Source organism: Paenirhodobacter sp., from assembly GCF_041916475.1.
In the GTDB taxonomy this organism is placed as follows: Bacteria; Pseudomonadota; Alphaproteobacteria; order Rhodobacterales; family Rhodobacteraceae; genus Rhodobacter.
On the sequence record NZ_JAYRZN010000014.1, the window covers coordinates 1 to 55,220 of the forward strand.

Sequence of the window (55,220 nt, forward strand, 5' to 3'; positions counted from 1 at the left end):
CTTGGTGGATGGGCACCGGATGCGCGTCAGCGGGAGCTATGATCCCGAGGCATTGGCGCGGCTGATCCGGGGTCTGACGGTTTGATCCCGGTTCCGGTCAACACGCAGGTCTGGCTGGCGGCGGGTGTCACTGACATGCGCAAGGGCTTTGCGGCCCTGGCCGCTCATGCCGAGGCTGTGCTGAAGCAAGACCCGTTTGCCGGGCATCTGTTCGTGTTCCGTGGCCGTCGGGGCGATCTGGTCAAGGTGATCTGGTGGGATGGCCAAGGTGCCTGCATGTTCATGAAGCGGCTGGAGAAGGGGCGGTTTGTCTGGCCCTCGGCCAAGGACGGGAAGGTCGCGCTGTCGCCTGCCCAGTTGTCGATGCTGCTGGAAGGCATTGACTGGCGGGCGCCGCAGCGGACGTGGCGGCCTCTGGCAGCGGGATAATCTGCTTACTCTACAATCTATGATTCCCACAACGAATACAGTGGGATAAACTCTTTGTATGCTGGATCAGAACCTGACCTTGCCAGAAGACCCCGAGGAACTGCGCAGCTTTACCGCGCGGCTTCTGGCCGAGGTGAAGGCGCAGGCGATCCTGATCGAGAAGCTCCGGCACCAATTGGCCGGACACCGCGCGCACCGGTTCGGGGCGTCGTCCGAGACTGCGGAACAGCTTCAGCTGGCGCTTGAGACCAGCGAGATCGCCGCCGCCGCGATGACGGCGCGCATGAAGCTGCCGGACGTCGAGGAGAAGGACAAACCGAAGCGCCGTCCGATCCCTGACCACATCCCGCGGATGGAAGTGGAACTGACGCCCGGAGCCGAGGCCTGTGCCGATTGCGGCGGCCGCCTGCGCCGCATCGGCGAGGATGTGACGGAAGAACTGGAATACGTCCCCGGACGCTTCATCGTGAACCGCATTGTCCGGCCCCGGCTGACCTGCGCCTGCTGCGAACGCTTCGTCCAGGCCCCGCTGCCGTCGCGCCCGATCGAGCGCGGCCGCCCCGGTCCCGGTCTCTTGGCCCATGTTCTGGTCTGAAAGTATGCCGATCACCTTCCGCTCTATCGCCAAAGTCAGATCTTCGACCGCGAAGGCATTGATCTTGACCGTTCCACCCTTGCTGACTGGGTCGGCAAGACCACCGCCCTTCTGGAACCGCTGGCCGATGCCATCGGGCGTCATGTCCTGTCGGCCGAGGCGATCTTCGCGGACGACACGCCGATCAGCATGCTCGCCCCTGGCACCGGCAAGACACAGACCGCAAGGCTCTGGACCTATGCCCGCGACGAACGCCCTTGGGGCGGCATCGCCCCGCCCGCGGCCTGGTATCGGTTCTCGGGGGACCGCAAAGGTCAGCATCCCAAGGACCATCTCGCCCGCTACCGCGGCTGGATGCACGCCGATGGTTATGCAGGCTTCGAGGATCTCTATCGGTCCGGCACCATCCGCGAGGTCGCCTGCATGGCCCATGTCAGACGCAAGTTCGTCGACATTCACCGGTCGCAAGGCTCGCCCATCGCCGAAGAGGCCATCGGCCGGATCGCGCAACTCTATGCCGTCGAGAAGGAGGCACGGGGATCATCACCGGATCGCCGCGCCGAACTCCGCCACTCCCATGCCGCCCCGGTCTTCGACGATCTGGAGCGATGGCTGGCGATGCAACTCACCACGATCTCGGGCAAATCCCCGCTCGCATCCGCCATCCGATACGCGTTGACCCGAATGGAACGCCTGCGCCCATACCTCGATCACGGCATCCTCGAATTGGACAACAACGCCGCCGAACGCGGCATGCGCGCCATCGCCCTCGGCCGCAAGAACTACCTCTTCGTCGGCTCCGAAGCGGGCGGCAAGGCCGCAGCCATCGCCTACACCCTGATCGAAACAGCCAAGCTCAACGCCGTCGATCCTAACGCCTGGCTCGCCGACACCCTTGCCCGCATCCCGGACTACAAGATCACAAAGGTCGATGACCTGCTGCCAGGGCAATGGAACCGGTAGCGGTCAGACCGGACGGTTACATCTGGGCCGCACCGAAGATCCGCCCGCCTCATCTTCTCCGGGCATGTGCTGCAAGGATCCTTCAACACTCTGTGCAATGACGCCCCGGCCCGCTGAAGCCCGCGGCATCCCGCCTCCAGAGTCACGGCGCCCGGAGAGCCTGCGCCCCGGGCGCAAAGGTGCCGCCTCACTCCGCCGCCAGCGCCCCCGGCCGGAACGCGCCCACCGCATGGCGCGCAGGCAGCAGGTCCCCCGCGCCAAACAGCCGGCTGCGCAGCGTGCCCTCGTCATAGGCGGTCTTGTAGACCCCCCTGCCCTGCAGCTCCGGCACCACCAGATCGGCGAAATCGGCATAGCTTTCCGGCGTCACGATCCGGGTCAGGTTGAACCCGTCGATCTCGCCCACCGCAATCCAGCGCTGCAGCTCGTCGGCCACCTGCGCGGGCGTGCCGCTCACCACCGGATAGCGCCCGCCAATCGCCAGCTGGCCCAGCAGGTCGCGCTTGGTCCAGCCGCCGGCCTGCGCCACCGCCGTCGCGGATTGAATCGCATTCGTCGGCCCATAAGGGATCGGGTCATCGAGCCCGTAGCGCGCGAAATCAATGCCGGTGGAGGCCGCGAAATGCGCCAGCCCCGCCTCCGGGCTCGCATGGAGCCGGTATTCGGCCAGCTTGTCCGCCGCCTCGCCCGCAGATGCCCCCGGGATCACGCAGATGCCCACCAGGATCTTCACATCCTCGGGCCGCCGCCCCGCCGCCCCGCCGCCACGACCGCCGCGCGCAGCGCGCGCGAGGTGCGCTGCGCCGCCTCCGGCGTGGCCGCGCCGATGAAGATGCATTCCGCATGGCGCGCCGCGAACAGCTGCCCGCGCCCCGAAGTGCCCGCCTGATACAGCACCGGCGTGCGCTGCGGCGAGGGCTCCGACAGATGCGGCCCCTCCACATCGTAGAACCGGCCATGATGCACCACCGGGCGCACCTTCGCCGGATCCGCATAGATCCGCCGGGCGCGGTCGCGGATCACCGCATCCCCGTCCCACGAGCCCTCCCAGAGCTTGTAGAGCACCTCGAGATATTCATCCGCCTGATCGTAGCGCAGGTCATGCGCGGTCTGCGCATCGCGGCCCACGGCGCGCGCGGCGCTGTCGAGGTAGCCGGTGACGACGTTCCACCCCACGCGGCCCCCGGTCAGATGGTCGAGCGTGGAGATCCGCCGCGCAAACGTGTAGGGCGCCTCCTGGTTCACGTTTACCGTGACCCCGAAGCCAAGCCCCTGCGTCACCGCCGCCATGGCCGAGACCAGCAGGATCGGGTCGTTGACCGGCAGCTGCACGCTCTCGCGCAGCGTCACATCGAGCCCGCCGCCATAGATGTCATAGGTGCCGAGGATATCGGCGAGGAAAATCCCGTCGAACAGCCCCCGCTCCAGCAGCCGCGCCAGATCGGTCCAGTACGAGAGCTTCGTATAGTCTTGCGAGCGGTCGCGCGGATGCGTCCACTGGCCATGGTTGATATGGCCGACACAGTTCATGTTGAAGGCGTTGACGATGATGTTGCGGCCCATCGGGTCCCCCTCAGATCGCGCCATGGCGCGGCGGGTTGATGCCGTTCAGCACATGGTTGCCGATGGCATGATATTTCCAGCGCACCGGATCGTGCAGCGTATGCACCCGCACATTGCGCCAGTGCCGGTCGAGGTTGTCTTCGGCCTGCGTAGCCGAGGTGCCGGTATATTCAAAGAGCTTCGAGGCCGCGAGCAGCCCCGCCTGCGTGCTCGCCGCCCGCGCCGCCGCGACCGCGAGCGAGGCCTCGGCCACGCTTGCCTCCGTCGCCTCGGCGATGGCCGCATCCACGGCCCGCCCCGCGCGCGCGAGCAACGCCTCCGCCGCGCGCAGCTTCACCGCCACCCCGCCCAGCCCCTCCAGCGTCAGCGGATCCTCCGCTGCGCTCGCCACCCCGGCATCGAGCCAGGGCCGCGCCCGCTCCCGGATGAAGGGCAGCGTCTCGGCAAAAGCCCCCTGCCCGATCCCGAGGTCGATCGCTGCATGCATGATCTGCGCCAGCGGCCCGATCGGGGTCGGGCGCTCGAAGCTCGCCTGGAACGGGATCACCCAGTCGGGCTCCACCGCCACCCGCTCGAAGCGCACGCTGCCAGAGCCCGTCACCCGCTGCCCGAAGCCGTCCCAGTCGTCGGTCACGCTCACCCCGGGCGCGCCGCGCGGGATGAACACCATCTGCTGCACGCCCGCATCATCGACCACCAGCGTCGGGATCCAATGCGCATAGATCGCCCCGGTGCAGTAGAATTTCTGCCCATCCACGAACAGCCGCCCCGCCTCGCGGCTCAGCCGGGTGCGGCGCTTGAAATCCCGCGCGCCGATTTCGGCCAGCGCATTGCCGAAGCGCAGCCCCTTCAGCGCCAGCCCGCCGAACAAGGCCTGCTGCGCCGCTGTCCCGCCCGAGCGCAGCACCTCCAGCGCATAGAAATGGTTCTGCGGGATCTGCGCGAGCGAGCCATCCGCCGCCGCGATCCGCGCGATCACCCGCGCCAGCGTTCCGGCCGAGACCCCTGCGCCCCCCTGCTCCCGCGGCACGGTGATGCCCCAGAGCCCCGAGGCCGAGAACCGCTCCAGCTCCTCCCAGGGCAGGATCCGGTCGCGGTCCCGCGCCGCGGCGCCGCGGGCGAAATCGCGCGCCAGCCGGTCTGCGGCGTCGAGCGCCTCGGTCTCGGTGCGGATCACACGGGTGTCTTCGGGCGGGGGCGCGATGCGCGGTGCGTTCATGATCTCAGTTCCATTGATGGCGGGCGGGCCGCGCCCCGTTCAGGTGCCAGTTGCCAAGCAGGTGATATTTCCAGCGCACCGGATCGTGCAGCGTATGCACCCGCGCGTTGCGCCAGATCCGCCCGAGGTTCGGCGCCGCGCGGGTGGCGGCCGAGCCCGCCAGCTCGAACAGTTTCTCGGCCGCGGTCAGGGCGATTTCCGTGGTCACGATCTTGGCCTCCGCCACCGCAACAGAGGCCCGCGCGCTGCTCTCGGCCGTCACCGGCACCGCCGCAATCCGGTCCAGCTCCGCCGCAGCCTCCCGCAGCACCGCCTGCGCCGCCCAGACATCCACCTGCAGCCGGCCGACATCGGCGATGATATGCGGGTCGTCCTGCGCCCGCTCCAGGCCCGAATCCGTCCAGGGCCGCGCCTTCTCCTGCACGAAGCGCACCGCCTCGCCGAGCGCGCCAAGCGCGATGCCGCTGTCGATCGCGGCCTGGATCAGCTGCGAGACCGGCCCCGCCAGCCCCGGGATCTCCGCCCGCTGCCAGACCGGGATCACCTGCTCCTCCGGGATCGGCACGTCGTCGAAGATCACCGTGCCCGATGCCGTGGTCCGCTGCCCGAAGGAGGCCCAGTCATCCACCACCTGCAGCCCCGGCGCATCATGGGGCACCCAGACCTGCACCGCCCGCCCCTCCGGATCGCTCGCCCGCGTCGGGATCCAATGCGCGAAAATCGCGCCGGTGGAATAGAACCGCTGCCCGCTAAGCCGCAACCCGCCTGCCCCCCGCCGCAGCGCGGTGCTGTTATGCGTGAGCGCGCGGCGCCCCTTCTCCGGCCCCGCGTTCCCGATCCTCGCCCCGGCCAGCACCGCGCCGAAGAAGCGCGCCTGCTGCGCCGGGCTGCCCGCTTCCTCCAGAAGCCGCAGCACGCCGAAATGGTTCTGCGGCACCTGGCCTGCGGAGCTGTCGGCCGCGCACAGGATTTCGAACACCTCGGCCAGCGTCACGAAGGACAGCCCCGGCCCGCCATGCATGCGCGGGATGGTGATGGTGCCGAGGCCCGAGGCGGTGAAGGCCTCGATCTCGTCCCAGGGCAGGATCCGCTCCGCATCGCGCCGCGCGGCGCCCGGCGCCCAGGCGGCGGCGAGGCTTTCAGCCGCGGCAATGGCCTCCTCATGCGAGGCGATCCGCCGGGGCGGTACCGGGGGCTTGAGGCGGGGATCTGGGCTCATGGCGGCGCTCCGAAACCGGCCGCTCGCGCAGGGGTCTGGCTGCCGGAGGGGCCTAAAGATCTACAATTCGTGTCGTGATTATGGTTACGCCCCGGCCCCCGTCAGGGCCATTCCAAATCCGGCGGCCAAAAGGGAAGCAGATCACCGCGCAGGCGCCGGATTGCAGGATTCCCTCCTCCGCGGCGGCCCGATAATTCGCCCTAAAGCGATGATTTGAAATGAAAAAGGCAGGGCCAGCGCCCTGCCCTTCCGGTCACTCGATCTCGTCGAGCATCCGCGCCAGAGCCGCCTCCAGGCGGCGTCGATCCATGGTAGAGAAATCCCGCCCGAAGCGGATCTCCAGCCGGCCATTGGCGGCGGTGCATTTCGCAGCCCCCCCCCGGGCCGAGACCTGGAACGTGGTCTTGGCCCGGCCGATGCGCGGCTTCGCGGGCGCCGCGGCCTCGGTCAGCTCCTCGCCCCCCGCGGCCTTCTGCAGCACGCCGATCTCATCGGTGACGGAGCGGTTGTCCCACCCGGCCAGCGCCGCGCGGATCTGCGCTGCCGCCTCCGGCCGCTCCTCCAGCACCCCCGCCAGCCGCAGCCCGAGCGCGCGCGGAATATGCTGGGCGAAGCGCAGGTCGTCCCCCAGCCGCTCCATCACCCGGATGAAATGGCGGATGTAGCTGCGCTTCTGATAGCCCGCGGACTGGAACAGCTGCGCCACGGCGCGGTCCGGGTCGGTCTCGGCGGTCTGCGGGTCGTGGGCGTAGTTCAGCGCCAGCATCGCCATCTCGGCGAAGGAGATGTCCTTGCGCACCAGGTTCTCGTCCACCATCCGGCGGTAGAGCCCGTCCAGGTCTTCCCCGCGGGGAAGAATGCCCGCCGGGATCCGGCCCCAGCGGTCGGCGTCGCCCGTCTCCTCCAGCAGCGCCCGATAGGCCGAGAGCCGCCGGTAGCCCTGGATCAGCTCGTAGCGGCCATCCTCCCGCGCCTCCACCCGGATCGGGTTCGACAGGCCCAGATCGCGGATCGAGGCGATCAGCTCGGCGAGCTCGAAATCGTCGCCCTTCACCCGGTCGCGCACCAGCTTCCAGGTCTCCACCGCCTCGAGCGGGATCAGATCGACGATCAGCCCGAGCTTCTTCATCCGCACATGCTCGGCCGCGAGCGCATCGTTCTCGGCCCGGATCTGCGCCTCGACCGCGCGGCGCTCGCGCAGGGCCTCCGCGTTTTCGGTGATCGCCGCCGCCATCGGCGAGCGCCGCGCGGGCTCCGTGGGCTCAGATTCCTTCCCCGCGGGGAAGCTTCCCTCCTCCTCCGGCAGGTCGATATCGAAGATGCGCCGCTTGCTCATGCCTCATCCTCCAGCTTGTCCCAGGCCTGCAGGAAGCAGGCGCGGAATTCCTCATAGGCGCGGTCGAAGGAGGCGCGGGCGCGCCGCCAGGTCTCGCGCGTCATCGTGCGGTAGTCGATCTCATAGACCGAGGACAGGAAGCGCCCGGATTGCTCCACCGCGCGGGTCATCTCGATCGGCTCCTTCGCCACCGTATCGCCGAACACCTTGCAGAAGGCCTCGTACATCGCGCGGTGCAGGTCGTTGTTGGGCTCATAGCGCGTCATCAGGAAGCGCAACTCCAGGAAGGTCTTCGGCAGGCGCGTCTTCCCCGCGGGGAAGGCTCCGTCAAACCCGGTCGCGAGATCCGAGAGCGCCTCGGCCAGCTGGCCGATGAAGGAGGTGGTGCTGTCATATTCCCAATAGCCCGGCCCGGAGGGGATATAGAGCACATCCGCCGCAAAGACCGCGTTCATGGATTGGTAGCCGATCGCGGGCGGGCAATCGAAGATCACCACGTCATAGGCATCGGGCGGCAGCGCATCGAGATAGCGCGAGACCGCCGCGAAGAAGGACCAGTCCGGGTTCAGGTGCCGGTACTGCGCCGAAGCGAATTCCACGAAGGCCGCATTGGCGCAGGAGGGGATGATGTCGATCGTGGGCCAGGCGGTGGGCTTGATGAAATCCGCGACCCGCAGGTCGCCGAGGCCAAGGTCGCGCACCGAGGCGGGCAGGCGGCGCTGCGGCAGCGCCGTGCCGCTTTCGGCCGCGCGCGGGGCCGCGTTCATGCGGTCGGTCTCGTGCACGAGGTCGCGCGCGATGATGCCCCAGACGGTCAGCTCCTCGCTGACGTCATGCAGGCCCATCGAATGGGTCAGCGTCGCCTGCGGATCGAAATCGATCAGCAGCACCCGGTAGCCATCGAGCGCGGCCGCATGCGCCATGTGCAGCGCCACGGTGGATTTGCCCGCGCCGCCCTTGAAATTGGAGATCGCGACCCGGATCGCGCGCTTGCCCGCCGGGCGCGGCGGCATCAGCGAATGGCGGTTGATCTTCATCTTCCGGCGCAGCTCGTTGATCTCGGCGAGGCTGAACCAGCGCTGGCGCCCGTCCTCCTCGACTTCCCCGCCGGGAAGGTCCGGCTCCGCCGCGAGCCGCCCGCGGAAGGTGGACTGGTTGATCTTGAAGATCAGCTCGGCCACCTCCCACGACGAGAAGCGGCGCAGCGTCTTCTCGTGCTCGGGCGAGAAGGTCTGGCGCCGGATATGGCCCTGCATCTTCAGCGACTGTGCCTGCAGCGCGGCGAGATCCTCATGGGTAAACATGTTCTTTTCCGTTTCTGGACGTAGATTATCGTTGAGAACAGAAATACGATGGATTTGCATTCTGCGCAAAGCCTTCCTTATACTAAACGGGCAAAGCCGCCGATGGCCGCATTTCCCTGCCAGAACAGGGCGCTGCGATTCGCACCGCGAAGATCTGGCGGGCGGCGGCATTGGGGGGACAGTTTGCCTCCGCCAACGCGCCTTTGAGGGGACATTTCCGCGCGATAGGGTGTCACCTAGGGTGTCCCCCATTACCAGAGAACCTGGTCTTGAAAGGAATTTCGGGAGCAGGATCCGAGGGCCCCGCGGCATACTCTTGACAGAATCGGAAAGCGCAACGCTAATCGGGGAGCAGTGATGAAAAGCGTTGGCTTGGGGTGGTTACGGCGTAATCCCCCGGACACGGCGCAAAAGCGGCCGGAACAACCGGTTGATCGAGGCAGAGTGGCGGCGGGGCATCCTGGTCCTGTCGATATGAGGGCAGGCATGTTCGTCAAGAAGGCGGTGGGGCGCGGCAGCGGCACGCGCAAGTATGATTTGCTGACAGTGCTGGCGGTGCATGCGCTGGCGCAGGACAAGGCCGTGCAGCGGCAGGCGCTGCGGCTGATTTCGCTGATCACGGCGCGCTACAACTGGCAGAACGATCAGCTCACGGTGGGCCAGGCGGAGATTGCGCGGCTGTGGTCGGTGGATGTGCGGACGGTGAAGCGCGAGATGGCGGCGCTGCGGGCGCGCGGCTGGCTGGTGGAGCGCCATCCTGCGGCGCGGGGCCGGGTTGCGGTGCATGGGCTGGGGATCGCGCGGATCCTGGAAGATACCCGGGGCGCCTGGGCGCTGGTCGGCCCCGATCTGGCGCCGCGGCTGGAAGCGCCGGTCGCGGAGCCCGAAACCGGGACGGTCATTCCCTTCCGCCCGGTCGCCTTGCCCGCCGCCGAAACGCTGTGGGGCAGGGTGTCGCGGCAGCTGATGGCGGACGACCAGAGCGTGCATCGGGCCTGGATTGCGCCATTGGAGCCGGTGGAGGAGGGGGCGGAGCTGGTCTTGCGCGCGCCGACGGGGTTTCACGCGAGCTATGTGCAGGGCCATCTTTCGGGACGCATCGGGGCGATCCTCGCGGCAATCGCGCCCGGGACCGGGCTGCGGATCATCTGAGGGCAATGAAATACGCGTTTTGGGCTGGAATAGGGACGATTCTCTGGCGAGCCGTGAGGGACTTGCACCCGCGCAGCGGTTCACGGCATAGTTACGCCAAACACAGAAACAATCGCTCCGAGGCGTAACAACGGGACAGAGAGCAGAACGATGGACCAGATCCGTATTGACCGCCTCGTAGGGGAGCATGCCGCACGGCTGTCGGAGCGCCTGCTGGCGCACCGGGCGCAGCTGTTCCCGCCGCATGCGATGAAACGGCTGCGGCGGTTCACCTCGGGGGAGGTGGCGGAGCTGCTGGGGGTGAAGGACGCCTATCTGCGCAAGCTGTCGCTGGAGGGGCGCGGGCCGCAGCCCGAGACCGGGGCAGGGGGGCGGCGGCTCTACACGCCGGAGGATATCATGGCGCTGCGAATCCTTCTCGAATCCGGCGCAAAAACGCCCGGGAGCTATCTGCCCGGGCGGCGGGCAGGGGATCATTTGCAGGTCATTTCGGTGATCAATTTCAAGGGCGGCTCGGGCAAGACCACGACCGCGGCACATCTGGCGCAGAAATGCGCGTTGGATGGCTACCGGGTGCTGGCGGTGGATTTGGACCCGCAGGCCTCGCTCTCGGCGCTGCACGGGTTTCAGCCGGAATTCGACATGCTGGACGGTGGCACGCTCTATGATGCGATCCGCTATGAGGACCCGGTGCCGCTGCGGCAGGTGATCCGGAAGACCTACTTTACCAATCTGGATCTGATCCCCGGAAATCTCGATCTGATGGAGTTCGAGCATGATACGCCGCGGGCGCTGGCGCAGCGTCAGGGGCAGATGTTCTTCACCCGGATTTCGGAGAAACTGGCAGAGATAGAGACGGATTACGACCTGGTGGTGCTGGATTGCCCGCCGCAGCTCGGGTTCATCACCATGGCGGCGCTGTCGGCCGCGACGGCGGTGCTGGTGACGGTGCATCCGCAGATGCTGGATGTGATGTCGATGTGCCAGTTCCTGCTGATGACGTCGAACCTGCTCGGGGTGGTGGCGGATGCGGGGGGCAACATGAGCTACGACTGGCTGCGCTATGTGGTGACGCGCTATGAGCCGGGCGACGGGCCGCAGAAGCAGATGGTGAGCTTCATGCGCGGGCTGTTTGGCGCGCATGTGCTGAACAATACGGTGCTGAAATCCACGGCCATCTCGGATGCGGGGATGACGAAGCAGACGTTGTATGAGGTCGAGAAATCCGCGCTGACGCGCAGCACCTATGAGCGCGCGATGGAGAGCCTGAACGCGGTGAACGGTGAGATCGAGGGGTTGATCCAGCAGGCCTGGGGAAGGGAGGCGCGCTGATGGCACGCAAGAATTTGTTGCAGGGGCTTTTGGGCGATTCAGTCTCTGTTCCTGCGGAAAATGCGGTTTCGCCGCGGATGGCGCGGGGGGCGATCGGGGCGATTTCGCGGTCGGTGGCGGAGCTGCAGGCGCGGGCGCTGATGGAGATCGACGCGGAGCTGATCGATGCGGGCGGGGTGCATGACCGGCTGGAGGCAGACCCGGCCGAAGATGCAGCGCTGCAGGCGTCGATTGCGGAATATGGCCAGCAGGTGCCGGTGCTGGTGCGGCCGCATCCGGAGGCCGAGGGGCGGTATCAGATCGTTTATGGCCGGCGCCGTGTGGCGGCGCTCAGGGCGCTGAAACAGCCGGTGAAGGCTCTGATCCGGCAGCTCGATGACCGGGACCTGGTGATTGCGCAGGGGCAGGAAAACACGGCGCGGCGCGAGCTGAGCTTCATCGAGAAGGCCAGTTTCGCCCGGCAGATGACGCGGGCGGGCTATGACCGCAAGACGGTGGGCGACACGCTGGCGATGGACAAGACGCTGGTCTCGCGGGTGCTGAGCGTGGCGGACCGGGTGCCCGAGGGGCTGATCGCGGCGATCGGGGCGGCACCTTCGGTCGGGAGGGAGCGCTGGCTGGCGCTGGCCGAGGCGCTGGACCCGGACGGGGTCGGGCTGGAGGCGGTGTTGGCGGCCGCAGACGCCACCGAGGGGCCTTCGGACCTGCGATTCGAGGCGGCGCTGCGCGCGGCGAAGCCGAAGGCGCCGCGGGAGCCGGGCGCGGCGGAGCAGATTCTGAGCGCGACGGGGATGCCGCTGGCGGAGGTGACGCGGCCGGGCGGGCGGCTGACCCTGAAATTCGACAAGCGGGTGCCGCGCGGATTTGAGGATTGGCTGGTGCAGAACCTGGCGGATCTTCATCGCCGCTGGGGCAGCGGCGGCTGAGAGAAAACGTCACTGTTCCTGCGGAAACAGTGACGAAATGGCGCGGAGTTGACAGCTGTCAACCAGAGTAGGGACGATGTGGAGGCGGGGATGATGATCGACAGGCGGACATTTGGCATGGGGCTCGGGGCACTAGGGCTCGCGGCCTGTGGCGGGCCGCGGATGAGCGTGGCGCCATCGGGGCTGCCCGATGACCTGCGCCCGGTGCGGGATGCGGGCTATGACGCCTGGGTGGCGGGCTATCGCGGCCGGGCGGCCGGGCGCGGGATTTCGGCGGCGACGCTGAATTCCGGGTTCCGCAGCGCCGGGTTCCTGCCTGGGGCGATCACGCGCGACCGGAACCAGCCCGAAAGCTCGCGCACGCTGGAGGACTACCTTTCGATCGCGGTGTCGGATGAGCGGGTGGCGAAGGGGCGCGCGGCCTTCGCGCGGCGCCGTGGCACGCTGGCCGCGATCGAGGCGCGCTATGGTGTGGAGCCGCAGGTGGTGGCGGCGGTCTGGGGGCTGGAAAGCTTCTATGGCGAGCGGCGGGGCGAGGTTTCGGTGATTTCGGCGACATCGACGCTGGCCTATGAGGGCCGTCGGGCGGAGTTCTTCGAGCAGCAGCTGACGGCGGCGCTCCGGATCGTGCAGCGCGGCGATGTGACCCCGGAGCGGCTGACCGGCAGCTGGGCCGGGGCGATGGGGCATACCCAGTTCATCCCGACTTCCTATCTGGCCTATGCGGTGGATTTCAATGGCGACGGGCGGGCCGATATCTGGTCCGACGATCCGACGGATGCGCTGGCCTCGACCGCGGCGTACCTCGCGCGCAGCGGTTGGGTGCATGGGCTGCCCTGGGGCGGCGAGGTGGGTGCGGGGGCGCCGGCGGGCCGGATCATCCAGCCGCAGGCGGGCGGGCCGCAGTTTGCGGTGACGCGCAATTTCGATGCGATCAAGCGCTACAACAATTCGGACCTCTATGCGATCGGGGTCGGGCATCTGTCGGACCGGATTTTGGGGGCGGGGCCGCTGCGGGGAAGCTTCCCGCCCGATGCCAACGGGCTGACCAAGGACGACCGCATTGCGCTGCAGCGGCGGCTGACGGCGCAGGGGTTCGACACCGGGGGCGCGGATGGCGTGCTGGGCAACAAGAGCAAGGCCGCGATCAGCGCTTATCAGCAGAGCATCGGGCAGGTGCCGACCGGGGTGCCTTCGGTCGCGCTTCTGCGCAGCCTGGGCTGACGCAGCTGATCGGGCCGCTGGATCATCTGGAGCGCAGTTTGCGGCGCTATGTGCATCAGCAGCTGGGCATTCCGATCCTAGTCAAGGAATATACGCGGCGGTTCATCGACCTGCAGATCCGGGACATCCAGCATAAAGATGCCTATCCGATGCTGCGGGAGAAGGGAGGGTTCGCGCTCCGCGACTGGGCGCATGAGGAGATCACACAGACCTATCGGGTACGGGATGTGCGCGCCAAGGCGGAGCTGTCCTGGCGGATGATCGACGGGCTGCGGGCCGCGGGCTGGCCCAATGCGGGCGTGCGCGACGATACCCGGCAATCCTTGACCCGCGAGCTGCGCGAGGCCTGGACCAGCGCGCTTTACCTGAATGACCTGATCGCGGCGCCGCGACAGGGCGGGGCGGGGCAGGCCGAAACGGCGGAGGATCGGCCCGCCGAAGCCCCCCCGAAGGCGGAGGCGGCGGGGGCCGCGGCGAGCCCGCCCAAATCCAAGCCTGCGGAGGCGGGGGCCGAGGTGGAGAGCCCACCCGAAGTTCAACGGACCCGGCAGGAGCAGCAGCTGGTGAATGCCGTCGACAGCATGGAGCGGCATCTGTACGAAATGGGGGCGATCTACGCGATCTATGCGCAGCGGGACCGCGAATTCGAGGGGATCCCGGATCCGGAGCTGCGCGATGCGGTGAATCGGGTTTTCGGGCGCGATGCCTATGGGCCGTCGATGCGGCAGGTGCTGTGCTGTGCGCTGGTGGTGTTTTTCGCTTATCTGGTCGGGCTGTACTGGACCAATCAGGACCTGATGACCTGGTTGCCGCTGAACATCTGGACCGCAAGCCTCTCGGCGCTTTATGAGACGCTGCGGACGCTGAGCATCTATATGTGGCCTGCGCTGGTGGCGGTCTATGCCACGACGCCGAACCTCGGGCCGCGCGCGGCCGCGCCGCCGGTGGCCGGGCGGGTGCTGTCGGCGCTGATCTGGGGCGGGTTGGCGGGCGCAGTGCTGATGGCGATGATGGCGCTGCTGTACACCTGGATGGTTGCGCGCAACAGCGACGTGTTCATACGCCAGATGTTTGGCCAGTTCTCCGAAGTGAATACATCGAGCAACCTGATGTATTATCAGTCCTTCGTGCCGGTTGCGTCGCTGGTATCCGCGGGGGTGGTGCTGGCGCGGCTGCCGCGCAGCATGGCGGGGCATGTCGGGGCGATGTGTGTGGTGGCGGCGCTGGCCGTGGTTCTGGCAAAGCTGCGCGAGGTGTTGCTTTACCCGACGGGGGGATGCAACTGGCCTGAGGGGCGTTTCGGCCTGCCGGAATGCCTGGCCTATAATTTTGTGGATATGGTGACCCCGGCGGTGGTCGTGCTGTTCCTGTGCCAGAACGCCGGGCGCGATACGGCGCTGCCGCGGGTACCGGGGCCGCTGCCGCGCGCTGCGGGCGTGGTGCTGCTGGCGGCGGCGCTGCTGGTGCCGATGGCAGGGCAGGGGCGCGCGGAGGAGCCCGAGACCGTGCGGATCGGGCTGCGTGCGGATGCGGCGCCGTTTTCCTATAAAAACACCTCCGGAGGGGGTGTCCAGTACAAGGGCTATATTGCCGATCTGTGTTTCGAGATCTTTGCGGGCAGTGCCTACAGGATTGAGGTGCAGGAGGTGGCGACCGAGGACCGGTTTCGCAAGCTGAACAGCGGGCCGGAGATAGATGTGCTGTGCGACCCGGTCACGCTGCGCTACGAAGACCGGGAACGGTGGGAGAATGCGCTGTTCTCGCCGGTCGTTTTTGCCTCCGCCGTGACCTATCTGCGCCGCAAGAACGAGGGCGAAGGCCGCGGGTCGCGGACGATGCTTCTGGGCTATGTGCGGGGGACCACGGCCGAAGCGGTGGTGAAGGAGCACTGCATGGTCGACGGTGCGGAGCATTGCACCTGGCCAGAGGACAATGCACCGCCGCCGGAGGCCTGCAATCCGGCGGAAACATTCACCGTGAGCGGGCGCATGAAAGCTGCTGCGGTGCGGGCTGAGAATTTGAGGTATGCCCTGTCGCAGCAAGGCTCGCCGGGGGAGCGGTTTGCCAGGGCTTTGCGCAAGGACGATGCGGGAGCCTTCGCGGCGGGCCCGGGCGGGCTTGTGTGGATCGGGCTGGGCGTGCAAAAGCTCTTCGGGATGGGGGATGCACAGAGCGCGCAGGTGACGTATGTGGGCTGTCCGAAGGCATCGCATCAGGCGCTGACAGAATGGTTCTGTTCGGCACCAATGCCGCGCAAAACCCGGTTCTATTTCGGTGACAACGAGATTATCAACCGGAGCCACAGCGACTGGGTGACTCGCAACGGCGCCTGCCTGATCGAGCCGGTGGGGCCGGCGCTGACCTATGAGCCCTATGCATTGATGACGACGCTGGACCGCCCGGTACTGGCGCAGTTCGTGCAGCGGCGGATTTATGAGATCTTCTCCGACGAGAGCCTGAGCCGGGGCGTTTTCAGCGCCAGTTTCGAGGGGCAGCAGATGACCCGGCCGCTGGCCTATCTGTTCTTGCTGAATGGGGTCGCGGGGCCGCGGCGGGTGCAGCAGGTGGATTGCCGTCCGGGTGCTGTGGATCCGGCCTGCGCGCGCTAGAGGCCTGCGGCGCGGGTGAGGTTCACGCGGAAGCGGTCGCGGCGGCGCTGGTAGCGGCGGGTCATTTCGGCGGAGGCGTGGCCGAGGTGCTTCTGCACGAAGCGTTCGTCGATTTCCGCGGAGGAGGCGAGGCCTGCGCGCAGCGAATGGCCGGCAAAGAGCGCGCCGCGCCCCGATTCGGGCAGATCTCCGCGCAGGCCGGCGGCGAGGGCTGCGCGTTTCACCAGGCGGGCGACTTCGCGGTCGTTCAGGCGCATGGGGCCGGGTTCGCCCGCGGTGATGCGGCGAAAGAGCGGGCCCTGGCTGATCCGGGCGAAGCGCAGCCAGGTTTCGAGGGCGACCACGGGGCAGGTGGCGGGGCTGGAGCCGGGGCCGATTTCCACTTCGCGCCAGCCGGTCTTGCCGCGCAGGGTGATCAGCAGGCCCTCGGGCAGGATCCGGATCCAGCCGCGGGCATCGGCGGATTGCTCGCGGTCCATATCCAGGCCGGTGATTTCGGAGCGGCGCAGCCCGCCTGCGAAGCCGATGAGCAGCATCGCCCGGTCGCGCAGGCCGCGCAACGTGCCCGGATCGCAGGTGGCGAGCATGGCGCGCAGGTCTTTGGGCAGGATCGCTTCTTTTTGCTTCGGCGGCGCGGCATGGGTGTTGCGGATGCCGGCGAGGACGGTGGCGATGTGGCGGTCGCGCCGGTCGAGCGCGAGGCCGCGCTGCGCATAGGCCCAGCACAGCGCCGAGAGCCGCCGTTCGATGGTGGAGACCGCGTTGCGCCGCCCGCCCACGGCGCGGCTGCCGCTGGCGCAGGCGGTGATATAGAGCCCGATCACCTGCGGCGCGGGCGGCAGCGGATCCAGCCCTTCGCGGCGGCACCAGGCCGCGAAATGGCGCCAGTCCGCGGCATAGGCGCGCCGGGTATTGGCGGAGCTGGCGGCTTCGGCATAGCTGCGCGCGCTCGGCCAGATCGCGCAGCGCGGGGGAGGCGGGATCGGCGGGGACGGGGGCTGTGCTCACGGGCGGTCCTTCTGTGGCGCGGGCTCAGGCTAGAGGGTTTTGCGCGCGAAGGGTATTGCGAATGCTGTGGGCGGTGCGCAGGGCCGTGCTGGCAGCAGATTCCGGAAAGGGCGCCGGGTGTGGCCGTGCCGGGAAGCCTGCTTGCAGAGGGGCGCTCGGGATGTGGGGTGGCCAGGCATCCCCGCCGGAGGGTGGCTCGGCGCCGGCATGCGCGGCGGGGCGAGGGGGCGCGCGTGCGGGAAGAACCCCGGGCTACATCAGCCCCGCGCCACGGAAGGAGACTTCGGAATCCTTGCCGATGACGATATGGTCGTGGACCGAAACGTCGATCGCCGCGCAGGCGGCCATCACGCGCTCCGTCATCGCGACGTCCTCGTGGCTGGGGGTCGGGTCGCCCGAAGGGTGGTTGTGCACCAGGATCACCGCGCTCGCGTTCAGCTCCAGCGCGCGCTTGGCCACTTCGCGCGGATAGACCGGGACATGGCCGATGGTGCCGGTGGAGAGCGCCTCATCGGCGATCACGGTGTTCTTGCGGTCGAGGAACAGCACGCGGAACTGTTCGGTCTCGCGGTGCGCCATGCAGGTCCGGCAATAGGTGATGAGCGCGTCCCAGGAGGAGACGATCTCGCGCTGGAGCACCTTCGCCTGGGCCATGCGCTGCGCGAAGGCATCGACGAGGCGCAGCTGCAGCCAGACCCAGCGATCGGCGCCTTCCACCTGCAGCACCCGGTATTTGGAGGCGGCGATCACGCCGTTCAGATCGCCGAAGGTGGCGAGGAGCCGCTTCGCCAGCGGCTTCACGTCGCTCTTGGCGATGGCGTTGAACAGCAGGAGCTCCAGCATCTCGTATTCCGGCATCGGCTGGTGGCCGCCCTCCAGGAACCGGGTGCGCAGCCGCTCGCGGTGGCCCCAGTAATGCGGCCGGGCGGCGCCGCTTTCGTCGCGCAGCAGGCCGCCGCCCGCGGCGACATCGGGGCGCAGGCGGTCGGTCATGCGGAAGGCAGGGGCGGCGGTGGGCTCGATCAGGGCATCGGCGGGCGGGATCCGGGCGTCGAGATCGTCGAGCCCGCGCAGGGCCTCTTCGGAAAATCCGGCGCCGCGGGGGGGCGCGGCCGGCTGGCCATTGTCTCCGGTGATCTGTTTGTCCTGGTCCGTCATCATTCTGTCCGTATGGTCTGTCGCCCGGGGTGGGTGCTCAGGGTCGTTGATCAGGGTAAATTAAGCCTTAATGCAGACAGGGCCATTCGCCCGTGGCATAACGGGCTTGCCGAGATGGGGCTTCTATTTCTGCGCTGCAGCATCGATATGCTGGGGAAACAGAAATGGAGATGACGATGAGCATGCAGATGCATGAGACCCTCACGGGGATGCCGAAATTCCGCCCGCTGGCCCGGATTGCGGCGCGGTTCGCGGGATACCGCGTCTATCGCGACAAGATGGCGGAGCTGGAGCTGGTGTCGGACCGGGAGCTGGACGAGCTGAACATCACCCGCAACGACCTGCGCGAGATTGCCCTGCAGGCCGCGCGGCGCCGCGAAGCCGAGCTGCTGGCGGCCTGATCAGGCGCTGTCGCGCGGGATGAGCGTGCCGGTGAAGGCGCGGCTCAGCCCGGGGCCGGTGTCGCTTTCCAGCACATCGACCAGATATTCGGCCATTTCCGTCAGCGGCTGGCGGTAGGTGGTCAGCCTGTAGTTCGGGCCGCGGGCCTGCGGCACGTCGTCGAAGCCGGTGACGGCGATATCTTCGGGGATGCGCAGCTTCAGGCTGTGGCGGATGGTATCGACCGCGCCCATCGCGAGCGCGTCGTTCTCGCAGACCACGATATCGGGCAGATCCGCGCGCGGGCGGCCGCGCAGCGCGCGCTCCAGCACTTCGGCGGCCAGGTTCGCGTCATAGGCATTGACCGCGATGCTCTCGGGCGGCGCGCCGAAGGCCTGCCGCCAATAGGCCTCGAAGGTCTCCTTCCGCTCCAGATGCGCCGAATGGGTGCGCGGCCCGGCCAGAAACAGCGGCCGCCGGTAGCCGCGCCGATACACATAATCGGCGATCTCGGTCATCGCGCGGACATCGTCCACCGCGATCGAGACGGTGTTCGGGTGCTGCGACATCCGCGCGAAGATGATCAGCTTGCGGAACCTGCGCGCATGGAGGGCTGCGGCCAGCACCTCGTCGTCGAACTGGATCCCGATCAGGATCGCGGCATCCACGCGGCGCTGGCTCGCGCCCAGAAGCGCATGGCCCGCGTCTTCGCGGTCGATGGTGTTGACAAGAAGCGTATCCCAGCCGCGCCGGCGCAGGGCGTGGGTCAGCCGCTCCATCATCACCAGCTTGTGCGGATTGGAGAAATCATCGACCAGCAGCGCGACCAGATTGGAGCGCGCCGAGGCGAGCGAGGCGGCCATCAGATCGGGCACATAACCGAGCGCCGCCGCGGCCGACATCACCTTCTCCCGCGTGGCGGGCGAAATCGAGGCGTGTTTCTTGAAGGCGCGGTTCACCGTCCAGCGCGAGACCCCCGCGGCCGCGGCCACGTCATCTGCGGTGATATTGCCGAATGCGTCGTCCGGCGAGCTGTCTGAGCGTGGTGCCATATCTGCCTCATACACCGGGGCGGGGGGCCGCGATAGATTGGGTGCGCTAACGCTAGCGTGTTTTGCACGCGTGTGCAAAACAGCTTGCACGCGCGTGCAAAATCGGTAACTTTTCCGATATGCGGCAGGAGGGCCGCAGATTCGGGAGGACAGATGTTGAAGATTGGTTTGCTCGGCGCGGGCCGGATCGGCCAGGTGCATGCGGTGAACATCGCGGCCAATCCGCGCAGCGCCCTGGTGGCGGTGTCGGATGTGAACGCGGACGCGGCTGCGGCGCTGGCGGCGCGGTTTGGCGCCGAGGCGCGCGCGACCGAGGCGATCCTCTCCGACCCGGCGATCGATGCGGTGCTGATCGCGACCTCCACCGATACCCATTCGAGCCTGATCGAGGCCGCGACGGCCGCGGGCAAGGCGGTGCTGTGCGAAAAGCCGGTGGATCTCTCGCTGGCGCGGGCGGAGGCCTGCCTGAAGGCGGCAGAGGCTACCGGCAAGCCGGTGATGATCGGCTTCAACCGTCGGTTCGACCCGAATTTCGCGGCGATGAAGGCCGCGGCCAATGCCGGCGAAATCGGCAAAGCGGAGCTGCTCTCGATCACCTCCTTCGATCCGGCGCCGCCGCCGGTGTCGTATATCAAGGTCTCGGGCGGGCTGTTCCGCGACATGATGATCCATGATTTCGACATGGCGAATTTCATCATGGGCGCCACGCCGGTGGCCGTGCATGCGGTGGGCACGTCGATCGTCAATCCGGAGATCGGTGCTGCGGGCGATGTGGATACGGCGGTGGTGACGCTGAGCTATGCCGATGGCCGCATCGGCGTGATCCGCAACAGCCGCCGTGCCGTTTACGGCTATGACCAGCGGGTGGAGCTGCTGGGCTCCGAGGGGCTTCTGTCGGCGGAGAACGTGCTGGAGAATACCGTGACGCGCGCGACGGCTGCGGGCGTGAGCAGCGCGAAGCCCACCTACTTTTTCCTCGAGCGCTACATGGCGGCCTATGCGGCCGAATGGGAGGCTTTCGTCTCTGCCGTGCTCGATGATGCGCCGGTTCCGGTGAGCCTTGCGGATGGGGTTGCGGCGCTGCGCGTGGCCGAAGCCGCGACCCGCTCGGCACAGACTGGCCAGACCGTCGCCCTCTAGGGCGGCGCGACCAGCCCGGTGGGGGAGCCGCCGGGTCAGACGTCCCGCCCGGTGCAGGAGACCGCGCGGGGAATTCATATCTCAGGGAGGAGAACATGAGCAAATTTCTGTCGGGTGTCGCGCTGGCGGCGGTCTGTGCGCTGGCGGCACCCGCCTTCGCGGACAATATCGTCGTGGTGGCCCATGGCCAGGCGAACGATCCGTTCTGGTCGGTGGTGAAGAACGGCGCGGCAGAGGCCGCGAAGGACACCGGCGCGAGTGTCGATTTCCGCTCGCCCGAGACTTTCGACATGGTGCAGATGGCGCAGCTGATCGACGCGGCGGTGAACCAGAAGCCGAGCGGGCTCGTGGTCTCTGTGCCGGATGCGGATGCGCTCGGGCCCTCGATCAAGCGCGCGGTGGCGGCCGGGATCCCGGTGATCACGATGAATTCGGGCGGTGACGTGTCGAAATCGCTCGGGGCGAAGCTGCATGTGGGGCAATCGGAGTTCGATGCGGGCAAGGCCGCGGGGGCGAAGCTGGCCGAGATGGGCGGCACCAAGGGCATCTGCGTCAACCAGGAGGTGGGCAACGTCTCGCTCGATCAGCGCTGCGCGGGCTTTGCCGAGGGCTTCGGCCATCCGGTGAGCGTGGTGCCGACGGAGAACGATCCGGCGGTGGTCGAGGCGAAGGTGCGCGCGGCGCTGTCCTCGGATACGGCGATCAACGCCGTTCTGGGGCTGAGCGCGCCCCTGGTGGGCGAGCCCACGGTGAAGGCGGTGCAGGCGGTCGGGCGCAAGGACGTGCTGGTGGCGAGCTTCGATCTCTCGCCCGGGTTCCTCGAGGATATCGCCGCTGGCAAGGCCGCCTTCGCGGTGGACCAGCAGCAGTTCCTGCAGGGCTATCTGCCGGTGGTGTTCCTGGCGCTGAACGCGAAATACGGGATGATCCCGGGCGGCGATGTGCCCTCCGGCCCGAACCTGGTCACGAAGGATACCGCGGCCAAGGTGATCGACCTGTCCTCGAAGGGCATCCGCTGACCCATCGCCCCCCGGCCGGGCGCGGCCTGGCCGGGGGCACAGCCTGGAGAAAGACATGACGATGCAAGTGGATTCGCAAATCGACGAACGGGTCCGGAGGGAGTCGCTGTTCGTGCGCCTGATGCGGCGTCCGGAGCTGGGGGCCGTGGGCGGTGTGGTGCTGGTGACGGTATTCTTCCTGATCACCGCCGATCCGGCGATGTTCACGCTCTCGGGGGTGATGAACTTCCTGACGCCGGCGGCGCAGCTCGGGATCCTGGCGATCGCGGCCTCGATGCTGATGATCGGCGGCGAGTTCGACCTCTCGATCGGCTCGATGGTGGCCTTCGCCGGGCTGGTGTTCGGGGTGCTGACGGTGAACGCCGGGCTGCCGCTGATCTTCGCGGTGCCGCTCACCCTCGCCTTCGCGGCGGCGATCGGGGCGATGAACGGGGCCATCGTGCTGCGCACGCGGCTGCCCTCCTTCATCGTCACGCTGGCGCTCCTGTTCATCCTGCGCGGCCTGTCTCTGGTCGGGCTGAAATTCTTCTCGGGCGGCTCCACGCAGCTGCGCGGCGTGCGCGAGGCGGTGGCGGGGGACTGGCTCGCGCCGGTGTTCTCGGGCGATGCCTTCGGCGGGCTGTTCACCTGGCTGGCGCAGAAGGGCATCATCGGGAGCTTCGCCGATGGGACGCCGCAGGTGCCGGGCATTCCGGTCGAGATCCTGTGGTTCGTGGGGCTGGCGGCGGTGGCGACCTATGTGCTGCTGCGCACCCCGGCCGGGAACTGGGTCTTCGCCACCGGCGGCGACAGCACGGCCGCGCAGAATTCCGGTGTGCCGGTGCGCCGGGTAAAGCTTACGCTGTTCATGCTGACCGCGATGGCGGCGGCGCTGGTTGCGATCATCACCGTGATCGAGGCGGGCTCCACCGATGCGCGGCGCGGCTTCCAGAAGGAATTCGAGGCGATCATCGCATCGGTCATCGGCGGCTGCCTGCTGACCGGCGGCTATGGCTCGGCCATCGGCACCTTCTTCGGCGCCATCATCTTCGGGATGGTCACCATCGGGCTGACCTATACCCGGTTCGATCAGGACTGGTTCCAGGTTTTCCTCGGCGGGATGCTGCTTCTGGCCGTGGTGTTCAACAACGCGATCCGCAAGCGTGTGACGGGGGAGCGCTGACATGACCGCAGATACCGCATTCCATCACGGCGACGCCGCCAAGGCGGCGCAGCCGATCATCCAGATGACGGATATCGAGAAGCACTTCGGCAATATCATCGCGCTCGCCGGGGTGAGCTTCGATGTGCGGCCGGGCGAGTGCCACTGCCTTCTGGGCGACAACGGCGCGGGCAAATCGACCTTCATCAAGACCATGTCGGGGGTGCACAAGCCCACCCGCGGCACCATCACCTTCCAGGGCAGGCCGATGTCATTCGCCAACACGCGCGATGCGATGGAGGCGGGCATTGCCACCGTGTTCCAGGACCTGGCGATGATCCCGCTGATGTCCGTCGCGCGGAACTTCTTCATGGGGCGCGAGCCGGTGAAGGGGCGCGGGCTGCTGAAGCGCTTCGACGTGGAGGCGGCCAATGCCGTGACCATGGACGAGATGCGCAAGATGGGCATCAACCTGCGCGGGCCGGATCAGGCGGTGGGCACGCTCTCGGGCGGGGAGCGCCAGACCGTGGCGATTGCGCGCGCGGTGTATTTCGGCGCGAAGGTGCTGATCCTCGACGAGCCGACCTCGGCGCTCGGGGTGCGGCAGACGTCGAATGTGCTCGCCACCATCGACCGGGTGCGCAAGCAGGGCGTGGGTGTGGTCTTCATCAGCCACAACGTGCGCCATGCGCTCGCGGTGGGGGACCGGTTCACCGTGCTCAACCGCGGCAAGACGCTGGGCACCGCCGAGCGCGGCGCGATCACGGCGAACGAGCTGCAGGACCTGATGGCGGGCGGGCGCGAGCTTGCGCAGCTGGAAGGCTCGCTCGGCGGCACGATCTGAAGTTCGACCGGCCCCGCGCAGGAGGCGCGGGCCGGGGTGCCGGGTCTGCCCGGAGGAGGAAACATGTCTTATCCAATGCCTGAGGCCCCGCTCGGGGTGGCGCTGATCGGCACCGGCTTCATGGGCAAGTGCCATGCCATGGCCTGGCGCAATGTGGCGACGGTGTTCGGCGGCGCGCATCCGCGGCTGGAAGTCTTGGCCGATGCCACGCCCGAAAGTGCGGCGCGCCATGCCGCGCAGTTCGGCTTCGCCCGGAGCAGCACCGATTGGCAGGCCGCGGTGGCGGATGCTGCGGTCGATGTGGTCTCGATCACCACGCCCAATGGCATGCACCGGCCGATGGCGGAGGCCGCGCTGAAGGCGGGCAAGCATGTCTGGCTGGAAAAGCCGATGGCGCTGACGCTGGGGGATGCCACGGCGATGGCCGCGCTGGCAGCCGGGCATCCGGGGCAGGTGACGATCCTGGGCTACAACTACACCCGCAGCCCGGCCTACCAGGCGGCGCGGGCGCTGATCGGGGAGGGCGCGCTTGGTGCTCCGCTCGCCTTCCGCGGGGTGTATGACGAGGATTATTCCGCGGATCCGCTGATCCCCTGGTCCTGGCGGCTGACCCATGCGGGCGGCGGGCTCGGTGCGCTTGGGGATCTGGGCTGCCATCTGGTGGCGCAGATGCTGGGGCTGATGGGGCCGGTGGCCGAGGTGACCGCGATGACGCAGATCGCGGTGCCCGAGCGGCCCTCGCCCGAGGGCCCAAAACCGGTGGAGAACGAGGACAGCGCGCTGGCGCTGATCCGTTTCGCCTCCGGCGCGCAGGGCAGCTTCGCCACCTCGCGCGTGGCGCGCGGGCGCAAGTGCCGGCTGCAATGGGAGGTGCATTGCACCGGCGGCACGCTGGTCTTCGATCAGGAGAACATGAACGAGCTTTGGGTGCACCGGGCGGGCGAGGCCGGGTTCACCCGGCATCTGAGCGGGCCGGAGCAGCCCGATTTCGCGGCCTTCTGCCCGGCGCCGGGGCATAATTTCGGCTTCAACGAGCAGAAGGTGATCGAGGCGCGGGACCTGTGCGCGGCGATTGCGGGGGGGCCTGCGGCCGCACCCGGCTTCGCCGCGGGGCTGGAAATCGAGCGCATCATCCATGCGATGGCGGCATCGCAGGGCAAATCCATCGCCATCGGGGGCGGGCATGACTGACAAGCATCTTGACGTAGTTACGATTGGGCGTGCGGGGGTTGATCTTTACGGGTCTCAGGTTGGCGGTCTTCTTGAGGAGATGGGGTCCTTCGAGAAGTACATCGGGGGCAGCCCGACGAATATCGCCTGCGGGACGGCGCGTCTGGGGTTGCGCTCGGGTCTGATCACGCGGGTGGGCGACGAGCATATGGGCCGGTTCATCCGGGCGCAGCTTCTGCGCGAGGGGGTGGATGTGCGCGGGGTGACGACGGACCCGGAGCGGCTGACGGCGCTGGTGCTGCTCGGGATCCGCGACGCGGACCAGTTCCCGCTGATCTTCTACCGGGAGAACTGCGCGGACATGGCGCTGTGCGAGGCCGATATCGACCCCGCGCTCATCGCCGATACGCGCTCGGTCCTGGCCACGGGCACGCATCTGAGCCATCCGCGCACGGAGGCTGCGGTGCTGAGGGCGCTGCATCTGGCGCGGGCCGCGGGGGCGCGGACGGCGCTCGATATCGACTACCGGCCGAACCTGTGGGGGGTGGCGGGCCATGGCGCGGGGGAGAGCCGCTTCGTGGAAAGCGCCGCGGTGACGGCGAAGCTGCAGGCGCATCTGGGGCTGTTTGACCTGATCGTGGGCACCGAGGAGGAGTTCCACATCGCCGGCGGCAGCACCGATACGCTGGCGGCGCTGCGCGCGGTGCGGGCGGTGTCGGGGGCGGTTCTGGTGTGCAAGCGCGGCGCGATGGGGGCGGTGGCCTTCGAGGGCGCGATCGCGGGCTGGGAGAGCGGCCAGACGGGCCCGGGCTTCCCGATCGAGGTGTTCAACGTGCTGGGCGCGGGCGACGGGTTCTTCTCGGGGCTGCTGAAGGGCTGGCTCGATGGCGAAGGCTGGCCGCGCGCGCTCGAATATGCCAATGCCTGCGGCGCCTTCGCGGTGAGCCGGCACGGCTGCACGCCGGCCTATCCGTCGCTGGCGGAGCTGGAATTCTTCCTGAAGCGCGGCGTGATCCGCCCCGACCTGCGCAATGATGCGGCGCTGGAGCAGATCCACTGGTCCACGAACCGGGCGCGGCGCGGCCTGCCGGACTGGCCCGATTACCGGATCTTTGCCTTCGATCACCGGCTGCAGCTCGAGGAGATGGCGGGCTATACGCCGGCGAAGGGCGGCGCGTTCAAGGAGCTGTGCCTGGCCGCGGCGCAGGCGGTGCAGGCGGGCCGGCCCGGCTATGGCATTCTGTGCGACAACCGGATCGGGCGGGCGGCGCTGCATGCGGCCTCGGGCACGGGGCTGTGGATCGGGCGGCCCTGCGAATGGCCGGGTTCGCGGCCGCTGGCGCTGGAGCCGGAGCTGGGCGCGGATTGCGGCGGGCTGGTGCAATGGGCGCGCGAGGATGTGGTGAAGGTATTGTGCTTCTGCCACCCGGACGACGATGCCGCCACGCGCGCGGCGCAGGAGGAGACGGTGCGGCGGCTGTGGCAGGCCTCGCGGCGCAACAATCTGGAATTCCTGCTGGAAATCATCCCCTCCAAGGTCGGCCCGGTGACGGAAGGGACGGTGGCCACGCTGATCCGGCAGTTCTACGCAGCCGGGATCTACCCGGACTGGTGGAAGCTGGAGCCGATGGCGGCACGGGCCGGATGGGCCATGGCCTGTGCCGCCATCACCGAGAACGACCCGCATACGCGCGGCATCGTGGTGCTGGGGCTGGATGCGCCGGAGGCCGCGCTGGCCGCGAGCTTCGCAGTGGCGGCGGAATTCCCGCTGGTGAAGGGCTTCGCCGTGGGCCGCACCATCTTCGGAGACACCGCCCGCAAATGGATGCAGGGCCAAAGCTCAGACGCAGAGGCCATCGCCGAAATGGCCGGGAAATACAGAAAATTGTGTGACATATGGGATGCACAGAGGGAGCGCGCGGCCAGCCATGTTCGATCTTGACGACCCGCGCTACCGTCCGCTGTGGCTGCGTGTGGCGCTGACGGCGGTCTGCCTGCTGTGGGGGGCGGTGGAGGTTTTCACCGGCAGCCCCGGCTGGGGCATGGGTTTCCTTGCGCTTGGCCTCTGGGTCGGCTGGCGTTTCTTCATAACCTACGACCCGGAGCGGCGCGACCGCTGACGCTCCGGGGGCAGGGGGCTCATCAGGCGAGCGGCGCTCCGGTGCGCAGGTGGTGCTCCAGGAAATCCAGCCGGTCCTGCCCCCAATAGGCCGCGCCATCGACGACATAGGTCGGCGCGCCGAACACGCCCAGAGCCACCGCCCGCGCCCGATCGGCCGCCAGCCTTTCGCTCACATCCGCTTGCGCGGAGCGGGCCGTCAGGGCCGCGCCATCGAAGCCCGTGGCATCGGCAATCTTGCGGCGGACGGCCGGATCGGCAATGTTTTCCCCCCGCGCCCAATGCGCTTCATGCAGGGCCAGCGCCAGCTCGAGCCAGTCCTGCCCATCCAGCGCCGCGGCGATCACGTCGCGCGCGGCCGGGGCCGGGTCGTCGGTCGGGCGGTTTTCCAGCGCGAGCGGCTTGCCCAGAAACGCGGACCAGCGCCGCAGATCCTGCCCGCCATAGGCCTGCCGCGCGGGCGCCTTGTCGCGCCCGGGAACCGCGCCGTTCTCGGCGATGATGCCCACCGCCCGCGGCACGATCCGATAGCCATATCGCGCGGCCAGATCCCGCAGCCGTGGCAGGCCGAAATAGGCCCAGGGCGACCCGATGGAGAAATAATAGTCGATCTCTTGCGCCATAGCCGCGCCTTTCCTTCCTGCGGGCGCCAGAGCGGCAGCCCCGCCCGAAGGACTAGCCGCGCGCCCTGCTCCGGGCCATTCCAAAGCGCCCGGCACAAAGGGAAGCGCCTCCTGTGCGCGCAGCCAGGGCGGGAAGATCATTTTCACCGCGCGAGGCCCGTGCGCAGCGTGTTCGCTCTCCGCCCGGGGCGGTTTTCAGCGGTTTGTTCCATGGGGGAGAAGGCTTCCTGCGCGGGGTGCGGGGCGCAGGATTTCATTGCTGCGCCGGGGCGAAAAACGATGTTTCACAGTCATTTACCCTGCGCGGTGGCTGCGCCTAGCATTTGGGGGAGAAGACACGCGCGGAGGATGTCATGGCCTATCGGCTCAGCCTGCTCGACAAATCACATATCGCCCCCGGGGTCAGCGGGGCGGAGGCGCTCGCAGCCACCGTGGCGGCGGCACGGCGGGCGGATGAGCTCGGCTATCACCGGTTCTGGCTGGCGGAGCATCACGGCTCGGCCACGCTGGCAAGTGCCGCGCCGGAAATCATGGTGGCGCATATCCTGGCGCAGACGCGGCGGATCCGGGTCGGCTCCGGCGGTGTGCTGCTGCAGCATTACGCGCCCTACAAGGTTGCGGAGGCGTTCTCGGTGCTGGCGGCGCTGGCGCCGGGGCGGGTCGATCTCGGGGTCGGGAAATCCCCGGGCGGCCTGCCGAGCGCGACGCGCGCGCTGCAGGCGGAGCTGACGCCTGCCGCGCGGGAGCTCGGGCGCAAGCTCACCGATCTGGAGGCCTGGCTGAACGGGCCGCACCGCGAGGCCGACATCCAGCCCCGCCCGGCGCTGCTGCCCGAGAGGTTCCTGCTCGGCAGCAGCACCGACAGCGCCGAGCAGGCGGCGCGCCTCGGCTGGGGCTTCGTGCATGCCGGGCATCAGGATGGTGACCCGGCCACCACGCGCGCAGCGCTCGACGCCTATGAGGCGATTGCCGGGCACCGGCCGGTTCTGGCGCTGACGTCCTTTGCCGCGCCCACGCGCGCGGAGGCCGAGGACCGGGTGGGCGCGCTGCGCATCGTCCGGCCGGTCTTTGCGGATGGCCATTCGGTCAACCTGCCCTCCGAGGAGGCCGCGCATGAATATGCCCGCCAGTATGGCAGCGAGGACTACCGCCTGGAGACCCGCACGCCCACGGTTCTGTCGGGCACGGCGGCCGATGTCCATGGGGCGCTGGAGGCGCTTGCGGCCGATCTGGGTGTCACCGAATTCATCATCGACCAGCCCGTCGCGGACCGCACGGCCCGCCTCGCCTCGATCGACCTGATTGCGAAATGGGCGCGCCGCGCGGCGGCCTGAGGAGGACCAACATGACCCAGACCATTCCCTTCGGCCTCATGCTGCACGGCGCCGGCGGCCACATGAATTCCTGGAAGCACCCGGGCGGGCCGGCCGATGCCTCGGTCAACCCCGGCTTCTACATCGCCCAGACCCAGAAGGCCGAAGCGGCGGGTATCGCCTTCGTGTTCGTGGCCGACGGGCTCTATATCAATGCGAAGTCGATCCCGCATTTCCTGAACCGGTTCGAACCGATCTCGATCCTGTCCGCGCTGGCCGCGACCACCTCGCGGATCGGTCTCGCCGGGATCATCTCCACCTCCTATTCGGATCCGTTCACGGTGGCGCGGCAGCTGGCTTCGCTCGACCTGATCTCGGGCGGGCGGGCCGGGTGGAACGTGGTGACGACGCCGCTCGAAGGCACCGCGCTGAATTACGCCCGGCCGCATCCGGATCACGCGCTGCGCTATGAGATCGCGGACGAATATATCGACGTGGTGCAGGGCCTGTGGGACAGCTGGGACGACGATGCCGTGATCCGCAACCGCGAAACCGGGCAGTTCTTCGACCCGGACAAACTGCATACGCTCGATCACAAGGGCCGGTTCTTCCAGGTTGCGGGGCCGCTGAATGCGCCGCGCTCGGCGCAGGGCCAGCCGGTGATCTTCCAGGCGGGGTCGTCGGATGCGGGCATCGGGCTTGCGGGCAAATATGCGGATGCGGTGTTCACCCATTCGCCCTCGCTGGAGGAAACCCGGGCCTTCACGCAGCGGGTGAAGGATGCGGCGCAGGCCCATGGCCGCCCGCGCGAGGCGGTGAAGGTGTTTCCGGGCATCGCGCCGATCGTGGCCGAGAGCCGCGCCGAGGCGGAGGCGAAATATGCCCGCATTCAGGGCCTGCTGACGCTGGAGGAGGCGCTGGCCTATCTGGGCCGGTTCTTCGATCATCACGATTTCAGCCAGTATGACCCGGATGCGCCCTTCCCCGAGCTGGGCGAGATCGGCCGCAACAGCTTCCGCTCCACCACCGACCGGATCAAGGCGGAGGCCCGGGCCAAGGGCCAGACCCTGCGCGAGGCCGCGCTGGCCGCCGCCACCCCGCGGCCGAATTTCCTCGGCACCGGCGCGGAGGTCGCGCAGGAGATCATCCGCTGGATCGACGCCGGAGCCGCCGATGGCTTCATCCTCGGCTTTGCGGCCTCGGCGGAGGGGCTGGAGGATTTCGTGCGGCTGGTGGTGCCGGAGCTCGAGGCGCGCGGGCGCTATTCGCGGAGCCTGACGGGCGCGACCTTGCGCGACAATCTCGGCCTGCCGCGCAAGGAAAGCCGTTACAAGACCGATCCGCAGCCGGTGGCGCAAGCGGGCTGAAGACCCGCGCGGGGGACGGCGGGCCGCCCTTCCGGGCGGCCCGTTTCATTTCAGCTCGGGGATGATCCGGGTGAAATCGCGCAGGATCTGGCGGTAATCCGCGGTCTCGAACTCATAGGGCAATTCGAGCCGGAAATGGCCGGCGAGCGGCAGCACCGGATCTGCGCGCAAGGCGGCCAGGATCTGCTCCGTCGTGCCGACGATATCGGGCAGATACATCGTCCGCCGCGGCCCGTTCGGCTGCAGGGTCCGGCCATGCCGCGCTGCGGCGAAGGCTCTGTATTTGTCCCGCTGGGCCGGCGTCGCGGTATCCGTCGGCAGGAGCACGCGCCCGAGGGCGACCTCCGCCCCGCGCCGCGCCGCGCGATAGGTGGCGATCAGCGCCTGCTGCGTGTGCAGGAAATCGGTGCTGGCCTCGGCGGTGATGACATTGCCCGTCAGCAGCCCCCAGCCGTTCTGCCCCGCCCATGCGGCCGAGGCCTGCGAGCCGCCGCCATACCAGAGCCGCGCGCGCTGCCCGCGCGCCGGCGGCATTCCCGGCCACGGCGGTCTCGGCCAGGGGGGCGCTTTGCCGGGCGTGCGCGAGCTTTTCGGCCGTGGCATAGCGCCCCTCCTCGGGCCAGTCGGGAAGGAAGCCGCGCAGCAATTCGGCGAAGGGCGCGGGGCCTGCGCTGACCCCCACATGCAGCCGCCCGCGCGAGAGGACATCCACCGTCGCGAGGTCTTCGGCGAGGCGGAACGGGTTCTCGTAGCCGAGCTGGATCACCGCGGTGCCGAGGCCGATCATCTGCGTGCGCTGCGTCGCCGCGGCGAGGAAGGTCGCGGCGGAGGAGACCCCACATTCGAGATGCCGCTGCCGGACCCAGGCGCTGTCATAGCCGAGCTCTTCGGCCAGCGTGAACAGCCCGAGCGTTTCCTCAAGCCCCGTGAACGGATCATCCCCGGCGTAATTGCCGGGGATGAGAAGTGCGAAATGGGATATCGGCATGGTCAGAACCTCGGAAGCCCGGGTGGGTTCACCCGCGATTGCTCCAGCGCCTCATCCTGCACATGCCAGCGCTGCAGGGTTTGCGCATAGCTGCCCTCCGCGATCAGCCCGTTGATCGCAACGGAGACCGGCTGCGCCAGCCCCGAGCCCTTGCGGAAGGTCGCGGCCACATCGGACCGCTCCGGCCAGCCGGCAGAAAGCGTGCCTACCTTGCGGAAATCGCCGTCCCGCTCCGCGATATAGACGAGCTGCGCATGCGGCTGCACCATCACATCGGCGCGCCCGGAGCGGATCGCGAGCAGCTTCGTCGCCTCGTCGTCGTAATAGACGAGCGTTGCCGGGGCGCGCCCGCGGGCGGTGTTCTCCTCGTTCCAGCGGTTCAGGATCCGCTCCTGATTGGTGCCGATCCCGACGATGATCGTCAGTCCGGCGATGTCGGCCGGTTCGTCGATCTTCTGCACCTTGCTGTTCTGGTGCACGAAGAAGCCATGCAGCCCCTGCCGGTAGGTGGCGAAATCGAACTTCTCCTTGCGCTCCTCGGTCACGCCCACGTTGGAGAGCACGGCGTCGATCTTGCCGGATTGCATCGCAAGCGGCCAGTCCGTCCAGGCCACGGGCACGATTTCCAGCTTCAGCCCGAGGCTCTCGGCGATCAGCGCGGCGATATCGGGATCCGCGCCCACCACCGTTGCGGTATCCGTCGCATAGGCGGCCAGCGGCGGGCTGCCCGGGTTGACCCCGACCGTCAGCGTCCCGGGCGTGACGAAGGGGAAATCCTTCGGCAGCGCGGCGATTGCGGCGGCATTGGGCCGGGTATGGGCGCGGGCAGCCTGCTCCGGGCTCAGGTCGAAGGGGCCGGCCTCCAGCGCCAGCACCGGCTGGGCCAGGAACAGGCCCGCAAGCAGCAGCGCCAGACGGCGGGTCAGGTAAGACATCGCGCGCCTCATTTCTTCGGCAGGCCGGGCGGGATCGTCTGCGACAGGGTGATCGCCTCCGCGCTCAGGCCCCAGCGGTCCAGCACCTTGGCATAGCTGCCGCTCCGGATCTCGCCATTCAGCGCTTCGGTGATGGCGGCGGCGAGGCCGGAGCCCTTGCGGGTCGCGACCGCGATTTCGGCCGTCAGCGGGAAGCCGCCCGAGAGCGTGCCGACGAGGCGGATCTTGCCATCCTTGCGCGCCTTGAAGGCGGAGGTGGCGTTGGGCCCGAGGTAGAAATCGATCCGCCCGGATTCCAGCGCAAGATCGAGCACGCTCTCATCGTCGTAGTAGGAGAGCTCGGTCGGGGCCAGCCCGTCGGCCTTGTTCTCCGCGATCCAGCGCAGCAAGATCTCCTCCTGGTTGGTCCCGGAGAAGACCGACCCCTTCAGCCCGGCAATATCCTGGCGCTTGGTGATGTCGTGGATCGGGCTCTGCGTGGCCACATAGAAGCCGAGCAGATCCTGTCGGTAGGTGGAGAAATCGAACTTCTCCTTGCGCTCCTCGGTCACGGTGACGTTGTGGATCACCGCATCGACCTTGCCGGAGGCAAGCGCGAGCGGCCAGTCCGCCCAGGCCAGTGGCACCAGCTCCAGCTTCAGCCCGAGGCCGTCGGCCACGATCTGCGCCAGGTCCGGCTCGCCGCCGATGGGGGTTTTGGTGTCGGTGGCATAGACCGCGAAGGGCAGCCGGTTCGGAACCGAGCCGACGGTCAGCGTGCCCGGCGTGGTCCATTTGTAATCCTTCGGCAAAAGCGCGATCGCGCTTTGCACCGCCTCGGCGCGGATCCGTCCGGGCTGCTCGGGGCTCAGGTCGAGCGTGGCTTCGGTCGCGGCCGCGCCGAAGGGCAGCAGCGTCACGGCCAGCGCGGCGAAAAGGCCGCGCGCTGTGGTGGCAAGGGTCATCTGAAATCCTTTCGATGGGATATGTGGGGATGCAGGCTCCGGCCCGGCGCCCCGCCGGGGGCCGGTGCCGCGATGATCGGCGGGGGCGCGCCTCCGGCAGGGAAAACCGGCTGCGCGCCCCGGCGCCTCAGAGCACTTTGGCGAGGAAGTCCGCGGTCCGCGCCTGCTGCGGGTTCGTCAGAACCTGCGCGGGCGTCCCGGTCTCCACCACCCGGCCCTGTTCCATGAAGACGACGGTATCGGCGATCTCGCGGGCGAAGCCGATCTCGTGGGTGACGATGACCAGGGTGATGCCAGAGCGCGCGAGCTCCTTGATCACATCCAGCACTTCGCCCACGAGTTCGGGATCGAGCGCGGAGGTCGGTTCGTCGAACAGCAGCACCTTCGGCTTCAGCGCGGGGGTGCGCGCGATGGCGACGCGCTGCTGCTGCCCGCCGGAAAGCTGCCGGGGATAGGCGCCGGCCTTGTCCGCGAGGCCCACGCGCGCGAGCAGGTCTCCGGCCAGCGCCTCGGCCTCTGTGCGGGGCAGGCCGCGCACCGCGACCGGCGCTTCGGTGATGTTCTCCAGCACCGTCAGATGCGGGAACAGATTGAAGTTCTGGAACACCATGCCGACATCGGTCCGCCGGCGCAGGACCTCGGGCTCGCGCAGCTCATAGAGCGTGTCGCCCTCGCGCCGGTAGCCCACCAGCTCGCCGTCGATGGCGATGAAGCCGCGGTCCACCCGCTCCAGATGGTTGATCGTGCGCAGCAGGGTGGATTTCCCGGAGCCCGAGGGCCCGATGATGGCGGTGACCGAGCCCGAGGGCATGGTGAGGGAGACCTCGCTCAGCACCTGCAGGCTGCCGTAGCTTTTCGAGACGTCGTGAATTTCCACGCGGCCGCCGCGGGGGAGCTGCGCGGTGCGCAGGGCCTGCGGGCGGGCGGGGGTCGCGGCGGGTGTGGGCGGCGCTTTCACCGGCGGATGCAGCTCCACCAGCCCGAAGCGGGCAAGGGCTGCGCGGAAGGCATTCGGCGGCAGCGTGCGCAGCGCGCCGCGGGCATAGTGGCGCTCGATATGGTACTGGATCACCGAAAGCACGGAGAGGATGATCAGGTACCACACCGTGGCCACCATCAGCAGCGGGATCACTTCGAGGTTGCGCCGGTAGATGATCTGGATCGTGTAGAACAGCTCCGGCAGCGCCAGCACATAGACGACCGATGTGCCCTTCGCGAGGCCGATGATTTCGTTGAAGGCGGTGGGCACGATCGAGCGCATCGCCTGCGGCAGCACGATCCGGCGGGCCTGGTGCGCTTTGGGCAGGCCCAGGGCGGCCGCGGCCTCATGCTGGCCCTGATCGACGGACAGGATCCCGCCGCGGATGACCTCGGCCGAGAAGGCGCCGAGGTTCAGCGTCAGGCCCAGCACCGCCGCGAGGAAGGGTGTCATCAGCTGCGTGGTGTTGTAGCTGAACAGCGAAATGCCGGTGAACGGGATATCCAGCCCCACGGTGGCATAGAGATAGCCGAGGTTGTTCAGGATCAGCAGCAGCACGATCAGCGGCAGCGAGCGGAACAGCCAGATGAAGCCCCAGGCCAGCCCCGCGAGCAGGGGCGAGCCCGAGACCCGCGCCAGCGCCAGCACCGTGCCGAGGGAGAAGCCGAACAGGGCCCCGAGCGCGGTGAGCAGCAAGGTCCGGCCGAGCCCGACCAGGACCGGTTCCGCGAAGAACCACTCCGCAAACACCGGCCAGCCCCAGCGGGGGTTGCCGAGGATCGATTGCGCGATCGCGGCGATGGCAAGTCCGGCGGCGAGGGTGCCGATGGCCCGCGCCCGGTGCCGGACCGGGACCACGCGCAGCGCGCCGATATCGGTGCGGCTGTCGGGGAGGGCGGCGTGGAGGTCTGTCGCGCTCATGCATGGGCTCCTGTGCTGGCTGCTTTCGCCTGGGCTACGGCAAAGGCCGCGGCTTCGGCCGAGGCGGCGGGCTGCTTCAGCGGCGCGGTCCCCGGCCGGCCTGCCAGCGCGCCGATGTGTTTCTCGAAGGGCAGCGTGGCATAGAGCTCGGGCGGCAGCCCGGTGTCGAACAGCGGGCGGTAGCCCAGCTGCAGATAGAGGCCCTGCGCCTCCGGCTGCCGGAACCCGGTGGTGAGATACACCCGCGTGTAGCCGAGCTGTGCTGCGCGTTCCTCCAGCGCCAGCACCACCTTGCGGGCCAGCCCCTGGCGGCGCAGGTCGGGGCGGGTCCAGATCCGCTTGAACTCCGCGGTGTTGTCGTCGGCGTGGCGCATGAAGGCGCCGCCGCCGATGGTCTCGCCCGCGCGCTGCAGCAGCAGGAATGCCCCCTGCGGCGCGACGAAGGCCTCGGTCGGATAGCGGAACACCTCGTCGCGGGCGCCGCCGGCGCTGAACAGGGTGCCATAGCGGCTGTCGTATTCGCGGATCAGGTCCTCGATCAGCGGGGCGGCGCGCGGGTCGCGCGGCGAGGTGTGGAGGATGCTGTCAGTCATGCGAAGCTCCGTTCAGGTAGCGCTCCGCGAGCGCGACCCAGAGGGTCGCGGCCGGGGCGATGATGTCGTCGTTGAAGCGGTATTCCGGGCTGTGCAGCGGGGCGCCCTCGCCGTTGCCGACGAAGAAGAAGCTGCCCGGGCGGTGATGCAGGTAGAAGGCGAAATCCTCCGAGGCCGTGCGCGGGGCGAAATCGGGCAGGATCGCGCCGGGGCCGAAGGTCTGTTCGGCCACGCTGCGCAGCAGGGCGGTCTCGCCGGGGGTGTTGATCACGCTCGGGAATCCGTCGGTCACGTCCACATGGGCCTCGGCGCCAAATGCGTCGCTCGTGGTGCGCAAGACATGGGCCACGCGTTTCTTCAGCTGTGCGCGGACCTCGGCGCTGTAGCTGCGCAGGGTCAGCTGCAGGTCCACCGCGCCGGGGATGACATTCGCCGCCGCCCCGCCGTGGATCGAGCCCACCGTGACGACGGCCATCTCGCGCGGGTCCACGCTGCGCGACACCACGGTTTGCAGCGCGCTCACGGCATGGGCCGCCGCAACCACCGGATCCACCGACAGATGCGGCTCGGCGCCATGGCCGCCGCGGCCGAGGATCCGCGCCAGGTACTGCGCCGCGGCCATCAGGATCGCAGTGTGCCCGTCGTGGCTGCAGGCATGCATCACCCCCTCGGTCCCGCTGGCATAGGGCAGGCCGGTGGCCTCGCGGATCGGCAGCGCGTCGATATCGGCGCGCAGCCCGAGGCGCGGGCCGGGGCCGTTTTCCAGCGTGGCGATGAGGCCCGTCCGGGTGATCTTTTCCACCCGGTAGCCCCAGTCCGAGAGCAGCCCCGCAAGCCGCGCGGTGGTTTCATGCTCGGCGAAGGCCAGCTCGGGCCTGCGGTGCAATTCGTGCCGCAGCACGACGAAGTCGCCGATGCTGGCGGCAATGGCCGTCCGGGCCCCCGAAGCGGGGGCTGCGGCCTTGGCAGCGATGTTCATGGGAAGGTCCTGGGCTTAGCTTCGGGGGGAGAGCGACGGGCGCGGCATGCGGCACATGCCGGTGCAGCACACGGGGGCAAGGGCGTGGCGGCAGGGCATGTCTGTCATGGCGCGGTCTCCTGGTTTCCCGTCCCGGCCGGGCGGGCTCTGTCTCTTGTCCAAGATACCAGTCCGGGCGGCCGGGTAAATGAAACAGGGCCACTCAATTCGGGGGCGGCGGGGCAGTTTGCTTCCCGCAGGCCCCCATTGCGGAGAAGGCGGCCGCTACCTGCGCTATACGGCCCGGATCAAGCCGTTGATTCCCGGTCTATTCGCCGCGCAGCCGAAGCCGCCCTCGGCTCAGAGCCGCAGGCTCCGCGCAAGGATCAGCGCATCTTCGGCCAGCACCTTCACATGGTCGCGCATCGCCTGTGCGGCCACGGTCCCGTCGCCCGCCAGCAGCGCCCGCGCGAGGATCTCGTGCTCCTGTTCGGCGGTCTGGCTGCGCTCCGGGCGGAAAGTGATGAACCGCCGGTAGGGCATCAGCCGCTTGTTCAGGAGCGCGATCTGCCGCTTCAGCGCGCCATTGTCGGAGGCGGCGTGGATCGCGGCATGGAACGCGTCGTTGCGGGCGATATAGGCCTCCACGTCGCCGCCCCGGCTGGCGCGGCGGCAGGCCTCATAGGCCTCGGCGATGCGGGCGCGGTGATGATCGGCCATCCGCTCGCAGGCCAGCCGCGCGGCCGCGGCCTCCAGCTCCCCCACCAGCTCGAACAGATCGACGATCTCGCCCACCGTCGGGCGCGCCACGACCGCGCCCACCCGCGGCGCGAGCGAGATCAGCCCGCTCGCCGCCAGCAGCCGCAGCGCCTCGCGGACAGGCGTGCGCGAGACGCTGAACCGGTTGCCGAGCGCCTGTTCGTCCAGCCGCTGGCCGGGCGGCAGCTCGCCGCGCATGATCTCCGCTTCCAGAGCGGCCGCGATTTCCTCGGCGCGTGTCGGCGGGCGCCCGCCCTCGGCCGGGTCAAACGCCTGGCTGCGCGGCATGTCCGCCGCCTCTCCGGTCTCGTCGTCGAAATCCACCGTCGCGACCTCCTGATCCTCCCGGCACTCTAACAGCAGTCTGGCCCCATGGATCGATCAAAAAATAGACGAAAAATGCAACCGTTCGAGTTTGCTTCATCTTTTTGTATGCACGCCGCATGCATTGTGGGAAACCCTTTACAGACTGAAACCGATCGCGCTGGCTGGCCCGGGCGGACCGTGGCCGATCTCTTGAAGGAAGGTTCGATGGATCTTGGACTTGGGGGCAAGCGGGTTCTGATCACCGGCGCGTCGCAGGGGATTGGCGAGGGTATCGCCGAAGTGTTTGCCGAAGAAGGGGCGGTCCTGCATCTGACCGCGCGCAGCGCCGACAAGCTGGAAGCGATCGCGGCGCGGCTGCGTGCGGCCCATGGCGCCGATGTGACCATTCATCCGCTGGACCTGACCGGCGGCGACGCCCCGGCGCGGCTGGCCGATGCGGTCGGCGATGTCGATATCCTGATCAACAACGCGGGTGTCATTCCGGGCGGGGATCTGTTCTCCACCGATGACGCCAGCTGGCGCGCGAACTGGGACCTGAAGGTCTTCGGCTATATCAACATGTGCCGGCTCTACTATGCCCGGATGAAGGCCGCGGGCGGCGGCGTCATCATCAACGACATCGGCAATGCCGGTGAGCGCTACGACCGCGACTATATCGCCGGCACCACCGGCAATGCGAGCCTGATGGCCTTCACCCGCGCGCTCGGCGGGCGCAGCCTGGAGGACAATATCCGTGTGGTCGGGGTCAACCCGGGGCCGGTGGATACCTCGCGCATCTACAAGCTGCTGCGGCGCCGCGCAGTGGACTGGTACGGCGACGAGAGCCGCTGGGAAGAGCTGCTGAACACCTATCCGCTGCGCCGCCCCGCCAAGGTGCGCGAGATCGCCGATCTGATGGCCTTCCTCGCCTCGGAGCGCTCGGGCTACACCACCGGGGCGATCTTCACCGTGGATGGCGGCATCGCCTCGCGCGCGTCGATCATCTGATGGGCGCGCAGGGGGCACCGTTCCGGCCGGTTCTGGATCCTGCGGTGGCGCAGGATTTCCCGCTGCATCTGGGCGGCGTCTGGCGCGCGGGCGCGTCTGGCGCGCGGCGCACGGTTTTGCGCCCGGCGACGGGGGCCGCGGGCTGGACGGTGGCAGAGGCGGATGCGGGGGATGTGGATGCGGCCTGCGGCGCGGCGGCGGCGGCGTTTCCGGAATGGGCCGGGCTAGATAGCGATGCGCGCGGCGCGCTCCTGCGCGCGCTCGCGGGGCTGATCCGGGCGCGGATGGGGCCGCTTGCGGAGCTCGAATCCGCGGTGACCGGCCGCCCGATCCGCGAGATGCGGGCGCAGATGGCGCGCATCCCGGAATGGCTCGAATATTTCGCGGGTATCGCGCTTGGGCTCGAGGGCGGGTCGAACCGGGTCAAGGGCGGCTTCCTCACCTATACCCGCTATCGCCCGCATGGGGTTTGCGCGCTGCTGACGCCCTGGAACCATCCGGTTCTGATCCTGGTGAAAAAGCTCTCGGCGGCGCTGGCGGCGGGCAATACCGTGGTGGTGAAGCCTTCGGAGCTCGCGCCGGTCACGCCGCTGCTGCTGGCGGATTGGGCGGTGGAGGCCGGGCTGCCGCCGGGGGTGATCAACGTGGTCTCGGGTGGGGCCGAGGCGGGGGCGGCGCTGGTGGCGCATCCGCTGGTGGCGCATATAGACCTGACGGGCGGCACTGAGACCGGGCGCCGGGTGGCGGCGGCGGCGGCCGGGCGGCTGGTGCCCTGCACGCTGGAGCTCGGCGGCAAGACCCCGGTTCTCGTGTTCGATGATGCGCGGCTTGATGAAGCGGTGGCGGGCGGGCTGTTCGCGGCCTTCGTCGCGGCCGGGCAGACCTGCGTCTCCGGCAGCCGCTTTCTCGTGCAGCGCAATGTCTACGACTGGTTCGTGGCGCGGTTCGCGGAGCGGGCGGCGGCGCTGCGGCTGGGCGATCCGGCCGATCCTGAAACCGATGTCGGGCCGGTGATCTCGGCCGCGGCCCGCGCCCGCTGCATGGGCCATATCGCGCGCGCGGAGGCGGGCGGGGCGCAGCTGGTGGCGGGGGGGGTGCTCCCCGATCTGCCAGCGCATCTGGCCGGCGGGTTCTACGTCCCGCCGACGGTGTTCGCCGATGTGCCGCCCGAGGCGGAGCTCTACGGCGCGGAGATCTTCGGGCCGGTCGTCTCCATCACCCCGTTTGACGACGAGGAAGAGGCGGTGGCGCTGGCCAATGCCGGGCCCTATGCGCTCGGCGCCTCGGTCTGGACGAGAGACATCCTGCGCGGGCACCGGGTGGTTGAGCGGCTGCGCGCCGGGGTGGTCTGGATCAACGACCATCACAAGAACGATCCGCGCACGATCTGGGGCGGCTCGGGAGAGAGCGGCTATGGCCATGAAAACGGCTGGGATGCGCTGCGGGGATATCTGATCAAGGGCGCCGTCACGGTGCGCACCACCGAGGCCTTTTCCGACTGGTTCGCGGGGGGCAACCGCTATGGCTGAGAGCGCCGTCGTGGTCGAGGGGCTGTCGCTCACCTACCGCACCCGCGCGCGGGATGTGGTGGCGCTCAGCGACGTGGACCTGCAGATCGCGCGGGGCAGTTTCGTGTCGCTGATCGGGCCTTCGGGCTGCGGCAAGAGCACGCTGCTGCGGATCCTCGGCGACCTGCTGGCGCCTTCGCAGGGCAGGGTGCAGATCAATGGCGGGCCCGCCCGCGCGGCGCGCAGCGCGCGGCGCACCGGCTTCGTGTTCCAGGAGCCCGCGCTGCTCGAATGGCGCACGATCCTCGACAATGTCGCGCTGCCGCTGGAGCTGCATGGCATGGCCCGGGCGGAGCGGGTGGCGCGGGCGCGCGAGCTGCTGGAGCTGGTCGGGCTCACCGGGTTCGAGGCGGCGGCGCCGCGCCAGCTTTCGGGCGGCATGCGCCAGCGCGCGGCGATCGCGCGCGCGCTTTCCACCCGGCCGGACCTGCTGCTGCTCGACGAGCCCTTCGGTGCACTCGATCAGATCACCCGCGACCGGCTGAACATGGAGCTCGCCCGGATCCATGAACAGACCGGCGTCACCGTGGTGCTGGTCACCCATTCGATCCGCGAGGCGGTCCTGCTTTCGGACCGGGTCGTAGTGATGACCCCGCGCCCGGGGCGGATCGACTGCATCCTGGAGAACCCGCTGCCGCGCCCGCGCAGCCTGGAGACCCGGGACCATCCCGGCTTCGAGCCGCTGGTCCGGGCCGGGAACCATGCGCTGGAGAAGGGCTATGGCCATGCGTGAGGCGCTCCGCCGCGACCGGATCGAGAATGCGGTGCTGGAGGCGCTGCCCTTCACCGTGGTGCTTGCAGGCTTCGTGGCGCTCTGGGAGGCGGCTTGCCGGGGCTTCGCGATCAAGGCCTATATCCTGCCCGCGCCCTCCGCGATCTGGGCTTCGGCCTGGTCGGGCTTCGGGCCCCTGATGGCCAATGCGGGCGTCACCGCTTGGGAGGCGGTGGCGGGCTTCGTCATCGGCTCCGCGCTCGGGGCGCTGTTGGGTGTGGCCTTCGCCTATTCGCGCTTCCTCGCGCGCGGCTTCCTGCCGCTGATCATCGCGGCCAATACCATCCCCGTGGTCGCCATCGCGCCGATCATCATCATCTGGTTCGGCCACGGTCTCGGCTCGAAGATCGCCGTCACCGCCTTCCTGTCGTTCTTCCCGCTCGCGCTGAACATGATGAAGGGCCTGCAAAGCTACGACCGGGTGGTGGCCGATGTGTTCTATATCGCGGCGGCCACGCCATGGCAGACCTTCTTCAAGATGCGCCTGCCGAGCGCGCTGCCCTATGTGTTCGTCGGGCTGAAGCTGAATGTCACCTTCTCGGTGATCGGCGCGATCGTGGCCGAATTCGTGCAGGCCGATCGCGGGCTCGGCTTCGTGATCATGACCACCTACCGGACGATGGCGATGCCGAAGCTCTGGGCGGCGATGCTGCTCTCGGCGCTGATGGGAATCGTGTTCTTCCTGATCGTGGCGGCGCTGGAGCGGATCTTCGTGCCCTGGCATGCCTCGATGGAGCTGCGGCCATGACGGGCGCCGCGCAGACCGGGGCCGCGGCCCTCAACCAGACCGGCCCGATCCGGCGTTCCAACCAACAGCACAGAGGGTTCAGAATGCGAAAGACGTTTTACGGAATTGTCGCGGCGGCCATCGTTGGGGCGGGGGCGGCGCAGGCGGAATCGATGCGCCTCGAATGGGTGATGCAGGGCCAGTTCGCGGGCCCGATCCTGGCCGCCGACCGCGGCTACTACAAGGACGCGGGCGTGGAGATGGAGCTGCGCCCGGCCGGGCCCGATATCAAGCCTTCGGTCATGGTCGCGACCGGGGTCGATACCTTCGGGATCGGCCATCCGAACCAGATCATCGCGGCGCGGGCGAATGGCGTGCCGCTGGTGATGGTAAGCCAGTGGGGCCAGAAATCCGCCACCACCTATATCGCGCGCAAGGATGCGGGCATCGCCACGCTGAAGTACATGCCCGGCCATTCGGCGGGGCTGTGGTTCGGTGGGGACGAGCATGAATTCATGGCGATGCTGGGCAATGCCGGGGTCAACCCCGCGGATGTGAAGCTGGTGAGCCAGGGCTACGACATCATCAGCTGGCTCAACAAGGATTACGACGTGATGCAGGTGACGCTCTACAACGAGCTGCAGCTGGTCTATCAGAACGGCTACATGCCCGCGGATCTGGTGTTCTTCGATCCGTCGGATTATGGCGCGGCGCTGATCTCGGGCGGGCTGTTCACCACCGAGGAGGAGATTGCCGAGCATCCCGATGTGGTGCAGAAGGTGGTGGATGCCTCGCTGCGCGGCTGGAAGGAAGCCTTCGCCGACCCGGAGGCCGCGGCGGCGGTGATGGTGAAATACAACAGCGAGCTCGACCGTGATTTCCAGGTCATGCAGATCACCGCGATGCGGGATCTGGCCTGCGCCGGGCCGACGCTCACGGGCAAGTTCGGCGAGACCGAGCCCGCCGCCTATGAGACCGCGCAGAAGATCCTGCTCGGCGCGAAGCTGATCGACACGCCGACGGATCTTGCGGCGGCCTATACCAACGCGTTCGTGGACAAGGCCCCGGCCGAATTCCGCGCCGTTGCCTGCCCGAAGTGAGGCCCTGATGAGAGAGATCCGCATCCGTCTTCTGTGGCACAAGCAGGCGCAGTTCGCGGGCTATCTGCTCGCCGAAGAGCTGGGCCTGGCGGAGGCCCGCGGGGTACGGATCCGCTGTGAGGGGCTGGATTTCGCCTGCAAGCATGTGAATGCGGTGCTGCGCGGGCAGGCGGAGATGGCCGTGGCGAGCCCCGCGCATCTGATCGAGAGCGCGGATCCGGCGGCGCTGCGCTGGCTGCTCACGATCCAGCAGGAGAGCCCGCTCGTGTACCCCGCGCGGCGCTCTGAGGGCATTGCCACGCTGGCCGATCTGGCCGGGCGCCGGGCCGGGGTCTGGCCCGGGCAGGAGGATCTGGAGCTGCGCTGGATGCTGCATCGCGCGGGGGTGGCGGATATGGAGCGGGTGGAGATGCCCGATACCGTAGGGCCGTTCCTGGCAGGCGAAATCGCCACCGCGCAGATGACCAATTACCACGAGCTGCATCAGGTGGAGGCGGCGCTCCCGGAGGGCGACCTTGTGGTGTTCCGCGCCGCCGACTGGGGCGCTGCGCTGCTGAAGGACGGGCTGATCGCGGGCGCGGGGCTGGTGGCCGAAGCGCCGGAGGTGGTGCAGGCGGTGGTCGATGCGGTGCTGGAGGGCTGGGCGCTGGCCTTCGATGATCCGGAGCGCGCGGTGGCGGCCTGCCTTGCGGCGCGGCCGGAGCTTGATGCTGCATCGCAGCATGCGCAGCTCGCGGCGATCCGCGCGCTGTCCCTTTGTGGCGGCACGCTGGATCATGGGCTGGGCTATCCCGACCCGCGGCACATGGCGAATGCCGCCCGGGCCATGACCGCGATCGAGGGCCATGCGCCCGAGACCGCCGCGCTCACCGATCCCCGCTTCTGGCAGGGGGCGCCCGCGGCCCTGCGCCGCAAGGAGTGGTGATGCAGCACCTGCCCGACAGCGCAGAGGTGGTGATCGTGGGCGGCGGTATCGTCGGCCTCTGCATCGCCGTGGCGCTCGCGGAGGCAGGTGTGCGGCCGCTGCTGCTGGAGGCGCGGGCCTTCGGCGCCGCGGTGACGGGCGGGAGCCTGGCGGCCCTCGGGGTGCATATGCATGGCATCCCGGAATTTCAGCTGATGCGGCACTCCTGCGCGCTGTGGCGGGCGGCCGCGGCGCAGGGGCCGGGCTTCGAATATGCGGCGCAGGGCCAGCTCGGCTTCATCCTGACCCCGGAGGCGATGGAAAGCGGGGAGGACTGGATCTCCGAGGAAAACGCGCTTGGCGCCGGGTATCGGCTTCTTACGCCCGCCGAGGTGCAGCGGGTGGAGCCGCGCCTGACCGGGCCGGTGCTGGGCGCGACCTTCGCCCCCGATACGGCGACGGTGAACCCGTTCCTCGCGGCGCGGGCGATGCTGCAGCGCGCGCGCGCGGCGGGCGCCACGGCGCTGGCGGGCGTGCCGGTGCGTGGGGTGGAGGTGGCGGGCGGCCGGGTGACAGGGGTCACGACGGATGCGGGCCGGGTCGCCGCCGATACGGTCATCCTTGCGGCCGGGCCCTGGACGCAGGATCTCGCCGGGGGCGCGGTGCCCCTGGTGCCGCGGCAGGCGCAGTGCCTCGCCTCGCTGCGCCAGCCCCGCGGCACCATCACCCGCGTGGTGAGCGCGGTGGAGCGTAAGGGCGGGGTCGACAGCGGCTATACCCAGATCCAGCAAAGCGCCTCCGGCCAGATCCTGTTCAACACGGTGATCCAGCCGGTAGAAGCACCGCCCGATGCGCGCGACCGGATCCGCGAGGCGCCGCCCGGTTTCGTCGTCTCCTCGATCGACATGCTGCTGCATCTGTTCCCGTCGCTCGGGGCGCTGAGCCTGCTGCGCTCCTGGGTGCGGTTCGAGGCGGTTTCGCCCGATGCGCGCTTCCTTGCGGGGCGGTTCGGGCCGGAGGGGCTGTGGCTCTGTGCAGGCGACAATGGCTCGGGCTTCTGCCGGGCGCCGATGCTGGGGCAGTTCCTGGCGGGCGAAATCACCGGCCGCGCGGGCATGGATGGCGCGCTGCGCGCCGATGCCCGCCGGCTTTATGATCCGCGCCGCTTCGCGGAGGCTGCGGCATGATGGTGCGGATCACCCTCGATGGCGTGGAGATGGAGGTCGCGGCGGGGCTGCCGCTGACGGAAATCCTGCAGGCGCGCGCGCCGGGCTGGCGGCGGAGCCCGCGTCTGGCGGCGCCGCGGGGCGCGTTCTGCGGCATGGGCCTGTGCGGGGAATGCGCGGTCGAGGTCGATGGGCTCTGGGCGCGCGCCTGCCTGCTGCGCAGCCGCGCGGGCATGGTCGTGCGTACGGAGACGGGGGCATGAGCGCGCGGCTGAGCTGCGATATCGCGGTGGTGGGGGCGGGCCCGGCGGGGCTCGCGGCCGCCTGTGCCGCGGCCGGGGCGGGCGCTTCGGTGATCTGCCTCGATCAGTTCCCGGATCCGGGCGGCCAGTATGCGATGCAGCCCTCGCAGCCCGGCAGCCCCTTTGCCCGAACCGCCGCCGTGCGCGGGGGCCGGGAGGCCGCCGAGGCCGCGCGGGCCGCGGGCGCGGAGCTCCTCACCGGGGCCGAGCTGTTCTGGGCGGCCGCGCTGCCGCAGGGCGGCTTCTGCCTTTCCGTGCAGAAGGACGGCGCCGCGCTGAGCATCACGGCGGGGCGGGTGATCGCGGCGCTCGGCGCCATGGAGCGGCCGCTGCCCTTCCCGGGCTGGACCCTGCCCGGCGTGATCGGCGCGGGCGCGGCGCAGCGCCTGCTGAAGACCGGCAGCGGCCGGATCCCCGGCGCGGGGAAGATGGTCATCGCGGGCTCCGGGCCGTTCCTGCTCGCAGTGGCGCAGAGCTGCGCGGTGGCGGGCCAGCCGGTGTCGGACCTGGTGGAGATGCGCCGCCCCGGCCTGCCTGCGCGCCTGTTCCGCGCCCATCCGGAGCGGCTGCCCGAGGCGCTGCGCCTGTGGCGCGACCTGCGCCGCACCGGTGCCGCGCGGCACATGGGCCATGTGGTCACGCGTGCTCTGGGTGGCGCGCAGCTGGAGGCGGTGGAGATCGCGCCGCTGGACGCCTCCGGGCGCCCGGATATGGCCCGCCAGCGCCGGATCGACGGGGTGAGCACGCTGGCTGTGGGCTTCGGCTTCCAGCCGGTGGTGGATATGACGCTCGCGCTCGGCGCCCGGCATGCGTTTGCGCCGGAGCTGGGCGGCTGGCATTGCGTGACCGATGCCGATGGCGCGACCACGGTGCCCGGGCTTTATGCGGCGGGCGAAACCACCGGGATCGGGGGCGCGCTGCCCGCGCGGCTGTCGGGGCGGATCGCGGGGCTCAGCGCGGCGGGCCTGCCGGTGCCCGAGGCGGAGCGCCACGCGCTGCGAAAGGCGCGCGATTTTGCCGCGCGGCTGGCGGGGCTGTATCCGCCGCCCGCGGTGCCGCCCGTCGCCCTGCCCGGGGATGAGATCCTGTGCCGCTGCGAGGATGTGCGCTTCTCCGACGTGCAGGCCGCCATCGCTGAGGGCGCGGGCGATGCCCTCTCGGTGAAGCTCTGGACCCGCGCCGGCATGGGGCCGTGCCAGGGCCGGATCTGCGCCGCGGGGCTTCAGTTTGCGCTCGCCTCGGCCGGCGTTGGCCTGCAGGATGCGGGCCTCAACCGGCCGCATCTGCCATTGCGGCCGACGCCGGTCGCGGTCGTGCGGGCCGCGATGGCGGCGCAGGAAGAGCTGGCCGGGGAGGGCCACACATGAGCATTGCATCCAGCCCGCGAAGCCAGGGCCGTTTCGTCACATTGCGGCTGAAGCCGGGGGATGACGTTCTGCGCATCTTGCAGGGCTATGTCGTCGAACAGGGGATTGCCGCCTGCGCCATCGTTTCGGCCGTGGGCTCGCTCACCGAGGCCGCGATCCGTTATGCGAACCAGCCCGAGGCCACGCTGCTGCAGGGGCATTTCGAGATCTGCTCGCTCAGCGGCACGCTGGAATGCGCGGCGCCCGGGGTGGCGCTGAACGGCGTGGCCGGGGCGGCCGAAGGCGGGGCGCATGTGCATCTGTCGATCTCGGACGGGGCGGGGCGGATGATCGGCGGGCACATGATGGCGGGCTGCCGCGTCTATACGACGCTGGAGGTCGTCCTGCTGCTGCTGGACGATCTGACCTTCACCCGCGAACACTGCAATATGTCGGGCTGGCCGGAGCTCGTCATTCGCGCCAGGCGCACTGGCGCATGCCATTCCGGAACATGAACATTGGGGACGTGAACATGAAATTCGATACGCGCACATTGGTGCTCATGGCGGTCGCGATCGTCATCAATATCGTCGTCGGCCAGATCGCGGTCTGGATCAAGCTGCCGCTCTATGTGGATGCGGTGGGTACGGTCCTGGTGGGGATCCTGGCCGGGCCGCTCGCGGGCGCGCTGACCGGCACGCTGACCAACCTGATCTGGGGCCTCGTCGCGGACCCTTCGGCCACCGCCTTCTTCCCGGTGTCGCTGGTGATCGGCCTGCTCGCCGGTGTCTTTGCGCGCCTGGGCTGGTTCCGCAGCGTCGCGGCAACGGTGGGCGCGGGCGCAGTCATCGGCGTCATCTCCACCATCGTGGCGGTGCCGATCATCGTTTACATGTTCGGCGGCGTCACCGGGGCGGGCACGGATTTCGCCACCGCCTATCTGCTGGCGGTCGGGCATCAGCTGGTGGAATCGGTCGCGGTCGCGAACCTGGTGCAGAACCTCGCGGACAAGATCCTCACCTGTCTCGTCGCCTGGGGCATCGTGAAGCGGCTGCCGATGCGGTTCACCTCCGGCTTCGCCTTCTTCGCCCATTCGAAGGCCTGAGCCATGGCCGTCGCGCGTGCCACCGGTGCGGACCATGCCCTGCTCTATGTGCCGGGCACGGGCTGGCTGCACCGGCTGAACCCCCTGACCAAGCTCACCGTAGTGCTGTGGATCGCGGTCGCGGCCTTCGTCCTGCCGCCGGTGGCGACGGTGACGATCGCCGTGCTCGCCACGGCGACGGGCGTGCTGGCGGGGGCGGGGGGCGTGTTCGCGCGGCGGCTGATCTTCACGCTGGGGCCGCTGGCGCTGGCGCTGTTCGTGGTGCATGGGTTGCTCGTCGATCACGGCGGGCGGTTCGGCTTCCTCGGGCTGGATCTGAGCCGCGACGGGCTTTTGTTCATGGTGCGGGTGCTGGGCCGGATCGGGGCGCTGCTCACCGGATCGCTGCTGTTCGTGACCACGACCCACCCGGCGCGGCTGCTGGCTGCGCTCGATGCGCAGGGCTTCCCGCCGGGCGTCGCCTATGTGATTGCGAGCCCGCTGCTGCTCCTTGAGCCCTTCACGCAGCGCGCCCGTACCATCCGCGAGGCGCAGATGACCCGCGGGCTGGATCTTCAGGGCCGGGTTTCCACCCGGATCCGGGCGTTTCCGGCGCTGCTGATGCCGCTGGTGACGCTGGCGCTCGCCGATATCGACGCGCGTGCGCAGGTGCTGGACGGGCGCGGCTTTCGCGCCATGCCGCGCCGGACGGTGCTGAACGCGCCGCCCGACAGCGCGGCGCAACGCTGGGCCCGGCGTGCGCTGGTGCTGAGCCTGCCCCTTCTGATTGCCGGAGGCCTGTTATGGCGCTGATCGAAATCGATGGGCTGAGTTTTTCCTATGAGGCTGCGGGGCCGGTGGTGCTGGACCGGGTCTCTCTGAGCATCGCGGAGGGAGAGCGGGTTGCCATTCTGGGCGGCAACGGCTCGGGCAAGAGCACGCTTGCGCAATGGATCGCGGGCTGGCTGCCGCGCGGCGCTCTGGCCGCGAGCTCAGGCACCGTGTGCGTCGAGGGCCAGCCCTGGGCCGCGCTGGCGCCGGCCGCGCGCGCGGGGCTCGTGCAGTTCGTGGGCCAGGTGCCGATGCAGCAGCTCTCAGGCTTCGCCTTCACCGTGTTTGACGAAATCACCTTCGGCCCGTGCAACCTCGGTCTGCCCGAAGCCGAGATCCGCGCCCGGGCGGAAGCCGCGATCGCGCTGTGCAACCTCGATCATCTGCGCGGGCGCGACCCGTTCTCGCTCTCGGGCGGCGAGCAGCAGCGGCTCTCCATCGCCGCGGCGCTCGCGATGGGCTCGCGCGCGCTGGTGCTCGATGAGCCGACCGGCAATTTCGATCCGGAATCGCGCGATGCGCTGCTTGCGCAGATGGCGGCGCTGCCTGCAGGCCTGACCACGATCTGGTGCGATGTGGTGCTGGGCGCGGCGCTGCGTGTGGCGCAGCGGTTCGTGCTTCTGGATGGTGGCCAGATCGCGTTTGACGGCGATGCGGCGGGCCTTCTGGGCCACCCCCGCACCGCAGAGATTTTCGGCCTGCCCGCTGTGGCCGAGGCCGCGCGGCTTCTGGGCGCGCAGGGGCTTTGGCCGGGCGCGCTGCCGCACGATGCGCAGGCCGCAGCCGCCCGGCTGGCGCCGATGCTGGAGGAGGCGCCATGACCGCGATCCGGCTTCAGGATGTGCGCTTCGGCTATCAGCCCGGGATGGCGCCGGTGCTGGATGGCATCGGTTTTGCCGTGGCGCCCGGGGAGGTTGTGGCGATCGTCGGGCGCAATGGCGCGGGCAAATCCACGCTGCTGCGGCTGCTCAATGGCCTCCTGCGCCCCGATGCGGGCCGGGTGGAGGTGAATGGCCGCGATGCCGCGGGGCTGAAGGTGAGCGAGATCGCGCGCCATGTGGGCACCGTGTTCCAGGCGCCCGAGAGCCAGATCTTCAACGCCACGGTGCGCGCCGAGATCGGCTTCGGCCCGGCGCAGTTCGGCATGCCGGATGCGGCGGCGCGGGTGGCAGAGGCGGTGGCGCGCACCGGGCTCGAGGCGCTGCTCGATCATCACCCGCTGGATCTGGATGCGGCGGCGCGGCGCTTCGTGGCGGTGGCTTCGGTGCTGGCCTGTGCGCCCGGTGTGATCTTGCTGGACGAGGCGCAGCGCGGCCTCGATGCGCTGCGCCGCGCGCGCCTCGGTGCCATCATCGCGGCGGAAAAGGCCGCGGGCCGGGCGGTGATCCTCGTGTGCCACGATATGGATTTCGTCGCCGCCCATGCGGACCGGGTGCTCGGCCTCGCCGGGGGGCGGCTCGCGGTGGATGCCCCGGTGCGCGCCTTCTTCGCCGATGCCCGCGCCACGCGCGCCGTGTCGGTGGAGCAGCCCGGGATCGTCGCGCTGGCGCAGGCGCTCGGGCGGCCGGTGGCGCTGAGCCCAGCGGAATTCGTGCGCGATATCGCGCCCAGGCTGAGGAGGCCCTGATGCGGCTGATCATCGATACCGATACCGCGGGGGATGACGCGTTCTCCATCCTGCTGGCGCTGAAGGCGCCGCATGTGACGCTGGAGGCGATCACCATCTGCAACGGCAATGTGCCATTCCTGCAGCAGGCGGAGAATGCGCTCTATACGCTGGAAGTGGCGGGCGCGGGCGGGCAGGTGCCGGTCTATCTCGGCTGCCCGCGGCCGATGCTGCGCGCGCCGGTGGATGCGACCGAATTCTTCGGCGCCGATGGCATGAGCGACGCGGGCTTCCCGCAGGCGCGCCAGCGCCCGGAGGCGGAGCATGCCGTGGACCGGATCATCGATCTGGTGATGTCCAACCCCGGCGAGATCGAGATCCTCGCGCAGGCGCCGCTGACCAATATCGCCACCGCCTATGTGAAAGAGCCGCGCATCGCGCAGGCGCTGAAGCATCTGTGGGTGATGGGGGGCACCGACAACAGCCTCGGCAATACCACGCCCGCCTCGGAGTTCAACTTCTACGTCGATCCGGAGGCGGCGAAGATCGTGGTGAATGCGGGGTTCCGCCTGACGCTCTCCACCTGGACGCTGACAATGGCCTCGGGGGTGCTGCCGGAGGCGGCGCTCGCCCGGATTGCGGCGCTGGACACGCCGCTTTCGCGCTTTTTCATGGCGGTGAGCCAGGCGCCGTTCAAGCGCACCGCGATGCGCTATGGCCGCCCGCTCTCCACCCACCCCGACAGCCTGACCTGCGCCTGCCTGATCGAGCCCGCGCTGATGCTGGAGACGGCCGATTGCCTCGTCGATGTGGAGACACAGGGCGAGCTCACCCGGGCCTATTCCTCGGTCTGTACCCCGCTGACGCCCGAAGAGGCCGAGATCGACAAGCTCTGGTACGCCGCGCCCGCCAATGCGCGGGTCATCCGCCGGGCGGATACGGACCGTTTCGCCGAAATGCTGATTGCCGCGCTGAAGGACTGAACATGACCACCGCCGAGGACCGCAACCGCTATTTCGATGCCCTGTCGGCCGACGATACGCTGATCTGGATGGGGCAGAACACGAACCACATTCCGGCGCATCCGGAGGTGACGGAGGCGATGATCGCGGCGATCCGCTCGGGCGCGTTCAACGCCTATGCGCCGCCCCTCGGCTTCGAGAGCCTGCGCGCGGCGATCGTGGCCGATCTGGGCGTGGCGGGGCGGGCGCTGGTGACGGAAGGCGGTGTCAATGCGCTGGCCACCTTGTGCCGCGCGCGCTGCCGGCCGGGGACCACGCTGGTGACATCGGATCCCACCTGGAAATGGCCCGGGCTGTTTGCGCGCCAGCAGGGCGCAGAGGTGGTGGAGCTCCCGATCTTCGGGCCGGAAACCGGCTACAAGCTGACGCCCGACATGCTTCGCCGCGCGGTGGACGGGCGTTGCGCACTGATCTACCTCGTCGATCCGAACAACCCGCTCGGCACCACTTATACCGCAGAGGAGATCGGGGATTTCCTGCAGATTGCGCGCGAATCCGGCGCACTTCTGGTGCACGACTGCACCTACCGCGATTTCGCCGAAGGCCATGTGCCGGCGCCGCGGCTGGATCCGGAGAACGCGGTCTGTTCGGTGAGCTTCTCGAAATGGCTGGGGCTCGCGGGGATGCGGGTGGGCGCGCTGGTGGGGGCGCCAGCGCTCATCGAGGAGGTCTCGGGCTATGCCAGCTCCATCCTCGGCGCGGGGGTGGTGGCGCAGCGCGGGGCCGAGGCCGGGCTGCGGGTGAAGGCGGAATGGATGGAGACGGTGCTGCGCATCAACCGCGCCAACCAGGAGGCGGTGAAGGCCGCGGCGGAGGCTGCGGGGCTGAGCGTTCTGGTCTGGCCGTCACAGGCGAATTTCCTGTGCCTCGGCACAACGGGCCTCGCCCCGGAGGCGCTGGTCGAGGCCTTCCGCCGCCGCGGCATCATGATCCGGCAGGGCACCTATCACACGGCGCGGTTCGGCCACAGCTTCGTCAAGGTCTCGACCACGGTGCCGGAGGCCTGGGCCGTGCGCTTCTGCGCGGAGCTGCCCGGGGCGATCGCCGCGGCGCGCAGCCTGACCGACATTCCCGCATTGTTCTGAAGGAGAGCGCGATGTTCGTGACTGCCAGGGATGGCGTGAAGCTCTATGTCGAGGAGGCGGGCTCCGGCCTGCCGATCCTGTTCCTCCATGAATTCGGCGGCAATTACGACGCCTGGGAGCCGCAGATGCGCCGCTTCGCGCGCCGCTACCGCTGCATCACCTATGCCGCGCGGGGCTATCAGCCCTCGGATATTCCGGCCGATCTCGAAAGCTATTCGCAGCGGATCGCGGTGGAGGATGCGCTGGCGGTGCTGGATGGGCTCGGGATCGAGAAGGCGCATATCGTCGGGCTGTCGATGGGGGGCTTTGCCACGGCTCATTTCGGGCTGATCGCGCCCGAACGCGCGCTCTCGCTCACCATCGCCGGGACGGGCTATGGCGCGGAGAAAGCCTTCGAAGAGTATTTCCGCGGCGTGTCGCTGGCCGTGGCCGAGAACTTCGAGCGCCTGGGCGCGAAGGCGTTTTCCAAGGTCTATGCCCTGGGTGCCAGCCGGGTGCAGTTCCAGAACAAGGACCCCCGCGGCTGGGCCGAATTCGCCGAGCGTCTGTCGCGGCATTCGGATATGGGGGCTGCGCTCACCATGCGCGGCGTGCAGGCGCGGCGGCCCTCGCTTTATGACCTCGAGGCGGAATTCGCGCAGATGGCGGTGCCGACGCTGATCCTGACCGGGGACGAGGACGACCACTGCCTGCAGACCGCGATCTACCTGAAAAAGACGATCCCGGCGGCGGGGCTCGCGGTGCTGCCCAAGACCGGGCACACGCTCAATCTGGAGGAGCCGGAGCTGTTCAACACCCTGCTGGCCGAATTCCTGGCGCAGGTGGAGGCCGGGGCCTGGGCCCGGCGCGACCCGCGCGCGGATCCGGGCCAGGTGATGCGGACGAAATGATGCAGATCGACCGGGACAGGCTCTGGGCGCGGCTGATGCGGCTCGGCGAAATCGGCGGCTATCCGGAGGGTGGGGTCGACCGGCAGGCGCTGAGCGATGAGGAGCACGAGGCCTGGCGGCAGATGCTGCTCTGGGCGGATGCGGCCGGGCTCGTCCCCGAGACGGATGCGGCGGCGAACCTGTTCCTCACGCTTCCGGGGCAGGACCGCAGCCTGCCGCCGCTGCTCGCGGGCTCGCATCTGGACAGCCAGCCGACGGGCGGGCGCTTCGACGGGGCCTATGGGGTGATGGCGGCGCTGGAGGCGGTGAGCGTGATGGCCGAGCAAGGCTTCCGCCCCGCGCGCGATGTGACGGTCGTGTCCTGGATGAACGAGGAAGGCTCGCGCTTTGCGCCGGGCATGATGGGCTCTGAATATTTCGCGGGCACGCGCCGCATCGCGGTGATCCGGGCTGCGCGCGACGCGGAGGGGATCGCCTGTGGCGACGAGATCGACCGCCTTCAGGCGGCGTTCCCGGCCTTGCGCCAGCGCCGCCCGTTCCGCCCGGCGGCCTATCTGGAGCCGCATATCGAACAGGGCCCAGAGCTGGACAAGGCCGGCGTGCCGATCGGGATCGTGACGGGGATTCAGGGAAAGGTCACCTGCGAGGTGACCATTTCCGGCGCCCGCGGCCATGCCGGGACCGAACCGATGCGCGGGCGGCGCGATGCCGTGATCGCCTTCGCGCGGGCGGCGGTCGCGCTGGAGGAGCGGATCGGATACCGCGATCCCGAGATCCGGTTCACCATCGGCCGGGTCGAGGTGACGCCCAATGCGCCGTCGGTGATCGCGGGGGAGGTGCGGTTCCGGATCGACCTGCGTCATCCGTCGAATGCGGTGCTGGAGGCGGCGGCAGGCGAAATCGCGGGCATTGTCGCGGCGGAGGCGGCGCCTTGCGCGGCACAGGTCCGGGTGCTGGTGCATGCCCCGTCCAACGAATTCCACCCGGCCTTGCGGGCGCGGATTGCCGATGCGGTGCTGCGCCGCGGCTATGCGGCGCGCCCGATCGCCTCGGCCGCGGGCCACGATGCGCGGCATCTCGCGGGGATCTGCCCCACGGCGATGATCTTCATCCCGTGCCGGGACGGCATCAGCCACGACCCCGCCGAGAGCGCCGAGGAGGCCGATGTGGCCGCGGGAGCACAGGTGCTGCTCGATGTGCTGAACAGCCTCGCGGAGGGCTGAGATGGGCGGGCGGATCGCGCTTGTGTCGAATTGCCTCGCGAACCAGAACGCGAAGGTGGCGGAATACGAGGTCTGCCCGGGCGGCATGGTGCCGCTCCTGCAACTGCTGCGCGCACGGGGCTTCGCGGTGATCCAGATGCCCTGCCCGGAGATGACGTTTCTCGGCTGCGGGCGCTGGTGGCAGGTGCGCGCACAATATGACACGGCGGGTTATCGCCGGCACTGCCGGATGGCGGCCGGGACCGTGGCCGATGCGCTGTCGCAGGCCGGGGGCTGCACCGATCTGGTGCTGCTCGGGGTGGACGGCTCCCCCTCCAGCGGCGTGCAGGTCACGGACAGCGGCGCGGATTGGGGCGGCCGCCCCGGCCCGCGGGAGGTGGCGCTGGTGCCGGGGCAGGGGGTCTGGATCGAGGTGCTGTTGCAGGTTCTGGCCGAACGCGGGCTCGGGCGGCCGCGGCTGATCGGGATCGGCAGCGAGCTTCCGGGCTATGATCCGGAGGCAGAGCTGGCGCGGCTCGATCGGTTCTTGCAGGGCGCGGAGGCCACCCTGCCAGAGATCGGGGAGGCCCCGCCGCCTGCGGCCGTGCGTGGCCGCGCGGTTCTGGTCGTACCGCAGGAGGGCTTCGCAGACCCGGATGTACTCGCGCTGGCGGCGGACTGGGGCCTGCTGCAGCTGCCGGGCCCGGAGGCGGGCGCGGCGCTGGAGCTGCTTGCCGATCAGGTGGAGGACTATCGCCGCCACGGCTACCGGGTGGCGGGCCTGCCCGGGCCTGGCCTTGCGCAGCTGAACGCGGAGCTCTCCCGCCGGGGCGGGGCGCCGCTCAGCGCGCCGGGGCCCGATCCGCGCGGATGATCGCGTCGCGCTCGCGCGCCCGGGTCTCGGCGCCTTCGGTGATCGGGCCGTAATCCGCGGGCTCGCGGTGCAGCGCGAAGTTGAAGATGTTGCGCCGCAATTCGCTGCAGCGGTCGAGGTCGATCTCGGCGGTGGCGATCTCGT

The 55,220-nt window shown here is 69.1% G+C and carries 53 protein-coding genes and 3 pseudogenes (1 of these 56 running past the window's edge); 36 read left to right on the forward strand and 20 right to left on the reverse strand.

The genetic code is table 11. The features are described 5' to 3' along the window. Positions 1-81 precede the first annotated feature (81 nt). Positions 82-429 carry an IS66 family insertion sequence element accessory protein TnpB gene (gene tnpB / locus ACOMG5_RS07655; RefSeq protein ID WP_420343207.1) on the forward strand — a complete coding sequence of 116 codons (348 nt, stop codon included), beginning with the start codon at positions 82-84 and terminating at the stop codon, positions 427-429. A gap of 58 nt (positions 430-487) precedes the next feature. Beyond that, a pseudogene (tnpC, locus tag ACOMG5_RS07660) lies at positions 488-1,987 on the forward strand (IS66 family transposase). 187 nt (positions 1,988-2,174) lie between these two features. Here tnpC and ACOMG5_RS07665 read toward each other — a convergent pair. The 6 genes from ACOMG5_RS07665 to ACOMG5_RS07690 all read right to left on the reverse strand — a co-directional run bounded on the left by ACOMG5_RS07665 (position 2,175) and on the right by ACOMG5_RS07690 (position 8,628). Continuing rightward, complete coding sequence (locus ACOMG5_RS07665; protein ID WP_420343208.1) at positions 2,175-2,720, reverse strand: hypothetical protein; 546 nt, start codon at positions 2,718-2,720, stop codon at positions 2,175-2,177. Next, positions 2,717-3,550 carry an NtaA/DmoA family FMN-dependent monooxygenase gene (locus ACOMG5_RS07670; RefSeq protein ID WP_420343209.1) on the reverse strand — a complete coding sequence of 278 codons (834 nt, stop codon included), beginning with the start codon at positions 3,548-3,550 and terminating at the stop codon, positions 2,717-2,719. Before ACOMG5_RS07670 ends, ACOMG5_RS07665 begins: the two co-directional genes overlap by 4 nt. 10 nt (positions 3,551-3,560) lie before the next feature. Continuing rightward, entirely contained in the window at positions 3,561-4,769 is a 1,209-nt protein-coding gene (locus ACOMG5_RS07675) for an SfnB family sulfur acquisition oxidoreductase (RefSeq protein ID WP_420343210.1), read from the reverse strand. A gap of 4 nt (positions 4,770-4,773) precedes the next feature. Further along, positions 4,774-5,988: an SfnB family sulfur acquisition oxidoreductase gene (locus ACOMG5_RS07680; RefSeq protein WP_420343211.1), complete on the reverse strand. Its 1,215-nt coding sequence runs from the start codon at positions 5,986-5,988 to the stop codon at positions 4,774-4,776. Between the two features lie 253 nt (positions 5,989-6,241). Then, positions 6,242-7,324, reverse strand: coding sequence for a ParB/RepB/Spo0J family partition protein (locus ACOMG5_RS07685; protein WP_420343212.1), 1,083 nt, complete (start codon positions 7,322-7,324; stop codon positions 6,242-6,244). Next, entirely contained in the window at positions 7,321-8,628 is a 1,308-nt protein-coding gene (locus tag ACOMG5_RS07690; protein ID WP_420343213.1) for an AAA family ATPase, read from the reverse strand. Before ACOMG5_RS07690 ends, ACOMG5_RS07685 begins: the two co-directional genes overlap by 4 nt. A 486-nt stretch (positions 8,629-9,114) precedes the next feature. Here ACOMG5_RS07690 and ACOMG5_RS07695 point away from each other — a divergent pair, with 486 nt between their 5' ends. The 5 genes from ACOMG5_RS07695 to ACOMG5_RS07715 all read left to right on the forward strand — a co-directional run bounded on the left by ACOMG5_RS07695 (position 9,115) and on the right by ACOMG5_RS07715 (position 15,871). Further along, positions 9,115-9,780, forward strand: coding sequence for a hypothetical protein (locus tag ACOMG5_RS07695; RefSeq protein ID WP_420343214.1), 666 nt, complete (start codon positions 9,115-9,117; stop codon positions 9,778-9,780). 150 nt (positions 9,781-9,930) lie between these two features. Then, entirely contained in the window at positions 9,931-11,112 is a 1,182-nt protein-coding gene (gene repA / locus ACOMG5_RS07700) for a plasmid partitioning protein RepA (RefSeq protein ID WP_420343215.1), read from the forward strand. Beyond that, positions 11,112-12,038 carry a plasmid partitioning protein RepB gene (repB, locus tag ACOMG5_RS07705; protein WP_420343216.1) on the forward strand — a complete coding sequence of 309 codons (927 nt, stop codon included), beginning with the start codon at positions 11,112-11,114 and terminating at the stop codon, positions 12,036-12,038. The genes repA and repB overlap by 1 nt, the downstream gene beginning before the upstream one ends. A 90-nt stretch (positions 12,039-12,128) precedes the next feature. Then, positions 12,129-13,262, forward strand: a complete 1,134-nt coding sequence (locus ACOMG5_RS07710; protein WP_420343217.1) for a lytic murein transglycosylase — start codon at positions 12,129-12,131, stop codon at positions 13,260-13,262. A 38-nt stretch (positions 13,263-13,300) separates the two neighbouring features. Next, positions 13,301-15,871 (forward strand): transporter substrate-binding domain-containing protein, encoded by a 2,571-nt coding sequence (locus ACOMG5_RS07715; protein ID WP_420343218.1) that lies wholly within the window; start codon positions 13,301-13,303, stop codon positions 15,869-15,871. Here ACOMG5_RS07715 and ACOMG5_RS07720 read toward each other — a convergent pair. After that, entirely contained in the window at positions 15,868-16,695 is an 828-nt protein-coding gene (locus ACOMG5_RS07720; RefSeq protein WP_420343219.1) for a tyrosine-type recombinase/integrase, read from the reverse strand. The two genes, ACOMG5_RS07715 and ACOMG5_RS07720, sit on opposite strands and share 4 nt — an antisense overlap. A 436-nt stretch (positions 16,696-17,131) precedes the next feature. Next, complete coding sequence (gene radC, locus ACOMG5_RS07725) at positions 17,132-18,037, reverse strand: RadC family protein (protein ID WP_420343220.1); 906 nt, start codon at positions 18,035-18,037, stop codon at positions 17,132-17,134. 170 nt (positions 18,038-18,207) lie between these two features. On the opposite strand from radC, the gene ACOMG5_RS07730 reads away from it, so the two are divergent. Beyond that, positions 18,208-18,438, forward strand: a complete 231-nt coding sequence (locus ACOMG5_RS07730) for a DUF1127 domain-containing protein (RefSeq protein ID WP_420343221.1) — start codon at positions 18,208-18,210, stop codon at positions 18,436-18,438. Here the strand turns inward: ACOMG5_RS07730 and ACOMG5_RS07735 are convergent, their stop codons facing one another. Beyond that, positions 18,439-19,470: a LacI family DNA-binding transcriptional regulator gene (locus ACOMG5_RS07735; RefSeq protein WP_420343222.1), complete on the reverse strand. Its 1,032-nt coding sequence runs from the start codon at positions 19,468-19,470 to the stop codon at positions 18,439-18,441. A 153-nt stretch (positions 19,471-19,623) separates the two neighbouring features. On the opposite strand from ACOMG5_RS07735, the gene iolG reads away from it, so the two are divergent. The 7 genes from iolG (at position 19,624) to ACOMG5_RS07770 (ending at position 26,904) form a co-directional block, all read left to right on the forward strand. Beyond that, entirely contained in the window at positions 19,624-20,610 is a 987-nt protein-coding gene (gene iolG / locus ACOMG5_RS07740) for an inositol 2-dehydrogenase (RefSeq protein ID WP_420343223.1), read from the forward strand. A gap of 95 nt (positions 20,611-20,705) precedes the next feature. Continuing rightward, the gene (locus ACOMG5_RS07745) at positions 20,706-21,629 is read left to right on the forward strand and encodes a sugar ABC transporter substrate-binding protein (RefSeq protein WP_420343224.1); all 924 of its coding nucleotides are present in this window, start codon (positions 20,706-20,708) and stop codon (positions 21,627-21,629) included. Positions 21,630-21,684: 55 nt separating this feature from the next. Further along, complete coding sequence (locus ACOMG5_RS07750; protein WP_420343225.1) at positions 21,685-22,791, forward strand: ABC transporter permease; 1,107 nt, start codon at positions 21,685-21,687, stop codon at positions 22,789-22,791. A 1-nt stretch (position 22,792) separates the two neighbouring features. Continuing rightward, on the forward strand, positions 22,793-23,614 hold the full coding sequence (locus ACOMG5_RS07755) for an ATP-binding cassette domain-containing protein (protein ID WP_420343226.1): 822 nt from the start codon (positions 22,793-22,795) through the stop codon (positions 23,612-23,614). Between the two features lie 63 nt (positions 23,615-23,677). After that, complete coding sequence (locus ACOMG5_RS07760; protein ID WP_420343227.1) at positions 23,678-24,805, forward strand: Gfo/Idh/MocA family protein; 1,128 nt, start codon at positions 23,678-23,680, stop codon at positions 24,803-24,805. After that, positions 24,798-26,726, forward strand: a complete 1,929-nt coding sequence (locus ACOMG5_RS07765; RefSeq protein ID WP_420343228.1) for a bifunctional 5-dehydro-2-deoxygluconokinase/5-dehydro-2-deoxyphosphogluconate aldolase — start codon at positions 24,798-24,800, stop codon at positions 26,724-26,726. The genes ACOMG5_RS07760 and ACOMG5_RS07765 overlap by 8 nt, the downstream gene beginning before the upstream one ends. Further along, positions 26,713-26,904 (forward strand): DUF3329 domain-containing protein, encoded by a 192-nt coding sequence (locus ACOMG5_RS07770; protein WP_420343229.1) that lies wholly within the window; start codon positions 26,713-26,715, stop codon positions 26,902-26,904. The genes ACOMG5_RS07765 and ACOMG5_RS07770 overlap by 14 nt, the downstream gene beginning before the upstream one ends. Positions 26,905-26,926: 22 nt before the next feature. Here the strand turns inward: ACOMG5_RS07770 and ACOMG5_RS07775 are convergent, their stop codons facing one another. After that, positions 26,927-27,526 (reverse strand): 2-hydroxychromene-2-carboxylate isomerase, encoded by a 600-nt coding sequence (locus ACOMG5_RS07775; protein ID WP_420343230.1) that lies wholly within the window; start codon positions 27,524-27,526, stop codon positions 26,927-26,929. 353 nt (positions 27,527-27,879) lie between these two features. Between ACOMG5_RS07775 and ACOMG5_RS07780 the strand changes: the two genes are divergently transcribed. Then, positions 27,880-28,860 (forward strand): MsnO8 family LLM class oxidoreductase, encoded by a 981-nt coding sequence (locus ACOMG5_RS07780; protein WP_420343231.1) that lies wholly within the window; start codon positions 27,880-27,882, stop codon positions 28,858-28,860. 11 nt (positions 28,861-28,871) lie between these two features. Then, a complete protein-coding gene (locus tag ACOMG5_RS07785; protein ID WP_420343232.1) occupies positions 28,872-30,206 on the forward strand; it encodes an LLM class flavin-dependent oxidoreductase in 1,335 nt (444 codons plus the stop codon). Between the two features lie 45 nt (positions 30,207-30,251). Here ACOMG5_RS07785 and ACOMG5_RS07790 read toward each other — a convergent pair whose 3' ends face one another. From ACOMG5_RS07790 to ACOMG5_RS07830, 9 genes and pseudogenes are all read right to left on the reverse strand, one after another. Beyond that, a complete protein-coding gene (locus ACOMG5_RS07790; RefSeq protein WP_420343286.1) occupies positions 30,252-30,740 on the reverse strand; it encodes a hypothetical protein in 489 nt (162 codons plus the stop codon). Positions 30,741-30,888: 148 nt separating this feature from the next. Then, positions 30,889-31,194: pseudogene (locus ACOMG5_RS07795) on the reverse strand (LLM class flavin-dependent oxidoreductase); the annotation flags it as partial. A 2-nt stretch (positions 31,195-31,196) separates the two neighbouring features. Next, on the reverse strand, positions 31,197-32,129 hold the full coding sequence (locus ACOMG5_RS07800; RefSeq protein ID WP_420343233.1) for an ABC transporter substrate-binding protein: 933 nt from the start codon (positions 32,127-32,129) through the stop codon (positions 31,197-31,199). Positions 32,130-32,137: 8 nt separating this feature from the next. After that, a complete protein-coding gene (locus ACOMG5_RS07805) occupies positions 32,138-33,073 on the reverse strand; it encodes an ABC transporter substrate-binding protein (RefSeq protein ID WP_420343234.1) in 936 nt (311 codons plus the stop codon). Positions 33,074-33,200: 127 nt separating this feature from the next. Beyond that, positions 33,201-33,983: an amino acid ABC transporter ATP-binding protein gene (locus tag ACOMG5_RS07810; protein ID WP_420343285.1), complete on the reverse strand. Its 783-nt coding sequence runs from the start codon at positions 33,981-33,983 to the stop codon at positions 33,201-33,203. Between the two features lie 147 nt (positions 33,984-34,130). Next, positions 34,131-34,973 (reverse strand): annotated as a pseudogene (locus ACOMG5_RS07815) (amino acid ABC transporter permease); the annotation flags it as partial. Continuing rightward, entirely contained in the window at positions 34,970-35,566 is a 597-nt protein-coding gene (locus tag ACOMG5_RS07820) for a GNAT family N-acetyltransferase (RefSeq protein WP_420343235.1), read from the reverse strand. The gene ACOMG5_RS07820 and the pseudogene ACOMG5_RS07815, both read right to left, overlap by 4 nt. Then, complete coding sequence (locus tag ACOMG5_RS07825) at positions 35,559-36,545, reverse strand: M20/M25/M40 family metallo-hydrolase (protein ID WP_420343236.1); 987 nt, start codon at positions 36,543-36,545, stop codon at positions 35,559-35,561. Before ACOMG5_RS07825 ends, ACOMG5_RS07820 begins: the two co-directional genes overlap by 8 nt. A 339-nt stretch (positions 36,546-36,884) precedes the next feature. Then, a complete protein-coding gene (locus ACOMG5_RS07830; protein ID WP_420343237.1) occupies positions 36,885-37,607 on the reverse strand; it encodes a GntR family transcriptional regulator in 723 nt (240 codons plus the stop codon). Positions 37,608-37,814: 207 nt separating this feature from the next. Between ACOMG5_RS07830 and ACOMG5_RS07835 the strand changes: the two genes are divergently transcribed. The 19 genes from ACOMG5_RS07835 to ACOMG5_RS07925 all read left to right on the forward strand — a co-directional run bounded on the left by ACOMG5_RS07835 (position 37,815) and on the right by ACOMG5_RS07925 (position 55,076). After that, positions 37,815-38,597, forward strand: a complete 783-nt coding sequence (locus ACOMG5_RS07835) for an SDR family oxidoreductase (protein WP_420343238.1) — start codon at positions 37,815-37,817, stop codon at positions 38,595-38,597. Beyond that, entirely contained in the window at positions 38,597-40,126 is a 1,530-nt protein-coding gene (locus ACOMG5_RS07840) for an aldehyde dehydrogenase family protein (RefSeq protein WP_420343239.1), read from the forward strand. The genes ACOMG5_RS07835 and ACOMG5_RS07840 overlap by 1 nt, the downstream gene beginning before the upstream one ends. After that, entirely contained in the window at positions 40,119-40,898 is a 780-nt protein-coding gene (locus ACOMG5_RS07845) for an ABC transporter ATP-binding protein (RefSeq protein ID WP_420343240.1), read from the forward strand. Before ACOMG5_RS07840 ends, ACOMG5_RS07845 begins: the two co-directional genes overlap by 8 nt. Continuing rightward, entirely contained in the window at positions 40,891-41,685 is a 795-nt protein-coding gene (locus ACOMG5_RS07850; protein ID WP_420343241.1) for an ABC transporter permease, read from the forward strand. Before ACOMG5_RS07845 ends, ACOMG5_RS07850 begins: the two co-directional genes overlap by 8 nt. Before the next feature lie 83 nt (positions 41,686-41,768). Then, on the forward strand, positions 41,769-42,764 hold the full coding sequence (locus tag ACOMG5_RS07855) for an ABC transporter substrate-binding protein (protein ID WP_420343242.1): 996 nt from the start codon (positions 41,769-41,771) through the stop codon (positions 42,762-42,764). A 7-nt stretch (positions 42,765-42,771) separates the two neighbouring features. Continuing rightward, positions 42,772-43,689, forward strand: coding sequence for an ABC transporter substrate-binding protein (locus tag ACOMG5_RS07860; protein WP_420343243.1), 918 nt, complete (start codon positions 42,772-42,774; stop codon positions 43,687-43,689). Further along, positions 43,689-44,855, forward strand: coding sequence for an NAD(P)/FAD-dependent oxidoreductase (locus tag ACOMG5_RS07865; RefSeq protein WP_420343244.1), 1,167 nt, complete (start codon positions 43,689-43,691; stop codon positions 44,853-44,855). Before ACOMG5_RS07860 ends, ACOMG5_RS07865 begins: the two co-directional genes overlap by 1 nt. Then, positions 44,852-45,097 carry a 2Fe-2S iron-sulfur cluster-binding protein gene (locus ACOMG5_RS07870; RefSeq protein WP_420343245.1) on the forward strand — a complete coding sequence of 82 codons (246 nt, stop codon included), beginning with the start codon at positions 44,852-44,854 and terminating at the stop codon, positions 45,095-45,097. The genes ACOMG5_RS07865 and ACOMG5_RS07870 overlap by 4 nt, the downstream gene beginning before the upstream one ends. Then, entirely contained in the window at positions 45,094-46,503 is a 1,410-nt protein-coding gene (locus ACOMG5_RS07875) for an FAD-dependent oxidoreductase (RefSeq protein ID WP_420343246.1), read from the forward strand. The genes ACOMG5_RS07870 and ACOMG5_RS07875 overlap by 4 nt, the downstream gene beginning before the upstream one ends. Further along, complete coding sequence (locus ACOMG5_RS07880) at positions 46,500-46,997, forward strand: PPC domain-containing DNA-binding protein (protein ID WP_420343247.1); 498 nt, start codon at positions 46,500-46,502, stop codon at positions 46,995-46,997. Before ACOMG5_RS07875 ends, ACOMG5_RS07880 begins: the two co-directional genes overlap by 4 nt. Before the next feature lie 17 nt (positions 46,998-47,014). Continuing rightward, positions 47,015-47,587 (forward strand): ECF transporter S component, encoded by a 573-nt coding sequence (locus ACOMG5_RS07885; RefSeq protein ID WP_420343248.1) that lies wholly within the window; start codon positions 47,015-47,017, stop codon positions 47,585-47,587. A gap of 3 nt (positions 47,588-47,590) precedes the next feature. Next, complete coding sequence (locus tag ACOMG5_RS07890; protein ID WP_420343249.1) at positions 47,591-48,379, forward strand: energy-coupling factor transporter transmembrane component T family protein; 789 nt, start codon at positions 47,591-47,593, stop codon at positions 48,377-48,379. Further along, positions 48,370-49,218: an energy-coupling factor ABC transporter ATP-binding protein gene (locus ACOMG5_RS07895; RefSeq protein WP_420343250.1), complete on the forward strand. Its 849-nt coding sequence runs from the start codon at positions 48,370-48,372 to the stop codon at positions 49,216-49,218. Before ACOMG5_RS07890 ends, ACOMG5_RS07895 begins: the two co-directional genes overlap by 10 nt. Then, a complete protein-coding gene (locus tag ACOMG5_RS07900) occupies positions 49,215-50,024 on the forward strand; it encodes an energy-coupling factor ABC transporter ATP-binding protein (RefSeq protein ID WP_420343251.1) in 810 nt (269 codons plus the stop codon). Before ACOMG5_RS07895 ends, ACOMG5_RS07900 begins: the two co-directional genes overlap by 4 nt. Then, positions 50,024-50,986: a nucleoside hydrolase gene (locus ACOMG5_RS07905; protein WP_420343252.1), complete on the forward strand. Its 963-nt coding sequence runs from the start codon at positions 50,024-50,026 to the stop codon at positions 50,984-50,986. Before ACOMG5_RS07900 ends, ACOMG5_RS07905 begins: the two co-directional genes overlap by 1 nt. 2 nt (positions 50,987-50,988) lie before the next feature. After that, on the forward strand, positions 50,989-52,110 hold the full coding sequence (locus ACOMG5_RS07910) for a pyridoxal phosphate-dependent aminotransferase (protein WP_420343253.1): 1,122 nt from the start codon (positions 50,989-50,991) through the stop codon (positions 52,108-52,110). An 11-nt stretch (positions 52,111-52,121) separates the two neighbouring features. Beyond that, a complete protein-coding gene (locus ACOMG5_RS07915; RefSeq protein WP_420343254.1) occupies positions 52,122-53,000 on the forward strand; it encodes an alpha/beta fold hydrolase in 879 nt (292 codons plus the stop codon). Further along, on the forward strand, positions 53,000-54,223 hold the full coding sequence (locus ACOMG5_RS07920; protein WP_420343255.1) for a hydantoinase/carbamoylase family amidase: 1,224 nt from the start codon (positions 53,000-53,002) through the stop codon (positions 54,221-54,223). Before ACOMG5_RS07915 ends, ACOMG5_RS07920 begins: the two co-directional genes overlap by 1 nt. Before the next feature lies 1 nt (position 54,224). Beyond that, complete coding sequence (locus ACOMG5_RS07925; protein ID WP_420343256.1) at positions 54,225-55,076, forward strand: hypothetical protein; 852 nt, start codon at positions 54,225-54,227, stop codon at positions 55,074-55,076. Here ACOMG5_RS07925 and ACOMG5_RS07930 read toward each other — a convergent pair. Continuing rightward, positions 55,045-55,220 carry the 3' end of an N-carbamoyl-D-amino-acid hydrolase gene (locus ACOMG5_RS07930; RefSeq protein ID WP_420343257.1) on the reverse strand. Its footprint extends 799 nt past the window's final position, so 176 of the gene's 975 nt are visible here — the last part of the coding sequence; its start codon lies beyond the right edge, outside the window — the gene reads right to left on this strand; the stop codon is at positions 55,045-55,047. The genes ACOMG5_RS07925 and ACOMG5_RS07930 overlap by 32 nt on opposite strands.

Bases quoted from the DNA above. Each gene is read 5' to 3' on its own strand.
- ACOMG5_RS07785 (WP_420343232.1), top strand. From the start codon at position 28,872: ATGACCCAGACCATTCCCTTCGGCCTCATGCTGCACGGCGCCGGCGGC.
- ACOMG5_RS07685 (WP_420343212.1), bottom strand. From the start codon at position 7,324: ATGAGCAAGCGGCGCATCTTCGATATCGACCTGCCGGAGGAGGAGGGA.
- ACOMG5_RS07925 (WP_420343256.1), top strand. From the start codon at position 54,225: ATGGGCGGGCGGATCGCGCTTGTGTCGAATTGCCTCGCGAACCAGAAC.
- ACOMG5_RS07920 (WP_420343255.1), top strand. From the start codon at position 53,000: ATGCAGATCGACCGGGACAGGCTCTGGGCGCGGCTGATGCGGCTCGGC.
- ACOMG5_RS07780 (WP_420343231.1), top strand. From the start codon at position 27,880: ATGGCCTATCGGCTCAGCCTGCTCGACAAATCACATATCGCCCCCGGG.
- ACOMG5_RS07680 (WP_420343211.1), bottom strand. From the start codon at position 5,988: ATGAGCCCAGATCCCCGCCTCAAGCCCCCGGTACCGCCCCGGCGGATC.
- ACOMG5_RS07735 (WP_420343222.1), bottom strand. From the start codon at position 19,470: ATGGCACCACGCTCAGACAGCTCGCCGGACGACGCATTCGGCAATATC.
- ACOMG5_RS07825 (WP_420343236.1), bottom strand. From the start codon at position 36,545: ATGAACATCGCTGCCAAGGCCGCAGCCCCCGCTTCGGGGGCCCGGACG.
- ACOMG5_RS07690 (WP_420343213.1), bottom strand. From the start codon at position 8,628: ATGTTTACCCATGAGGATCTCGCCGCGCTGCAGGCACAGTCGCTGAAG.
- repB (WP_420343216.1), top strand. From the start codon at position 11,112: ATGGCACGCAAGAATTTGTTGCAGGGGCTTTTGGGCGATTCAGTCTCT.
- ACOMG5_RS07800 (WP_420343233.1), bottom strand. From the start codon at position 32,129: ATGTCTTACCTGACCCGCCGTCTGGCGCTGCTGCTTGCGGGCCTGTTC.
- ACOMG5_RS07765 (WP_420343228.1), top strand. From the start codon at position 24,798: ATGACTGACAAGCATCTTGACGTAGTTACGATTGGGCGTGCGGGGGTT.
- ACOMG5_RS07915 (WP_420343254.1), top strand. From the start codon at position 52,122: ATGTTCGTGACTGCCAGGGATGGCGTGAAGCTCTATGTCGAGGAGGCG.
- ACOMG5_RS07870 (WP_420343245.1), top strand. From the start codon at position 44,852: ATGATGGTGCGGATCACCCTCGATGGCGTGGAGATGGAGGTCGCGGCG.
- ACOMG5_RS07730 (WP_420343221.1), top strand. From the start codon at position 18,208: ATGACGATGAGCATGCAGATGCATGAGACCCTCACGGGGATGCCGAAA.
- ACOMG5_RS07840 (WP_420343239.1), top strand. From the start codon at position 38,597: ATGGGCGCGCAGGGGGCACCGTTCCGGCCGGTTCTGGATCCTGCGGTG.
- ACOMG5_RS07855 (WP_420343242.1), top strand. From the start codon at position 41,769: ATGCGAAAGACGTTTTACGGAATTGTCGCGGCGGCCATCGTTGGGGCG.
- ACOMG5_RS07820 (WP_420343235.1), bottom strand. From the start codon at position 35,566: ATGACTGACAGCATCCTCCACACCTCGCCGCGCGACCCGCGCGCCGCC.
- ACOMG5_RS07875 (WP_420343246.1), top strand. From the start codon at position 45,094: ATGAGCGCGCGGCTGAGCTGCGATATCGCGGTGGTGGGGGCGGGCCCG.
- ACOMG5_RS07670 (WP_420343209.1), bottom strand. From the start codon at position 3,550: ATGGGCCGCAACATCATCGTCAACGCCTTCAACATGAACTGTGTCGGC.
- ACOMG5_RS07745 (WP_420343224.1), top strand. From the start codon at position 20,706: ATGAGCAAATTTCTGTCGGGTGTCGCGCTGGCGGCGGTCTGTGCGCTG.
- iolG (WP_420343223.1), top strand. From the start codon at position 19,624: ATGTTGAAGATTGGTTTGCTCGGCGCGGGCCGGATCGGCCAGGTGCAT.
- ACOMG5_RS07805 (WP_420343234.1), bottom strand. From the start codon at position 33,073: ATGACCCTTGCCACCACAGCGCGCGGCCTTTTCGCCGCGCTGGCCGTG.
- ACOMG5_RS07885 (WP_420343248.1), top strand. From the start codon at position 47,015: ATGAAATTCGATACGCGCACATTGGTGCTCATGGCGGTCGCGATCGTC.
- ACOMG5_RS07890 (WP_420343249.1), top strand. From the start codon at position 47,591: ATGGCCGTCGCGCGTGCCACCGGTGCGGACCATGCCCTGCTCTATGTG.
- ACOMG5_RS07850 (WP_420343241.1), top strand. From the start codon at position 40,891: ATGCGTGAGGCGCTCCGCCGCGACCGGATCGAGAATGCGGTGCTGGAG.
- ACOMG5_RS07710 (WP_420343217.1), top strand. From the start codon at position 12,129: ATGATGATCGACAGGCGGACATTTGGCATGGGGCTCGGGGCACTAGGG.
- ACOMG5_RS07910 (WP_420343253.1), top strand. From the start codon at position 50,989: ATGACCACCGCCGAGGACCGCAACCGCTATTTCGATGCCCTGTCGGCC.
- ACOMG5_RS07880 (WP_420343247.1), top strand. From the start codon at position 46,500: ATGAGCATTGCATCCAGCCCGCGAAGCCAGGGCCGTTTCGTCACATTG.
- ACOMG5_RS07895 (WP_420343250.1), top strand. From the start codon at position 48,370: ATGGCGCTGATCGAAATCGATGGGCTGAGTTTTTCCTATGAGGCTGCG.
- ACOMG5_RS07760 (WP_420343227.1), top strand. From the start codon at position 23,678: ATGTCTTATCCAATGCCTGAGGCCCCGCTCGGGGTGGCGCTGATCGGC.
- ACOMG5_RS07860 (WP_420343243.1), top strand. From the start codon at position 42,772: ATGAGAGAGATCCGCATCCGTCTTCTGTGGCACAAGCAGGCGCAGTTC.
- ACOMG5_RS07755 (WP_420343226.1), top strand. From the start codon at position 22,793: ATGACCGCAGATACCGCATTCCATCACGGCGACGCCGCCAAGGCGGCG.
- ACOMG5_RS07845 (WP_420343240.1), top strand. From the start codon at position 40,119: ATGGCTGAGAGCGCCGTCGTGGTCGAGGGGCTGTCGCTCACCTACCGC.
- radC (WP_420343220.1), bottom strand. From the start codon at position 18,037: ATGACGGACCAGGACAAACAGATCACCGGAGACAATGGCCAGCCGGCC.
- ACOMG5_RS07770 (WP_420343229.1), top strand. From the start codon at position 26,713: ATGTTCGATCTTGACGACCCGCGCTACCGTCCGCTGTGGCTGCGTGTG.
- ACOMG5_RS07865 (WP_420343244.1), top strand. From the start codon at position 43,689: ATGCAGCACCTGCCCGACAGCGCAGAGGTGGTGATCGTGGGCGGCGGT.
- ACOMG5_RS07750 (WP_420343225.1), top strand. From the start codon at position 21,685: ATGACGATGCAAGTGGATTCGCAAATCGACGAACGGGTCCGGAGGGAG.
- ACOMG5_RS07675 (WP_420343210.1), bottom strand. From the start codon at position 4,769: ATGAACGCACCGCGCATCGCGCCCCCGCCCGAAGACACCCGTGTGATC.
- ACOMG5_RS07835 (WP_420343238.1), top strand. From the start codon at position 37,815: ATGGATCTTGGACTTGGGGGCAAGCGGGTTCTGATCACCGGCGCGTCG.
- ACOMG5_RS07775 (WP_420343230.1), bottom strand. From the start codon at position 27,526: ATGGCGCAAGAGATCGACTATTATTTCTCCATCGGGTCGCCCTGGGCC.
- ACOMG5_RS07695 (WP_420343214.1), top strand. From the start codon at position 9,115: ATGTTCGTCAAGAAGGCGGTGGGGCGCGGCAGCGGCACGCGCAAGTAT.
- ACOMG5_RS07905 (WP_420343252.1), top strand. From the start codon at position 50,024: ATGCGGCTGATCATCGATACCGATACCGCGGGGGATGACGCGTTCTCC.
- ACOMG5_RS07790 (WP_420343286.1), bottom strand. From the start codon at position 30,740: ATGCCGCCGGCGCGCGGGCAGCGCGCGCGGCTCTGGTATGGCGGCGGC.
- ACOMG5_RS07900 (WP_420343251.1), top strand. From the start codon at position 49,215: ATGACCGCGATCCGGCTTCAGGATGTGCGCTTCGGCTATCAGCCCGGG.
- repA (WP_420343215.1), top strand. From the start codon at position 9,931: ATGGACCAGATCCGTATTGACCGCCTCGTAGGGGAGCATGCCGCACGG.